Origin of the sequence: Bordetella genomosp. 1 (assembly GCF_002261335.1) — a bacterium.
Lineage (GTDB): Bacteria > Pseudomonadota > Gammaproteobacteria > Burkholderiales > Burkholderiaceae_B > Bordetella.
Map to the genome: position 1 here is coordinate 1 of NZ_NEVL01000007.1, position 55,867 is coordinate 55,867.

Here is a 55,867-nt window from a genome sequence, read left to right on the forward strand (position 1 = left end):
CCTCGCGCAGGCGGCGCAGGGCCCAGGGCGCGAACGGCAGGCCGAGCTCGCGCGCCAGCCGCCGCGCCAGTTCGGCGGGCGGGCAGAAGCCGCGCTGCCGCAGGCCGCGCCGCGACGCCGGCACGCTGGTCAGCAGCGCGCCCGCCTCGGCCAGGCCGGCCTCGCGCCACGCCTGCGCCATCAGCGCCGCCAGCGCACGCCCGTCGGCCAGCCGGCCATCCTTGTAGCGCCGCACGCCCGCATCGGCCGGTGGGGCGTAGTCGACGGCGGCGACGACGCAGGCGAAGGCGGGCGGCGGATGCACACGCCGCACCAGCCCGGCGGCCCCGCCAGCGGCCGGGCACAGCGCGGGCAGCGCGCGCTGGCCGTGTAGTGCGCGCGCAGGTCGGCTGCGCACCCGGGGCAGAACCGGCCTGCCCTGGCGGCCAGGCCGCACAGGGGACAGTCTGTGGATAAGCCTTGGGATAAGCGGGCGTACAACCCGGTGCAAAAGCCCGTGGAAAACCCCGTGGACAAGCGCCGCGGAGCGGCGTGGTTGCTGGCTCTGCGCTCAACCGGGGCCGGCTGCCCTGCCTTCGGCCGCGCGCCCGCCCCGCGCGCGCCCGCCCGCAATGCCCCTTCGCCACGCTGGCCCAGCCCGGCTGCCCGGCGCAGATGCGCCATAATGTTCAATCCCATGCGCCCTCCCTGGCGCGCGCCCGGCGGACCCGCCCCCGGGTGGATTGCATCATGCCGGCCTGCCGCGCGCAGGCCGCCCGACACCGAAATGTCCCAGCCGCAGCAGCCCGCCATCCCCTCCCTGCCCATCGTCCCGGCCGACGTCGTGCGCCAGTTCGCGCGCCGCGGCGACCTGGCCGACGCCCAGTTTCTCTATGGCGAGGTCGCCAGCCGCATGATGGACCGGCTGCGCTACATCCGGCTGGCGCCGCAGGCGCTGCTCGACGCCGGCTGCGGCGCGGGCGCGGGCCTGCCGATGCTGCGCGAGCGCTACGCCCAGGCCGAATACATCGGCCTGGACGCCTGTGGGCCGCTGCTGGCGATCGCGCGCCAGCGCCACGCCCCGGGCGGCCTGGGCGCCTGGGTCGGCCGCCTGACCGGCCGCGGGCCCGCCACGCGCTTCGTGCAGGCCGACCTGGCCAGCACCGGCCTCGAACCCGAGTCGCTCGACCTGGTGTGGTCCAACCTCGCGCTGCACTGGCATCCCGAGCCGCACTCGGTGCTGGGCGAATGGCGCCGCATCCTCAAGGTGGGCGCACCCGCGATGTTCTCCTGTCTGGGCCCGGCCACGCTGCGCGAGCTGCGCGACGCCCTCGCCGAGGCCGGCCTCGCGACCGCCACGCCCGCGTTCGTGGACATGCACGACTTCGGCGACCTGCTGGTGGAGAACGGCTTCTCCGACCCGGTCATGGACCAGGAAACGCTCACCCTCACGTATGCCACGCCGGAACGCCTGCTCGAAGACGTGCGCGCGCTGGGCGGCAACCCGACACGCGGACGTCGCGCCGGCCTGGTGGGACGCGACTGGCGCGCGCGCCTGTGCGCCGCGCTCGAACGGCGCCGCGGCGCCGACGGCCGCATTCCGCTCACCATCGAAGTGGCCTACGGCCACGCCTGGCGCGCGGCCGCGCGCCGCAGCGCGCCCGGCGAGACCCGCCTGTCGGTCAGCGCCATCGGCGGGCGCCGCGCCGCCGACTGAGCCCCGCCCAAACAAAAAAAACCCTGGTCAGCTCAGCCGACCAGGGTTTTTTTCATGGCGACACGCGGCGCTCAGTGCAGCCGGGGCGGCCATGCCGAGGTGGCCTCGGCCTGTGCCGGCGTCATGGGCGTGGCCAGCGCGGCCTGCAGCGGCTCCGAGGTGGCGCGGATGCGGCGGCGCACCGCGCCCTGGTCGGGGCCCTGCACGCCGGCGTTGGCGCGATCGCCGCGCCAGGCGCGGGTCATGGACTCGACCATCAGCGGCAGCTCGCGCACGCGATGGAACTGGTTGCGCAGCCAGCGCGCGTCGTTGCCGGTGCGCAGGATCTCGTCGCGCAGCGCGGCCAGCATGTCGGCCGTGCCCATCTCCTCGGCGATCGGCATCAGGCGCGTGAACAGCGTGCGCAGATGATCCGACAGGCGCACCCGCTCGCCCGAGGGCGTGACGTAGCTGCCGTGCAGGCCGAAACGGCAGGCCTGGAAGTGGTTGCTGCGGTAGGCCAGCCAGGCCTTGGGCTCGGGCTGCGGGTCGCGCGCCACCAGCACCGCCAGGACCTGGGCGAAGGCCGCGATCTGGCAGGCGCGCTCGACCGTGAGCGGCGTGTCGCAGACGCGGATCTCGACCGTGCCGAATTCGGGCTTGGGGCGGATGTCCCAGTAAAGGTCTTTGATGCTCTCGGCCAGGCCGCTGTCGCGCAGCTGGGCCAGATGCGCCTCGAAGCGATACCAGTCGGTCACCTCGGCCGGCAGGTGACCGGCCAGCGGGAAGCTGTTGACCGCGTTCAGGCGGCAGCACGAGAACAGCGTGTCCACGCCCTCGCAGTAGGGCGAGGAGGCCGACATGGCGATGAAGTGCGGCACGTAGGGCGAGAGGCCCTGCACCAGGCGGATCGCCTCGTCGCCCGACTTCACGCCCAGGTGGATGTGCTGGCCGAAGACGGTGAACTGGCGCGCCAGGTAGCCGTACATCTCGGCCAGGTACTGGAAGCGCGGGGTGTCGGAAATGGCGCGTTCCTGCCAGCGCATGAACGGGTGGGCGCCGCCCCCCGCCACGCCCACGCCGACCGCGTCGGCGGCCTCGCACAGGGCGTCGCGCATCTCGCGCATCTCGGCCAGCAGGCCCACCGGGTGTTCGTGGACCGAGGAGTTCAGCTCGATCATGGAGCGGGTGATTTCGGGTTTGACCCGGTCGGCGATGGGATGGTTGGCCAGCTGGGCCAGCAATTCATCGGAAGCGGCGGTGAGGTCAAAGCTGCGCGGATCGATCAGCTGCAGCTCGAGTTCGATGCCCAGCGTATTGGGGGCCGACGAAACGAACGGGATCTGGTCCATGTCCGACTCCTTCATCTTGGGGTTGTGTAGGGTGCGCCGTTCGGCCTTGAGGCCCGGTGACTTCCCGGGGGGCACTGACGGGCGTCTGTTGAATGCATGATAGCCGCTGGTTTGTGGCAAAAAGACGGAAATTCGTGACATTTATGCGCAAACCACTTACAGCTGCTTTTCTCCATAGTGCGACGCAAGTTAGCGAGCACTCACACTCTAGCGTTGGTGCGCGTCCTGGCTGAGCGGTTTACGTAAAGCCTTTATTGGCGCGGGTCTTGAAACCCACTGAAATCAGATGACTGGCCATATTCGATATGCCCCCATTTTTCCGGGACCGGGTCCGGTCGGGATTGATAGCCCCAGGCGTCGTAACAGGATGGCGTGGGGGTAACCAATGCTTAGTGGTGACACCGCGCCGATACCGGGCGGCGACGGGAGATAGCAAGCGACGTGCCACCGCGCCCGCGCCCGCCGTGCATGTCGCGCGGATCACGGCGCGCCGCGCGGCCATGACGGCGCGCCGGACGGGGCAGGGTTCGCAAGAATGAGAGAGGATGCACCGCCCCGCCATCGGGGGCCGGCGCCGAGGGCGGCGGGCCTACTTGCGCCAGAACCAGGGGGTGAAGAGCACCAGCACCGTGAGCAGCTCCAGGCGGCCGATCAGCATGCCGAAGGTGCAGACCCAGGTCTGGAAGTCGGTGAGCGAGCCGAAGTTGCCCATGGGCCCCAGCGCGCCGAGCGCGGGCCCGGTGTTGTTGATCATTGCCATGACCACCGAGAACGCCAGCGTCAGGTCCATGCCGGACAGCAGCAGCAGGCTGCTCAGCACGCCCACCGAGAGCCCGTAGACCAGCATGAAGGCCAGCACCGAGGACATCACGCGCGAATCCACGATGCGCTGCCCGATCCGCACCGGGCTCACCGCGTGGGGGTGCAGCATCGTGACCAGCTCGTTGCGCGCCTGCTTGATCAACAGCATCACGCGGATCATCTTGATGCCGCCGCCCGTGGACCCGGCCGAGGTGGCGAAGGCCGACAGCAGCAGCATGGTGAGCGGCGCGAACAGCGGCCAGGCGGTGTAGTCGACGTTGGCGTAGCCGGTCGTGGTGGCGACCGAGATGGTGTTGAACATGCCGTAGCGCAACGCCGTGAGCGGGTCGGTGTAGACGTGCTTGAGCAGCAGGAACAGCGAGATCGTCAGCCCGGCGCCCAGCACCAGCACCAGATACGGAATGGTCTGGGGACAGTCGAGATAGGGCCGCAGGCTGCGCGAGCGCAGCGCGTTGAAATGGGTGGCGAAGTTGATGCCGGAGATCAGCATGAACACGATCGCGACCATCTCCACCGCCACCGAGTCGAAATGCAGGAAGCCGTCGTCGTAGGTCGAGAAGCCGCCCAGGCCCATCGTGGTGGCCATGTGGCACCAGGCGTCGAACCACGACAGCCCGACCGCGCGATACGACAGCAGGCACAGGATGGAAAAGCCGAAATAGACCGCGTAGAGCGCCTTGGCGGTGCCGGCGATGCGCGGCGTCAGGCGCTCGTCCTTCATCGGGCCGGGCTGCTCCGCGCGCACCACCTGGTGCCCGCCCACGCCCAGCAGCGGCAGGATCGCGACCGCCAGCACCAGGATGCCCATGCCGCCGATCCAGATCAGCGTGGCGCGCCACAGATTGATCGAGCGCGGCAGGTGGTCCAGGCCGGTCAGCACGGTGGCGCCGGTGGTGGTGAGGCCCGACATGGCCTCGAAATAGGCATCGGTGAACGAAAGCGGCTGGCCCGCGCCATGGAAATACAGCAGCAGCGGCAGCGCGGCCAGGAGCGGCAGGCCGGCCCAGACCGTGGTCACCAGCAGGAAGCCGTCGCGCGCATGCAGCTCGCGGCGCCAGCGGTGCGTCAGCAGCCAGACGCCGCCGCCGATGCCCAGCGCGATCAGGAAGCCCTCGAGAAAGGCGGTGAAGCCGTCGTCGCCGCCGAACCAGGCCAGCCCGAGCGGGATCAGCATGGTGAGGGCGAACACCACCATGGTGAGGCCCAGCACGTAGAAAGTGGCCAGCAGGCGCTTCATGAGGGCATCCGCAGCGTCAGAAGAACGAGGCCGAGACCTGGAACAGCTTTTCGACCCGCGGCATCTGCTGCCGGCTGGGCACGAACACGATCACGTGGTCGTCGGATTCGATCTCGGTGTCGCCATCGGGCAGGATGATCTCGTCGCCGCGCACCATGGCGCCGATGGTGGCGCCCTTGGGCAGCCGGATCTCGCCGACCTTGCGACCCACCACCTTGGAGGTCGAGCGGTCGCCGTGCGCGATGGCCTCGAGCGCCTCGGCCACGCCCTGGCGCAGCCGGTGCACCGCCACCACGTCGCCGCGCCGCACGTGGCGCAGCAGCTCGCTCATGGTGGCCTGCGACGGCGACACCGCGATGTCGATATGGCTGCCCTGCATCAGCTCGCCATAGGCGGCGCGATTGATCAGCGCGATCACCTTGCGCGCGCCCATGCGCTTGGCCAGCAGCGACGACATGATGTTGTCCTCGTCGTCGCTGGTGAGCGCGAGCCAGGTGTCCATGTCTTCGATGTTTTCGCTTTCGAGCAGCGCCTCGTCGGTGCCGCTGCCGTGCAGCACCAGCACGCTGCTGGGCAGCTCCGCGGCGAGGTATTCGCAGCGCTGGGCGCTGCGCTCGATGATGCGCACGCTGTAGTTTTCTTCGGCCAGCTGGCGCGCCAGGCGCAGGCCGATGTTGCCGCCGCCGGCGATCATCACGCGGCGCACGCTGCGCTCGGCCTCGCGCAGCTGGCGCACGGCGCGGCGCGCGTGGCGCGTGTCGACCACCAGCACCACCTCGTCGCCCGGCGCGATCACGGTGCCCTCGCCCGCGTGCAGCGGCCGGCCATCGCGCAGGACGTCGACCACGCGCGCCTTCACGTCGGGCCAGACCTCGCGCAGGCGTTCGATGGAATGGTGCGCCATGGGGCTGCCGCTGCCGACCCGCACCGTCACGGCGCTGACCCGGCCGTCGGCGAATTCCACCACCTGCAGGGCTTCGGGGAATTCGATCAGGCTGTGGAGGTAGTTGGTGACGCTGCGCTCGGGGCTGATGAGGGCGTCGATGCAGAAGCCCTCTTCGCCCATCAGCTCGGGATGGTCGGGAAACTCGGCCATGCGGATGCGGGCGATGCGGCGCGGCACATTGAACAGCTGGCGCGCGATCTTGCACGTGACCATGTTGACCGAGTCGGAGGCCGCACAGGCGATCAGCAGGTCGGTGTCTTCGGCGCCGGCGGCCGCCAGGGTGGAGACCTGGGTGGCGTCACCCGACACCACCCGCAGGTCGTAGCGCTCCTGGAGATAGCGCAACTGGGCGGGATCGGCATCGATCACCGTGATGTCGTTCTGCTCGGACACCAGGTTTTCGGCCACGCTGGTGCCAACGCGGCCGGCGCCCACGATCAGGATCTTCATGTGCCTCGCTTGCGCGCGGATTCGATGCCGAGTTGTTTGAGCTTGCGATAGAGGTGGGTGCGTTCGAGGCCGGTGCGCTCGGAAACGCGCGTCATGCTGTGGTTTTCGCGAACCAGGTGATATTCGAAGTAGATGCGTTCGAATTCGTCGCGGGCCTCGCGCAGCGGCTGGTCGAGCGAGATGCTGCCGAGCTGGCCGGTGTTGGCCACCGGCGCCTCGCCGTTGACCACGGGGGCCACGGGCGCGGGATCGAGCTCGTCTTCGAGCGGCACGGCGGCCACCGGGGCGGCGGCGTGCGGCGCCGGCGCGGCCGCATGCGGCGCACGGCCGCGCGCCAGGCCGGCGGCGATGGTCTTGAGCAGACGCTGGAGGGTGATGGGCTTTTCGAGGAAATCCATCGCGCCGATACGCGTGGCCTCGACCGCGGTATCGATGGTGGCGTGGCCACTCATCATGATGACCGGCATGTCGAGCATGCCTTGCGAAGCCCACTCCTTGAGCAGGCTCACGCCATCGGTATCGGGCATCCAGATGTCGAGCAGAACCAGGTCAGGGCGCGAGCGTAGCCGCGCGGCACGAGCCTGCGCGGCGTTCTCGGCGAGTTCGACCGTGTGTCCCTCGTCGTAAAGGATCTCGGACAACAGCTCGCGAATGCCAACTTCGTCGTCGACCACCAGAATTCTGGCCATAAACCTCTCACCTATTGCGTAGCCGCATTATGCTTTTCTTGCAAGGTCGCGTCCATAGTATCGGCCGCGGGCGCCAAGCGGGTCAACAGAATGGAAACCCGCGCGCCGCCTTCCTTGCGGTTGGCAAGATCGATACGCCCGCCGTGCTCCTCCACGATCTTGCGCACGATGGCTAATCCTAACCCAGTACCGTGAGCCTTTGTCGTGATATAGGGCTCGAAGGCGCGCTGAATCACCTGTGGCGCGAATCCCGGGCCCGTGTCGGCCACCGTGAAACGCACCGCGCAGCGCTCCGACCCATCGGCCTCGCTGCTGCGCATGACTTGCGTGCCCACCCGCACGCGGCCTTCGCGGCCCTGTTCGGCCACCGCGTCGCGGGCATTGGCCAACAGATTATGAATGACTTGGCGCAACTGCGTCGGATCGCCCTCGATACGCGGCAGATCGGGCGCGAGCTCCACGTCGAACTGGAAGGCCGCGGCGGCGCTGCCCTTGCCCTCGCCGGGCTCCCAACCATAGAGCGCCAGCACGTCGGCGACCAGGCCGTTGAAGTCGACCGGCTGCATCACGGCCGGCGGGGTGCGCGCGTATTCGCGGAAGTCGTCGACCATCTGCTTGAGCGAGCCGACCTGGTTGACGATGGTGTTGGTGGCGCGGGTCAGCAGCTGCGCATCGGCCGGCTCGAGCCGGTCGGCCAGCTTCATGGCGAGACGCTCGGCCGACAGCTGGATCGGCGTGAGCGGGTTCTTGATCTCGTGGGCCAGGCGGCGCGCCACCTCGCCCCAGGCCATGGTGCGGTTGGCCGAGATCACTTCCGTGATGTCGTCGAACACCACCAGGTAGCCGTTGCCGCGGCCGTCCACCTTGAGGTGCGTGCCGCGCGCCAGCAGCGTGATCGGGGCCACGCCGGGCTCCTGCGCCGGGGCGATCTCGAATTGCTGTTGCCAGTGCAACCGTTCCGAACCCACCGCCGCGTGGTTGGCGAAGGCCTGGCGGATGATGTGCGCCAGTTCCAGCATGCCGTCGGCGGTTTCGAGCGGCCGGCCGATCACCGAGCGCAGGTCGGCCTGCAGGATCGCCTGCGCCCCCTGGTTGACCGTGGTGACGCGGAAGCCCTCGTCGAAGGCGATCACGCCCGACGACAGATTGGCCAGCACGCTTTCGAGATAGACGTTGGAGCGCTCGAGCTGGCGCCGGTTGCTCTCGACCATCTGGCGCGCCTCGTCGAGCTGGCGCGTCATCGCGTTGAACGAGCGGGTCAGCTGGCCGACCTCGTCGCGCTCGGGCGGCTCGGGCAGCGGCCGGTAGTCGCCCACGCTCACCGCCTGCGTGCCGGCGGCCAGCGACAGCAGCGGCCGCACCAGCCGCTTGGCGTGCGACAGCGCCACCGCGATCGCGGCGAAGGTGGCCAGCAGCAGCGCCAGCGTCAGCGTGATGCCGTAGAGCTTGCGCAGGCCCAGGCGCGACAGCGCGAGCTCCTGGTAGTCGCGAAAGCCCTGCTGCACGCGGTTGGCGTTGTGGGCGATCTGCTCGGGCACGTTCTGCACCAGCTGCAGCCAGCGCGGCTCGACCGACATGCCCAAGGGCGAGTCGAAGCGCACCGGCGCCGACAGCGCGATCACCACGCGCAGGTGCAGCCCGCCTTCGGAGCCCGGGATCGCCGGGTCGTCGGCCTCGGCCGCCGAGTAGCCGCGCGAGAGCCGCAGCTGGTTCAGCACCTCAGGCGGCACCGAGGGCGGCAGCAGCTGGCCGTATTTATTGGTGGAAAACGCCACCGGCCGGCCGCTGCCGGTGAACACCAGGGCCTCCTGCACGCCGTTGTTCTCGCGCAGGCGCGTGAGCGAGGCCGGGACCTCGGCGTCCGACATGTTGTTGAGCTCGACCGCCATCGCGCGGGCGCGGGCGTCGAGATCGGCGAGCTGCGAATCGAGCGCGGCGCGGCCGAGGTTCAGGCCGGATTCGAGCGCGCTGTCGACCCGCACGTTGAACCACGACTCGATCGAGCGGCCCATGAACTGCACCGACAGCGTGTAGATCAGCACGCCGGGGACCACGCCGATCAGCGCGAACGCCAGCGCGAAGCGGGCGGTCAGGCGCGCCCCGAACTGGCGCCGCCGGATCTGGCGCACCAGCCGCACGCTCAGCGCCACCACCCAGATGAACAGGGTCAGCGCGAACACGCCGTTGAGGATCAGCAGCGCGTCGTAGTACTGCGCGAAGCGGGACGCGTTGCCGGTGGACCAGGCGAGCAACCCGAGCAGGCCGAGTCCGCTGATGGCGCCGACGATCAGCGCCAGCCGGAGCAGAAGTCTCATGAGGGGTCGGTCAGGGTGAAGGAGAAGGTCGTCCACGGCGTGGCGGGCGACCAGGAGCTGCTGTTGAGCGCGTTGACCTGGAACGGGCGCGGCAGCAGCGAGGTGTCCAGCCGCACCCGGATCTGGCCTTCGTAGCGCTGGCCGGCCTCGAACTGGTCGGCGTCCGCCACCTGCCAGCCGCGGATGCGCCGCACCAGGTCCATGGCGTCGTCGAGCGAGCCCACCGGCAGGGACAGCTCGTCCTGGCCGGCGCGCCATTGGCGCGTCAGGGCGTTGTAGGTGATGCGCCAGGTCAGGCGCTGGTCGACCAGCGTGGCGTCGAACCAGTACCAGCGGGCGCGAGTGATGGTGACGTCGGCGGTGAAATAGAGCGACAGGCCGCGGCTCGCGGCGTCGCGCAGCTGTTCGTTGAGCGGGAAATCCACGTCCGCATCGATCACGAGCTTGCCGTCGCGGATCTCGGGCGTGACGTGCGTGACGCCCGGATCGGCATACGCGAGTTGTCCGCCCGCCAGACCGAACAGCAGGGCAAAACTCAGCAACAGAGCGGAAAACGAACGGAATTTCATCGACTTGCTTTCAACACGACACTGTTTTTCTATTCTTGGCGATTTCCGGATTGCTTGGCAAACAAGGCGTAGAAAAACCCGTCGTGCTGTTGTTCGGGAGTCGCATTCGCGGCCACCGGCAGCAACTGGCCCGGCGCGGGCAGGGCCTGCGCGTCGGCGTGACGCGCCGCGAAGGCCGCGGCCTGGTCGCGGCCCTCGGCCGGGAAGATCGAGCAGGTGACGTAGAGCAGGTGGCCGCCCGGCTTGACGGTGCGCCACAGCGCGTCGGCGATGCGGGTCTGCAGCTCGGCCGTCTTGCGCACGTCTTTCTCGCGCCGCAGCCAGCGGATGTCGGGGTGGCGGCGCACGATGCCCGAGGCCGTGCAGGGCACGTCGGCCAGCACCGCGTCGAAGGGCGTGCCGTCCCACCAGGCGTCGAGGTCGGCGGCGTCGGCGGCGCGCAGCGTCACGCGCGGGCTCTCCAGGCCCAGGCGGGCCAGGTTTTCGGTCACGCGCTCGAGGCGCACGCCGTCGGCGTCGAGCGCCAGCAGGTCGATGTCGGCACGCTCCAGCAGATGCGCGGTCTTGCCGCCCGGCGCGGCGCAGGCGTCGAGCACGCGCATGCCGTCGGCCAGCGGCAGCAGCTCGGCCGCGAGCTGCGCGCCGGCGTCCTGCACCGACCACCAGCCCTCGGCGAAGCCGGGCAGCTGCGCCACCGGGCGCGGCTGATGCACCACGATGCCCATCGTGCCGGTCTCGCCCGCGGCGACGCCGGCGGCGGCAAAGGCCGCCATCACCTGTTCGCGGCTGGCGCGGCGGCGGTTCACGCGCAGCGTGAGGGGCGCCGGCACATTGGCCGCGGCAAGCAGGTCGCGCCATTGGTCGGGGTAATCGCGCTTGAGCAGCGAGATCCACCAGTTGGGGTGATTCCACTGCGCCTGCGGGAACGGCGCGACCGAGGCCTCGATGGCCTGGCGCTCGCGCAGGAAGCGGCGCAGGCTGCCGTTGATCAGGCCTTTATAAGAGAGCAGGCCGCGATGCGCGCCGGCGGTGGTGACCGCCTGGTCGACCACCGTGTGCGCCGAATACACCGGCATGCCGGGCAGCGGCTCGCCCTCGGTGCGCAACAGGCCCAGCGCCACGCACAGCAGCGCATCGGGCAAGGGGCCGGGCGAACGCGGCACCAGCTTGGCGGCCACCGCCTCGGCCCAGCCGAGATAGCGCATGGTGTGGGAGGCGACCGCCTGCGTGGCGGGGCGCAGCCGCGGCTCGACGCCCGCCAGCTCCTCGGTGAGCGAGCGGCCGGCCTGGACGGCGGCGACGGCCTGCGCGGCGGCGAGAAGGACGGAAGAAAGGGGCGGCGCCAGCGGGGCGGAGGAAGTCACGGTCGTACCAGCTTGAAAATCGATCAGACCATAATGGTAGCGGACAGCGGCCCTCGCCCCCGGTCGGCCGCGCCCGCCGGCACCCGGGGTGGACGGATCCGACGCGCGCCGTCACACTGGCGCCAGGCCCGCCAGCCCGGCCGCGCCGCCCCTCCCGGAAGCCTACCCATGAGCCTGGCCACCCTTGCGCTGTTCATCATGGCCAGCGGCGTGCTGATCGCCACGCCCGGCCCCACGGTGCTGCTGGCGCTCTCCAATGGCTCGCGCCATGGCGTGCGCCTGGCCGGCTGGGGCATGGCGGGCGCCCTGCTGGCCGACCTCATCCTGATCGTGATCGTGGCCTGCGGGCTCGGCGTCGTGCTGGCCGCTTCGGAAATGGCGTTCCAGGCGATCAAATGGGTCGGCGCGCTGTACCTGGCCTACCTCGGGCTGCGCCTGCTGCGCGCCGACGCCGCGCTGGTGCTGCCGGGCGCGCCCGCCGCCCGCCCACAGCCGCGTGCACTGTTCCTGCGCAGCTTCCTGGTGGCGCTCACCAACCCCAAGGCCCTGCTGTTCATGTCGGCCTTCCTGCCGCAGTTCATCGCGCCGCGGGCGGCCCTGCTGCCGCAGTACGCCACCCTGGCGCTGGTGCTGGCGGTGCTGAACCTCGCCGCGATGCTGGCCTATGCCGCGCTCGGCGCGCGGCTGGTCCGGGCATTCCAGGGCGGCGCGTTGCGCTGGCTCAACCGGCTCTGCGGCGGACTGCTGATCGGCATGGCCGGCGTGCTGGCGTTGTACCGCCGCCACGCGCCATAATTTAGGGACGGTTTACTGGGCGTAAAATGACGGCCCTTCCGCTGCGCTCACCCTGCGCACGGATTGCGCAGCCCGCCCAACCGCTCCCCGTGATGCCACGAAGCGCTGCGGGCCGCGCCGATTCGCGGGCCCTCGCGCCGAACCGTGAATCCGGGTGGTGAGCCAGCCGTGCCGGTCCCCAGGGCCGTGCGCCAAGGCCACCGCGAACGCGGCGCCTGAACCCGCCGCGCGCGCCGGGCCCGCCACGAAACGTTATGACCGGCACAGCGCCGGTCCTCCCATCGGAAACGACAACCGCCTTGCTGCCCCCCGCCGCGAGGCCCGCGAATGACTGCCGCTGCATGGCCTGTGCCGTGCGCGAACCTACGGTGAACGACTTTGGAAATCCTCGAAACCTCCCGGCCTGGCAAAGGCCCCGGCAACGCCAACGGCGCTGACGCAAACGCCTCCGCCGCCTCGACGCTGGCCGACACCATCGCCACCGCCAACGCCAGCGGCCGCATCCCGCGCGTGGGCTTCGTGTCGCTGGGCTGCCTCTAGGCCACTGAATCTATACCTTAGATGCGCGTTGGAAATTGTGCCGGAAGTCAAATTACGCTCTAGGATGAGCGTATGAAGCACATGGCGTTTTCATCGCTGCTGATGAGGAGAGGATCTCAATGTTGTGGGCAAGATATTCAGGAACGGGCATTTTTCCACATCAGCGTTGGCGCGGCGAACTCAAGTGGCATTGTGATGCCTATTGGACAGATGCATCTGCGTGCCATCCTACAGTCCTTGTCGTCACCCTAAAAACACTCTACGGCGGCGCATACGTGCGAGATGCACAATTGGTCTTTACTGAAGGCCTCGCAGGCTCGCGCCCACAATTCACGATGGATCGCTTCAAGCGCGGCGGTGGATTTAACCAGCAAAGCGCGAATGTGAGCGTAGCACTGCGGTATGAAGGTTCTCGGAGCACTCAAGTCGTCTTGAGTGGTCACTTCTACGAGCGAGGGGTTGGTGGGCAAATTTCAAGAGCATTCACATTAGAAGGGGATCTCGTTGAAAAAGGGGATGGCGACCTCCCTATGGAAAAAGCAGCCAACGCCAAAACCGCGTGCAATGTCCGTCACCTTGCTGTATCGCTAGAGCCACTGCTGAAAATATTGACCGATGAAACTCCTCTGCCGATAAATGAGGCCGAGAGATTTCAAAAGCTATTGGTCGAATATCAGAATGGATCCTGCAGTACGACGCAATGCCAGCCGGGAAGCTGTGCTCTGCGTGAGCAATTCGACTGGCTTGCTTACCACGGATACAAGGACATCCGAGATGCGCTGGACTTCGATAAGAGCGGACTACATTCCGATCCTCCGAAGCTGCTAAAACGTCCTGGGGTCGAAACCTTAAAGCTCACTTTCTTAAAGCAACCTGGCCACTACAACCCTTGAGCGAAATCGCTGGTGCCATCAAGCGGAACTCGTGTGTAGATAGATAGAGACGCTAAACTTGCCTCTTGCTACCACAGAGATATGAGGGGGCGAGATCGGCATGGCTTATGCGATCGATATGGAGAAGGCTGCATATCGTCATTACGAAGACGGGTATGCGATGTTACAAAATCGGCGGCCGGACAATGCAGGCTATCACTTTGGCCTGTCAACCGAGTGCGTAATCAAGCATGTGCTATTGGACAACTATAGGATCAAAAAAAGCGACGCCCCATGGATGGCTCACTTCCCGGACCTCCGCCATGCGGCCGAACTGTTTCTATCCAATCGCGCGCAAGCTGCGCGTCTCCGCACCATCATTGAAGACCAAAACCTTATGCAAGGATGGCATGTGAAGATGAGATATGCGCGGAATTCAAGCGTTTCTCCAGCTCAAGCGAAGAAGTGGCAGGAGCAAGCAAAGAACACCCTTGGCCTCTTGATCGCCTAGGAACAACAAATTGCAGAACATTACATTCGACGATAGTGTATCCACCTTTGTGGGAGTGGTGGCTCAAACTTTGGGAATGAACACTGCTTTAAGCGGTCTGCTCCTTCGGGATGCTGCCGGAAGGTTGACATTGGTGACCGAGAAGCCAATTACGGCAACGCTCGCCAACAAGCTGTCGAAAAATTTAGTAGCGGTCATGGCACCTTATGTGAGGCCTGGAAGGGTTGTTATCAGCAAAGAAACTCCGGGAGTTGAATCGATTCTCGCAGGAGCGTTCTATGGCTGGGCGATGGCCAGATTCGAGCACAACGGGGAACCCACCATCGCGATGGTGCACATTGTCGATCGGAGAATCGTCGGGCGAGACTGGCAGACACAGCCTGTACGAGGATGGGAGCCTCCAGGCCCGGCACGGGTGGTCTTTGCGAGTCTCAAGGGCGGGGTCGGCAGGTCTACGGCACTCGCTGTACTTGCTTCAGATCTAGCATATGACGGTAAAAATGTTCTCGTTGTTGACCTCGACCTAGAAGCGCCAGGGATTGGAACAATGCTCGTCAGTTCTAATACACGACCTCGGTATGGTGTGCTGGATTGGATGGTGGAATCTAATCTTCAAGACGTCGGGCCTGAATTTCTCGCTCAGATGATCGCACCTAGCGATTTCAGTGGTGGACGCGGCGTAATCGATGTGGTGCCCGCGGTGGGATCTTCTTCTGACGAGAATCCCCAAAACGTCTTGTCGAAGCTGGCACGTGCATACCTGGAAGATGCGCGTGACGGTGTAGAGGCGACGTTTTTGACCAAAGTCGGCAAGCTACTTGAAGCCCTGTCCGAGCGGCGCACCTATGACGCCATACTTATCGACGCGCGGGCAGGTCTTCACGAGACAACCGCTGCCTCAGTCCTAGGATTGGGCGCTGATGTCCTCTTTTTTGGTATGAACTCGACACAGACCTTCGAAAGCTATCGGTTTCTGCTCTCCCAAATTAAAGAGGCTCTGGACGATCAGGACGCGATTAGGTCGACCCAGGCATACTTGGCGCATGAGCGAGACGATGAAGAGGAGCAGCCGAAAGAACTTCCTCTTCTCTCGCAAGAGTTCATTGGGCGCATTAAGTTCATTCATGCAAAGTCACCGAAGGAGGACGTCGAACAGACTCGCTTTCGCGACAGGCTTCACAGAATGTTGGTTGAAATGGGCTTCTACAGAACCGACTCGATCGAACTTGTGCACGATGAGCCGGAGGAAGGCAGTGACGCTAAGTTCGTCTTCCATCCTGCGATCGGCGTGGACGACGAAACAGCCCCGCATTATGCTTGGCCAATTTTTGGTAGCTCTCTTTACTCTGTCTTCGATCCCTTTGCTGCTGACGATGCTGACGTAAAAGGTCAGCCAGCTGTGGATCTGAAGCAGCTTGAGCCAACAAACTACGAAGAAGCGTTTGGCGAGTTTTTGAAAAATGTTCGCGAACGCATCCGTTTGCCGAGGTCCCAGACTTGACCCAGTTTGACATCATCCGAAGTGTGTTCCGGGATCTCGACCCCGCTGCCTCACACGAAGTCACAACGCCTCCTGATATAGCTGAGGTGTACACGCCTTCAGACCACGAGTCTGCGCTTGATGCCGACCGCGCGTTGGTGGTGGGCGACAGAGGGATGGGGAAGACATTCTGGGTGTCAGCCCTAGCCGACTCTAGTGCGCGGAGCTATCTGAATCAGGTTTACTCTCGACTCAAGCTGGACCTTTGCGATGTACGCATCGGTTTCGCTGGGGTTGACATGGCCGCAGACGGAGCGATTTCTCAGGAGGTCTTTGACGAACAAGAAACTCGGAAGGGCTATCGGCCAGAACTGATTTGGCGCGCGGTAATTTTCCGCGCAGCCGAAACGGCGATCGCGAACTCCAAACCGATGCACGGGACATTTACCGAGCTGCTTCAATGGGCTGATGCTGACGCGGAACGCTTCCAAAGCGCGCTGCGCGAACTTGATCGAATTATCCTGGCCAGTGGCAGAAAAGTAGTCATCCTGTTCGATGCGCTTGATCGCTTAGGCAGTTCCTGGGCTGAAATTCGCCGTCGCACCTTAGCTCTGATGCGAGTCACCCTTGCCTTCCGCGCTTATTCGGCCATTCGCCTGAAGATTTTCATGCGCACAGACCAGGCATTGGACCCGGCAATATTCTCCTTCCCGGACGCCTCGAAGCTCACTCAGGGCCGCGTCAATTTGTCATGGGAGAGGCGGGACTTATATGGACTGGCATTTTCTCGCTTGGTCCTCGCTGATCCAGCCAGACAGGCATTTAGCGACATCTGCAGAGAATCTGTTGGGTTTTCGTTGGATAACGGCGCGAATCTTCCCAACATGCTTAAGCACGATGAACCTGTACAGCAAGAAGTCTTCTCGGCGATGGCAGGGCAATACATGGGAAGCGATTGGCGCAAAGGAAAAACCTATGCTTGGCTGCACAATCATTTAGCTGACGCACACGGCCGGGTCAGCCCAAGGAGCTTTTTGGTTGCACTCGGTGCCGCGGCTCGAAATCGCCCAGAGCCCACCAAGGTGTTCGACCCAAGAGGTCTACAGATTGGAGTCCAAGCAGCCTCAGAGGCTCGCGTGAATCAGCTTGCCGAAGAGTTCCCTTGGATTAAGGCGGCGCTTGAGCCGTTAGCAGATCTTCGGGTGCCCGCGACGAGGGAGAGCTTCATCGAGCGATGGGATCGTGACGACACTGTAAAGTCACTTGTAGCGGCCTCGACTCGCGTTGGGCATTTGGTGCCTGTGGAATTTGGAGACACGCCTACTGACGCCACCTCGGATCAGTTGCTGCAGGCGTTGCAACGTATCGGGGTCGCCGAAACGCGGCCAGATGGTCGGATCAACATGCCAGACATCTTCCGTGTTGCCTCAAAGCTGCTGAAAAAGGGTGGCATCCCGGTCTCTTCTCGGAAAGGCTCAAGCGTGAAGTAGAGTGATCGGCTTGAGCCCCGCCTGATTGCACTTCGGCTACATACTGGATTCGTGAGTTCATGGTGACTAATCGAACCGCCCCATTGTCAGACACCATCATCGTGGCGTTATCGCAAGTCGTGGACGACGCCCAATCGGAACGTCGCGATCCGAGCCATTCCGACCTCGAGAGCTTGATTCGGCGACACGGGCTAGTTCAAGGAGATCCCAACAGTAATGGCCAAGTGGTCGGAAAAGCGAAGAGAGTTCGGGCTGTTCTGAATTGGGCCATTGAACATGCTTCGGAAGCGGGTGGCGCCTTTGTCATCTCATTCGTTTCCCTTGTCCGGGGCCATGGTGGTTTCCGGGACGGCTCGCCCAATTACGTCGGAAGACATGCAATCGATAACTGCATTTCCGCCTTCGACTCCGAGGGATTCGTCCTAGGAACCGATGGGGACCTACGCCCCAAGGTACTAGACGCTCTATCCGGCTCAGTGCTTACCGCGGCGTTGAGAGCTTATGTTCAGCGTGCCAAGAGGGGCGTGGAGGATGCTGCTCTGGAAATCGGCACGGGGAAGGATCTTGTGGAAGCGATAGCTGCCCACGTTGTGCAACAGAAATTCGGTGCCTATCCGGGTCATGCGAACTTTCCCACGCTTCTAGGGCAGGCATTCGTTGCGCTAGGCTTAGCGACGCCCCATGACACAGCACAGCCCGGAGAACCTCCTCAGCGGAGGATTGAGCGCGCGATGTATGAACTCGCCTGTGGCGTTAATCTACTGCGCAACAAGCAAGGGACTGGTCACGGACGTCCGTGGGTGCCTACAGTGTCTAACGCCGATGCTCGTGCCGCCATCGAAGCTATGGGGCTCGTCGGCGAATTCCTTTTGGCGCGCCTTTAGGCGGACAAGGCAGTCTATGTGTGGCGTTGGGTAATGTTACGAACCGGCTCAGCCCCGCGTTGAACTCTCACTAAACTTTTTATTTATTTCAATGACATACGAAGCTCAACCACCGAAAGTGGGATTTATCAGTCTTGGCTGTCCGAAGGCGCTCGTGGACTCCGAGCGCATCCTCACGCAGCTGCGCACCGAAGGCTACCAGGTCACGCCCGAGTACAACGACGCCGACGTGGTGGTGGTCAACACCTGTGGCTTCATCGACAGCGCCAAGGCCGAATCGCTGGAAGCGATCGGCGAGGCGCTGGCCGAAAACGGCAAGGTCATCGTGACCGGCTGCATGGGCGTGGAAGAGTCGGTGATCCGCGAGGTGCACCCGAGCGTGCTGGCCGTGACCGGCCCGCAGCAATACGAGGCCGTCGTGCGCGCCGTGCACGAAGCCGCCCCGCCGCGCGCCGACCACAACCCCTATCTCGACCTGGTGCCGCCGCAAGGCGTGAAGCTCACGCCGCGCCACTACGCCTACCTGAAGATTTCGGAAGGCTGCAATCACCGCTGCAGCTTCTGCATCATCCCGTCGATGCGCGGCGACCTGGTCAGCCGGCCGGTGGGCGACGTGCTGAGCGAGGCCGAGCGCCTGGTCAAGGCCGGCGTGAAGGAGCTGCTGGTGATCTCGCAGGACACCAGCGCCTACGGCGTGGACGTGAAGTTCCGCAGCGGCTTCTGGAACGGCCGTCCGGTGCGCACCCGCATGACCGAGCTGTGCGAGGCGCTGTCGGAGCTGGGCGTCTGGATCCGCCTGCACTACGTGTACCCGTATCCGCACGTCGACGAGATCATCGCGCTGATGGCCAACAAGAAGGTGCTGCCGTACCTGGACATCCCGTTCCAGCACGCCAGCCCGGCCGTGCTGCGCGCGATGAAGCGCCCGGCCTTCGAGGACAAGACCCTGGCGCGCATCAAGAAGTGGCGCGAACAGTGTCCCGAGCTCACGCTGCGCTCGACCTTCATCGTGGGCTTCCCCGGCGAGACCGAGGAAGACTTCCAATACCTGCTCGACTGGATGACCGAGGCGCAGCTCGACCGCGTGGGCTGTTTCCAGTATTCGCCGGTCGAGGGCGCGCCGGCGAACACGCTCGCCAATCCGGTGCCCGACGACGTCAAGCAGGATCGCTGGGAGCGCTTCATGGCGCATCAACAGGCGATCTCGACCGCGCGCCTGGCGCGCCGCGTCGGCCAGGAGATCGACGTGCTGATCGACGAGGTCGAGGAGGACGGCGCCATCGGCCGCTCCAGCGCCGATGCGCCCGAGATCGATGGCTGCGTCTACGTCACCACCGACCAGGCCGTGAAGCCGGGCGACATGGTGCGCGTGCGCGTGACCGACTCCGACGAATACGATCTGTACGCCGAGCAGATCTGACGCGCAGCGCGCAATGAGAAACGCCGCCCGGGCAGCCCCGCGCGGCGTTTTTTTCATCCTTCGATCGGGCGAGCGTGGCGCCCGGGCGGCGTCGCGGCCGCCCGTGGCGAGCCACGGCCGCCACTGCCCGGCCGCCGGCGAGCGGCGCGGCGCCTTATTCCTTCTCGAGGAAGTCCGACAGGTCGTCGGCGTGCTCTTCCTCGGCGGCCAGAATCTCTTCCAGCAGGCGACGGGTGGTCGGATCCTGGTCGGCCACGTACTCGACCATCTGGCGGTAGCTGTCGATGGCGATGCGCTCGGCGATCAGGTTCTCGCGGATCATGTCCTGCAGCGTCTTGCCTTCCACGTATTCGGCGTGGCTGCGTTGCTGCAGGCCGTTGGGCGAGAAGTCGGGCTCGCCGCCCAGCTGCACGATGCGTTCGGCCAGGCGGTCGGCGTGGCTCTGTTCTTCGGCGGCGTGTTCGGCGAATTCGGCGGCGACCGGCTCGGCGTTCAGGCCGCGGGCCATGAAGAAGTGGCGCTTGTAGCGCAGCACACAGACCAGTTCGGTGGCCAGGGCTTCATTGAGCAGGCGCAGCACGGTCTCGCGATCGGCGCGGTAGGTTCCGGTGACGGCGCCCGACTCGATGTCCTGGCGGGCACGGGCACGGATGGCCTTGATGTCGAGATCGAATTTGGCATGGCCGTTGGCCTTGCCCTGGTTGTGCGCCTGCGAGGGGGTCTGTTGCATGTCGTTTGCTCCTTCTCGTCTGAGTTCAGGGGGCGACGCGCCATGCCGGCCAGCCGGCCGGGTGGCCCGTCGCGCACCACGTCGGCACCTCGTAGCAAGCGCCGTGCCCAGCCCCCGAAACGGCGCTTTCCGAGTTTGCGTACACTACGCTGTGCTGACACGAAAGGTAACGGCGTCGCGCCGGCCGCCCCGTGGCAGCGACTTCGAGCAGCCCCGGACCGCGCACCCCGCGGTCCTGTATCCGACTTGTCATGACCCTGAAGACTCTCTGCGTGTACTGCGGCTCCAACAGCGGCCGCCTGACGGAATACGAAGCACAAGCCCGCGCGCTGGCGCGCGAGATGGTCAAGCGCGACATCGCGCTGGTCTATGGCGGCGCCGCCGTGGGCCTCATGGGCGCGGTGGCCGATGCCGTGCTCGAGGCCGGCGGCCGCGCCATCGGCGTGATCCCCGAAAGCCTGATGCAGAAAGAGCTGGCGCACCGCAACCTCACCGAGCTGCACGTGGTGCAGTCGATGCACGAGCGCAAGACCATGATGGCCGAACGCGCCGACGCCTTCGTCGCGATGCCCGGCGGCGCCGGCACGCTCGAGGAAATCTTCGAGTCCTGGACCTGGGCCCAGCTCGGCATGCACAAGAAACCCTGCGGTCTGCTCAACGTCGCCGGCTACTACGATGCGCTCGCCGCCTTCCTCGACCACTCGGTCGAAGAACGCTTCATGCGGGCCGAGCATCGCGCCATGCTGGCGGTCGACAGCGACCCCGCCGTATTGCTGGACCACTTCGCCAACTATGTTCCCCCCACGGTCTCGAAATGGATCGAAAAGGGCGAGCACTGACACCGATCCGCACGCCCCATGCACGCCAGCCCCGCCACGACCCTCGCCCGCCTGCGCGACTACTTCCACGCCAAGGATGAAAACCGGCCGCACTACATGGCGCGCGCGTTCGCGCCGGATGCCGTGCTGGAGATGCGCCTGAACACCCAGGCCATCGCGTTTCCGCCCAACGCGCGCGGCCTGGACGCCATCACCGACACGCTGGTGCGCAAGTTCGGGCAGACCTACGACAACGTCTACACCTTCTATCTCGACCGCCCGGCCGACGACGCGCGCCTGCCGCACTACAGCTGCGACTGGTTCGTGGCCATGACCGAGAAGACCACCGGGCTGGTACGGGTGGGCGCGGGCCGCTACGACTGGGAATTCAACGCCGAGCCGTACCTGGTGCGCCGCCTCGTGATCACGATCGACACGATGGAAGTGCTGCCGGCCGCGAACGGCGAGGCGGTGCTGAACTGGATCACCGCGCTGCCCTATCCCTGGACCGACGCCCCCCGCGTGGTGGCGGGCGCGCCGCGCATCGAGGCCCTGGCGCCGGTGATGCACTGGCTGCGGCGCGACGCGCTGGCACAGCACCCCGACGGAGGCACGGCATGAAGTACCCGCTGATCGCCTTCGATTTCGATGGCACGCTCGCGGACACCCTGCCCTGGTTCGAATCGATCCTCGACGACGTGGCCGAGCGCTACGGCTTTCGCAAGACCAGCGCGGCCGAACGGCGCGAGCTGCGCCGCCAGGGCGTGCAGGAGATCCTCAAGTTTCTCGGCATCCCGCTCTGGAAGGCGCCCGCGATCCTGATCCACGTGCGCGAACGCATGAACGAAGCCGGCCCGCAGATTCCGCTGTTCGACGGCGTGCCGGCGGCGCTGGCGCTGTTGCGCGCGCAGGGCGTCAAGCTCGCCGTGGTGAGCTCGAACGCCACCGAAAACGTGCAGCGCGTGCTGGGCGCCGAGGTCAGCGCGCTGTTCGACGACTTTGAATGCGGCACCGATCTGTTCGGCAAGGCCGCCAAGCTCGAGCGCCTGATGCAGCGCCACGGCGTGGCGCCGGCCCAGACCGTGCTGGTGGGCGACGAAGTGCGCGACGTCGAGGCCGCGCGCAAGGCCGGCGTGGCCTGCGTGGCGGTGGCCTGGGGCTACAACGACGCCGAGGCCCTGCGCGCCGAACGACCCGACGCCCTCCTCACCGAGGTGGGCGAGCTGAGTACCCGACTCCTTTGATCCTTTCGCCCCGCCCATGAGCCACGATCCGCATCGCATCACCGACCTGGACACCCTGCTGGCGCTGTATGGCGAGCCCGCGCAGCCGTCGATCGCCAAGGAGGTCGACTACGTGCACCCGCACTACCGCGCCTTCATCGAGGCCGCGCCGTTCGTGGTGCTGGCCACGCGCGGGGCGGGCGGGCTGGACGCCTCCCCGCGCGGCGACCCCGCCGGCTTCGTGACCGTGGCGGACGACCGCACGCTGCTGCTGCCCGACCGGCGCGGCAACAACCGCGTCGACAGCCTGCGCAACGTGCTCGAAGATCCGCAGGTGGGCCTGCTGTTCATGATTCCCGGCGTGAACGAGACGCTGCGGGTCAATGGCCGCGCCGAGATCAGCGTGGACCCGGCGCTGCTGGCGCGCTTCGACATGGATGGCAAGCTGCCGCGCTCGGTGCTGCGCGTGCATGTCGAGTCCGTCTACTTCCAGTGTGCGCGCGCCATCGTGCGCTCGAACCTCTGGGATCCGGCGCGCCACCTCGCCCGCACCGCGCTGCCCAGCAACGGCCAGATCCTGGCCGACGTGACGGCCGGCGAGATCGACGGCGTCAAGTACGACATCGAACAGCCGGCCCGCATGCGCGCCACGCTCTACTGAGCGCGGCGCCGCCGCGTTCAGCCCTCCTGCGCCGGCTGCCAGCCGCGCACGAACACATCCACCGGCTGGCGCTTGCCGCCGGCCTTCTGCAATTCCAGCAGGCGCAGCACGCCCGCGCCGGTCGCGAGGTCGACGCCCTCGGCCGTGGCCGCCAGCAGGCTGCCCGGCGCCTGCGTGGCGGCGCGCGGCAAGGCCTGCGCGCGCCATACCTTCACCGGATCGGCCAGGCCCGCCAGGCGCACCGTGGCGCCCGGCACCGGATTGAAGGCGCGGATGCGGCGCGCCAGCACCTCGGCCGGCAGCGTCAGGTCGAGCGCGGCCTCGCTTTTCTCGAGCTTTGCGGCGTAGGTCACGCCCTCGTCGGGCTGCTTGCGCGGCATGAGACCCGGCCCCGCCAGCGCCTCGAGGGCCTGCACGATGGCCTCGGCGCCTGCCTGGGCCAGCTGGTCGTGCAGCAGCGCGGCCGTGGTGTCGGCACCGATCGGCACCACGCGTTCGAGCAGCATGTCGCCGGTGTCCAGGCCCTCATCCATCTGCATGATCGTGACGCCGGTCTCGCTGTCGCCGGCCTCGATGGCGCGCTGGATCGGCGCCGCGCCGCGCCAGCGCGGCAGCAGGCTGGCGTGGATGTTCAGACACCCCAGGCGCGGCAGCGCGAGGGTCCAGCGCGGCAGGATCAGGCCATAGGCCGCCACCACCATCACGTCGGGCGCGATCCGCGTGAGCAGCGCGTGCGCGGCGCGGGCCTCGTCGGGATACTTGCCATCGAGCCGCAGGCTGCGCGGCTGCGCCACCTCGATGCCCGCGGCCAGCGCCGCCTGCTTGACCGGGCTGGGCTGCAGCTTCAGGCCGCGGCCGGCGGGCCGGTCGGGCTGGGTCAGCACCAGCGGCACCTCGTGGCCGGCGGCCAGCAGGGCGTCGAGGGCGAGGCGGGCGAAATCGGGGGTACCGGCAAAAACGAGGCGCATGAAGACGATCCAGAAACTTCGACAACGGCGCCTGGCGGCGCGGACAGCCGATATTGTCGGGTCAGAACGGCGCGGCGCCAAATCGGCCCTGGTGTGCATCCGGATTGATATATCAGGGAGCGCTTGCGAATATGGCCCATCGCCCCGCCGCCCGCAGGAGTTGCGCATGACCCAGGCCAGCGCCCCCACCGCTGCCGACCGCATCCGGCTCGACCTCGAAGCCCGAATCGCAGACGGCACCTTGCCCCCCGGCGCGCCCCTCGACGAGGCCGCGCTGGCCGCCGCCTTCGGCGTGTCGCGCACGCCGGTGCGCGATGCGCTGCTGCAACTCGGCGCGCACGGCCTCGTGCGCATCGTGCCGCGCGTGGGCATCTTCGTGGCCGAGCTCGATGCCGACGCGCTGGCCAACATGTTCGAGACCCTGGCCTACCTCGAAGGCCTGTGCGCGGGCCTAGCGGCGCGACGCATCGACCCGGCCACCCGCCGCGCCCTGCGCCGCGCGCACCAGGCGGCCGAGCCGCGGCCGGACGGCGCGGGCTACGGCGCGGCCAACCAGGCCTTCCATGCCGTGCTCTACGAGGCCTGCGGCAATCCCTATCTGATCGCGCAGATCGTGCTGATCCGGCGCCGCACCCAGCCCTACCGCCTGCGCCACTTCGACCAGCCCGGCCGCGTCGCGCGCTCGTGGCGCGAGCACGGCGCCATCGTGGCGGCGGTGCTGGCGGGCGACGTGGACGGCGCCACGCGTGCCGCCACCGCCCACATCGTCGAGGGCGGCCGCGAGTTCCGCGCCTTCGCCGCGCGCTTTCCGCAGGGCCTGTTCCACGAGCCCGAGCCGGCCGCGCTGGCGCCGCCGGTCGCCGCGCCGCTGGGCTGGCTCTACGGCGCCCGCGCCAACGCCGCCCCCCGCATGCCGCACTGACCCCCGGCAGGCCCCACCCGCCTTGTGTCCTGATCGCAGGAGATGCCCGTGCTCGCCCGATTGCTCCGCTATGCCGCCCTCATCCTGCTCGCCAGCGCGAGCGCCGCCCATGCGCAACAGGCGCCGCTGAAGATCGTGGTGGGCTTCTCGCCGGGCGGCGGCGTCGATACGCTGGCGCGCCTGCTGGCGCAGCACCTGGGCACGCCGCTGGGCCGCACCGTGCTGGTCGAGAACCGTCCTGGCGCGGGCGGAACCATCGCCGCCGACACGGTGCGCCGCGCCGCGCCCGATGGCAACACCGTGCTGCTGGCCGATACCTCGCTATTGGTTGCGCCCTACATCTATCCCGACCTGCCCTACCGCCTCGAACGCGACTTCGTGCCGGTGGCGATGGTGGGCGAGGCCGGCCTGGCGCTGGCGGTGGCCGCCGCCAATCCGGCGCGCGACCTGCCCCAGCTGATCGCCCAGGCGCGCCAGGCGCCGGGCCGCCTCACCTACGCCACCGTCGGCATGGGCTCCATGCATCACCTGGGCGGCGAGCTGTTCAAGACGATGAGCGCCACCGACCTGGTGCACGTGCCCTACAAGGGCGGCAGCCCCGCCGTGCAGGCGCTGGCCGGCGACCAGGTCAGCGTGGCGATTTCCAGTCTCCCCGCCGTGATGCCGCTGGCCGCCTCGGGCCGCATCCGCATCCTCGCGGTGCTGTCGGCGCAGCGCTTCGCCGGCCTGCCGGACGTGCCGACCGTGGCCGAGACGCTGCCGGGCTTCGAGACCACGCCCTCGCTGTTCCTGCTGGCGCCCGCCGGCACGCCGCCCGCCGCGCTCGCGGCCCTGCAACAGGCGCTGCCGGGCGTGCTCGCCGACGCCACGCTGCGCCAGACCTTCGTGGCACAAGGCTCGGAGGTGCGCTACCAGCCCGCCGACGCGCTGGCGCAATGGTTGCCCACGCAACAAAAACGCTGGGGCGACCTGATCGCCCGGACCCAGCTCGACTTCCGTCAATAGCCGTTTCTCCACGAGGCTCCGCATGCCGCACAACCCCGCCCCCTCCGCCCTGCACGGGCTCATCGTCCCGCCCGCCGCCGGGGAGGTGCCCGCCGACGGCGCGCGCCTCTATCCCGGCCTGCGCTTCTGCGCCAGCGGCCTCGGCCTGGGCTCGGTCACGCCGGCCGGCTACGACGCGGTGATCGACGACGTGGCCGCGCATGCGCGCAAGCTCGCCGACCAGGGCGCCACGGTGATCTCGCTGATGGGCACCTCGCTCAGCTTCTATCGCGGCGCCGCCTTCAACCGCAGCCTCACCGAGGCCATGACGGCCGCCACCGGCCTGCCCTGCACCACGATGAGCCACGCCGTGCTGCGCGCGCTCGACAGCCTGCAGGCGCGGCGCGTGGCGCTCGCCACCGCCTATGTCGAGGACGTGAACGAACGGCTCGAGATCTTCCTGCGCGAGGAAGGCCTGGACGTCACCGCCTGCAGCAGCCTCGGCATCAGCGGCGTGGAGGCGATGGCAAAGGTGCGCACCGACACGCTGGTGGCGCTGTGCGAAGAGGCGCTCGCGGCGGCGCCCGACAGCGACGCCATCCTGCTGTCGTGCGGCGGGCTGCTCACGCTCGACGCCATTGCCATCATGGAGGGGCGCCATGGCGTGCCGGTGGTGTCGAGCTCGCCGGCCGGATTCTGGGACGTGGTGCGCGCAGGCGGCGGCGATCCCGCCGCGCCCGGCCAGGGCATGCTGTTCGCGCCGCGCGCCCAATGAAAAACCCGCCTCGCGGCGGGTCGTGAAACGGGCGGGGGTGCGGCGCGCTCAGGCGCGCAGCGCCTCGCGCTCGGCCTTCTTCAGGCGCGTCTTGATGCGATTCTGCTTGAGCGACGACAGGTACTCGACGAACACCTTGCCGTCGAGGTGATCGATCTCGTGCTGCACGCACACGGCGAGCAGGCCTTCGGCCTCGAACTCATACGGCTGGCCCTGTTCGTCGAGCGCCTTGCAGCGCACGCGCGCCGACCGCTTGACCTCGTCGTACACGCCGGGCACCGACAGACAGCCCTCTTCGTAGGTCTGCAGCTCTTCGCTCTTCCAGGTGATCTCGGGATTGATGAGCACGCGCAGCTCGTTGCCCTCTTCCGACACGTCGATCGTGATGACGCGCTCGTGCACATCCACCTGGGTCGCGGCCAGCCCCACGCCGGGCGCGTCGTACATGGTGTCGGCCATGTCGCGCACGAGCTTGCGGATGCGGTCGTCGACCACGGCCACCGGCTTGGCAATCTTGTGCAAGCGCGGATCGGGGTAACGGAGGATGTTGAGCAAAGCCATGGAAATGTCGGTGAGACGGAATAATCAGCGGTCAGCACTCATAATAATTCATAAGACTCCGGCAATCCAATAGCTTTAGCCTAAACGCCATATAGCGGGCCGCCCCGTGGCAAAAAACGGGGACGGCCAAGTCCGGCTCACGCCGCCGGCGCGCCCCGCCGGGCGATGAACACCTTGTACAGCACCACCAGCAGCAGCAGGAACGGCACGCCGAAGGCGAGCGTCATGTGGAACGCCCCGGTGAACCAGGTGCTCACCAGGATCGCCGCCATCAGCGCCGCGCCCAGCAGCGTCAGCAGCGGAAAACCCGGCATGCGCACCGACAGGCGCGCGGCCCCGGCGCGGTCGCGCTGGCGCCGGAAGCAGTAGTGCGTGATGAAGATCATCATCCAGGTGAACATCGCGCCGAACATGGCGATCGACATCATCAGCGTGAACGAGGACTCGGGATAGAGCGCGTTGAGCACCGTGGCCACCGCGATGCCCGCGCTCGAGATCAGCAGCGCGTAGACCGGGATGCCGTTGCGCGAGAGCCGGCCCATGGCGGCCGGCGCATGACCGGCGCGCGCCAGGCTGAACATCATGCGGGTGGTGATGTAGAGCTGGCTGTTCATCGCCGATACCGCCGCGACCAGCACGATGAAATTGATCACCGCCGCCGCGCCCGGCACGCCCACGGTCTCCATCACGGTCACGAAGGGGCTGCCGGAGCCGGTCTGGTCCCAGGGCACGATGGCCAGGATCAGGGCCAGCGAGAGCAGGTAGAACAAGGCCAGCCGCAGCATGGTGGCGCGAAAGGCCTGGCGCACCGCGCGTTCCGGCTCCTCGGCCTCGCCCGCGGCGACGGCGATCATCTCCACGCTCAGGTAGCTGAAGATCGACACGATCACCGCCACCCACATGCCCCACAGCCCGTGCGGAAAGAAGCCGCCGTGCTCGGTGTAGTGGCGCACCCCGTACTGCGGATTGCCCCAGACCACGTACGCGCCCATCAGGATGAAGGCGACGATGGCGCTGACCTTGATGGTGGAGAACCAGTACTCCGCGGTGCCGAAGGCCTTCACGCTCATCGCGTTGATGCCCACCAGCAGCGCGGCGAAGCCGAGCGTCCAGACCCAGGGCGGCACGTCGGCGAACCAGAACTTCATGTATTCGGCCACTGCGGTGACTTCGGTGCCGACCGCGAGCACCACGCACGACCAGTACGCGTAGCGCACCAGGAACCCGGCCAGCGGCCCGATGTAGTGCTCGGCATAGGCGCCGAACGAGCCCGAGGTGGGGTGCGCGACCGTCATCTCGGCGAGACAGCCCATCAGCAACAAGGTGATGAAGCCGCCGATGGCATAGCTCAGCAGCACGCTGGGCCCGGCAAAGCCGATGGCGAAGCGGCTGCCCAGGAACAGCCCGGTGCCGATCGCGCCGCCGATGGCGATCATGCTCATCTGGCCGGCCGTGAGCCGGCGCTGCAATCCGGCCTCGCGGCGCGCGATCGATTCGAAACCCTCAGGACCCTGCATGTGTCTCCCCTGATTCAACGAGGGGCCGGATTATGGATTATTGGCCGGCCCCGCTGGCATGCGCGAGCCGCGTGCTCAGGTCACCGCGGCGCGCTGGCGGAACTCGGGCCGGTCCCAGGCGCGCGTGTCGAGCACGTCGCGCAGGATCTCGACCGCGTCCCAGACGTCGGCATAGCTGAGATAGAGCGGCGTGAGGCCGAAGCGCAGCAGCTCGGGCTCGCGGTAGTCGCCGATCACGCCGCGCGCGATCAGGGCCTGCATCACGGCATAACCCTCGGGATGCAGAAAGCTCACGTGGCTGCCGCGGCGGGCGTGTTCGCGCGGGGTGACCAGCGTGAGCGGATGCGCGGCGCAGCGGCTCTCGACCAGCGCGATGAACAGGTCGGCCTGCGCCAGCGACTTGGCCCGCACCGCCTGCATGTCGGCCTCCAGCGCGAGGTCGAGCCCGCACTCCACCAGCGACATCGACACGATGGGCTGGGTGCCGCACAGGAAGCGGCGGATGCCCTGGGCCGGGTCGTAGCGCGACGACATCTCGAACGGATTGCTGTGGCCCCACCAGCCCGACAGCGGCTGCCAGAAGTGATCCATGTGGCGCGGCGCGACCCACAGGAAGGCCGGCGAGCCGGGCCCGCCGTTCAGGTATTTATAGGTGCACCCCACGGCGAAGTCGGCCTCGTCGGCCTCCAGCTGCAGCGGCACGGCGCCGGCCGCATGCGCCAGGTCCCAGATCACGAGCGCGCCGCGCTCGTGCGCCAGGCGCGACACGGCCGCCATGTCGTACATCGCGCCGCTGCGGTAGTTCACGTGCGAGAGCAGCAGCACCGCCACGTCGGCGTCGAGCGCCTCCTCGAGGCTCAGGTCGGCATCGGTCAGGCGCAGCTCGTAGCCTTGATCGAGGAAGTCGATCATGCCCTGGATCATGTACAGGTCGGTCGGGAAGTTGTCGCGCTCCGACACGATGACCTTGCGCGCGGGCTGGTCGCGCTGCTGGATGCGCAGTGCCGCGGCCAGCACCTTGAAGATGTTGAGCGAAGTGGTGTCGGTGACCACCACCTGGCCGTCACCGGCGCCGACCACCCGGGCCAGCTTGTCGCCCAGGCGCGAAGGCGCCTCGAACCAGCCGGCGGTGTTCCAGCTGCGGATCAGGTCGTGGCCCCATTCGCGGCCGATCACCTCGGCGGCACGCGCGGCGGCCGCGCGCGGCTTGGCGCCGAGCGAGTTGCCGTCCAGGTAGATCACGCCCGGGGGCAGTTCGAACCGGTCTTTCAGGCCGGCCAGGGCATCGGCGGCGTCCAGCGCCAGGCAATCTTCACGGGTTTTCATCTCGACCTCGACATGCTTGAAACGTCAAATATGGTATCAGCGCAACAATCCCGAATGATTGCAAATTCCGCGTGACGCAGGGCCATCTTTGCACGAAAATTCGCCCACCCCAGGGTTTGGAAAAAGAATCTTGCACCATGCAGCTCGACACGATTGATTGCCGCATTCTCACCATTCTCCAGGCCGACGGGCGCATCTCCAACCAGGACCTGGCCGACCGCGTCTCGCTGTCGCCCTCGGCCTGTCTGCGGCGCGTGCGCGCGCTCGAGGAAGGCGGCATCATCCGCGGCTATCGCGCCACGCTCGACAATGCCCAGCTCGGCGTCGACTTCGAAGCCTACGTGCATCTGTCGCTCGACCAGTCCGAACCCGGCTGGAACGAGGCCTTCGTGGCGCAGCTCGGCGAGATGCCCGAGGTGGTGCAGGCCAGCATCGTGACCGGGGCCACCAACTACATCCTGCAGGTACGCACCCGCGACCTCGCCGCCTTCTCCAACTTCGTGGTCGACCGGCTCAACGGCATCCGTGGCGTGCGCGAGATGTGCTCGCACATCGTGATGCGCAAGGTGAAGGACAGCGCCGGCGCGATTCCGCTGCCCGACCTGCAACAGGGCGGCTGAGACCACCCCGCTTCGCCGCGGCCCCGCCGGACGCGGCGCAACCTGCGCCTGCGCGCGCAAGCAGGCCGCGCCGCCCCCTCGGCGTGCCGCCGGCGCGACCCTGCGGTCACGCCCGGCCCGGGCACTTTGCTACGCTAGCGCCTGCCCCAGAATCCGCGGCTCCGGCCGTTGCCCTGCCATGCCGCTCATCCACACTCCCGCCGAACTCTCCGCCTGGCTGCGCCTGTCGCTCGAGCCCAACGTGGGGCCCGCCACCGCCTGCCAGCTGCTGCGCGCCTTCGGCCTGCCGCAAGACATCTACGACCAGAGCGCCACCGCGCTGGCGCGCCAGCTGCCGCACGAGCTCGCCCGCCAGCTGGCCGCCGCGCCCTCCGCCGACACCGCCGCGCTGATCGAGCGCACGCTGCTGTGGGCCAGCGAGCCCGGCCACACCGTGCTGACGCTGGCCGACCCGGCGTACCCGCAGGCGCTGCTGACCATCGCCGACCCGCCCGTGCTGCTCTACGTCACCGGCGACGTGGCCTGTCTGAACCGGCCCGCCCTCGCCGTGGTGGGCGCGCGCAACGCCACCGCCGGCGGCGCCGAAAACGCGCAGGCCTTCGCGCGCCACCTCGCCGCGCACGGCTGGTGCGTGGTGAGCGGGCTGGCGCTGGGCATCGACGCGGCCGCGCACCAGGGCGCGCTCGACGCCGGGCCGCGCGGCGCCGGCACCGTCGCGGTGCTGGGCACCGGCATCGACCGGGTCTACCCGGCCGCGAACCGCGAACTGGCGCACCGCATCGCCGCGAGCGGCGCGCTGATCTCGGAGTTTCCGCTGGGCGTGGGCGCGCAGGCGCATCACTTTCCGCGCCGCAACCGGCTGGTCGCCGGCCTCGCGCGCGGTGTGCTGGTGGTCGAGGCGGCGCGCCAGAGCGGCTCGCTCATCACCGCGCGCCTCGCCGCCGAGAGCGGCCGCGAGGTCTTCGCCATCCCCGGCTCGATCCACTCGCCGCTGGCCCGCGGCTGCCACCAGCTGATCCGGCAAGGCGCCAAGCTGGTCGAGACCGCGCAGGACATCACCGACGAGCTCGGCGTGCCGGTGCCGCCCGCCGAACAGGACGCCGCGCTGCAGCTGTCCGACACGCCGCGCATCGCGCTGGCGCCGCACCTGGCCGCGCTGCTCGATGCGCTGGGCTACGACCCCGTCCATCCCGACGCGCTGGCCGAGCGCACCGGGCTGCCGATGCATCATCTGCAGGCGCAACTGACCGAGCTGGAGCTGGCCGGACTGATCGCACGCGGCGACGGCGGCGTCTTCCAGCGCCTGGGCGGGGCCTGAACGCGCGCGGGCCGCGCCCGCTGCACCGCCGGCTGGGTGGGACTACTATAGGCAGATCAAAAACCGCGCCGACCACGGCGCCCGCCCCCAGGAAGAGACATGGCACTGCCCTCCCGCGTCAAGATCGTCGAGGTGTCGCCCCGCGACGGCCTGCAGAATGAAAAAGAATTCGTCGCCACCGACATCAAGGTCGAGCTGGTCGACCGCCTGAGCGCGGCCGGCTTTCCCAACGTCGAAGCCGCCTCCTTCGTGTCGCCCAAGTGGGTGCCGCAGATGGCCGACGGCGCCGACGTGATGGCGCGCATCCAGCGCCGCCCCGGCACGATCTATTCCGTGCTCACGCCCAACATGAAGGGCCTCGAAGGTGCGCTCGCGGCCCAGGCCGACGAGATCGTGATCTTCGGCGCGGCCAGCGAAGCCTTCTCGCAGAAGAACATCAACTGCTCGATCGCCGAGTCGATCGCGCGCTTCGAACCGGTGGTCGCCGCGGCCAAGGCGGCCGGCGTGCGCGTGCGCGGCAGCATCAGCTGCGCGCTCGGCTGTCCCTACCAGGGCGAGGTGCCGGTGGAGGCCGTGCTCGACGTGGCGCGCCGCTACCAGGCGCTGGGCTGCGACGAGATCGACGTGGCCGACACCATCGGCGTGGGCACGCCCAAGCGCGTGCGCGAAGTGATGGGCGCGGTCACCGCGCTGGTCGACCCCGGCCGCATCTCGGGCCACTTCCACGACACCTACGGCCAGGCCCTGGCCAACATCCTGGCCGCCCTCGAAACCGGCGTGTCGATCTACCACGCCTCGGTCGCGGGCCTGGGCGGCTGCCCCTACGCCAAGGGCGCCACCGGCAACGTCGCCACCGAAGACGTGCTGTACATGCTGCGTGGCCTGGACATCGACACCGGCGTGGATTTCGACGCCGTCGTGGACATCGGCCAATGGATGTCGGCCAATCTGTCGCGCAAGGGCTCGAGCCGCGCCGGCAACGCGATCGCCGCCAAGCGGGCGGCCTGAGCCCGCGTCGGCACGGGTCGTGAAAGGAACGTAGAATGGCCGTTTGCGACTGCGCGCAGCGCCCGTCACCGGCCCATGATCTCTCCCTTCCCCGCCCCCACCGCCGAAGAGCAGCGCGCGCTGTTCAACGAAATCGGTCCGCTCCCGCTGTCGGGCCAGGCCTGGCCCGACTGGGTGCGCATCCTGGCCTGGGTGATCCTGGCCGTGATCGGCGTGCAGATCGTCACCACCGCCATCCGCATGCCGCCGGGCCAGGTCAACACGCTGATGGCCGGCACCGTGATCCTGTGTTTCCTGGGCCTTGCGGTGGTGTGCTGGAACATGCAGGTGTCGATCACCACGATCGACGAAAAAGGCCTGCGCCAGACCTGGATCACGCGCCGCGAGGTCGCCTGGCAGGACATCCATTTCGCCAAGTTCGTGCCGCTGCTGTTCTCCAAGCGCCTGGTCGTGTTCACGCGGCGCGGCCGGCCCATCGTGCTGCAGGGCGGCACGCGCGAGCTGCAGGTGGCGTTCGCCCGCATCTCGCTGCTCTACCGGCGCCGCCCGCCGGCCTGAGCGGCGCGCAACGCAGAAAGCCGGTGCATCGCACCGGCTTTTTTCATGGCCGCGCGCGCCAATGAAAACAGCCCCTCGCGGGGCTGTGATCGATGGCGGGGCCGGCGTGACGATCAGCGGATCGGCAGCGCGTACATCAGGCCGCCGTCGGTCCATTGCGCGTTCAGGCCGCGGCGGATCTTGAGCGGGCTGCCCTGGCCGACGTTGCGCTCGAAGCTCTCGCCGTAATTGCCCACCTGCTTGATGATGTTGTAGGCCCACTTCTCGTCGAGGCCGAGGTTCTTGCCGGCGCCCGGCGTCACGCCCAGGATGCGGCGCACGTTGGGATTCTCGCTCTTGAGCTGGCTGTCGACATTGGCCGCGGTGATGCCGTATTCCTCGGCTTCGATCATGGCCGACAGCGACCAGCGCACGATGTTGAGCCAGGCGTCATCGCCCTGGCGCACGAACGGGCCCAGCGGCTCCTTCGAGATGATCTCGGGCAGCACGAGGTAGTCGTCGGGCTTCTCGAGCTTGGAGATGCGGATCGACGACAGGCCGGAGGCGTCGGTGCTGAACACGTCGCAACGGCCGGTGGCGAAGGCGTTCACGACCTCGTTGAAGGTCTCGATCACGACCGGCTTGTAGTTGACCTTGTTGGCGCGCGCCCAGTCGGCCAGCGTGTTTTCGTTCGAGGTGCCGGTCTGCAGGCAGATGGTGGCGCCGTTGAGATCCTTGGCGCTCTTCACGCCCAGCGACTTGGGCACCATGAAGCCCTGGCCGTCGTAGAAGTTGATGCCGGCGTGGATGATGCCCAGCGCGGTGTCGCGCTGCTGCGTGACCGTGGTGTTGCGCGTGAGCACGTCCACCTCGCCCGATTGCAGGGCGGTGAAGCGCTGCTGCGAGTTGAGCGGCACGATCTTGATCTTGCTGGCGTCGCCGAACACGCTGGCGGCCACGGCGCGGCACAGGTCCACATCGAGGCCGCGCCACACGCCCTGCGCGTCGGGCGCCGAGAATCCGGCGAAACCGGTGGTGGTGCCGCACACCACCTCGCCGCGCTTCTTCACGACGTCCAGCGTCGCGCCCTGCGCGCCATTCGCCAGGCCCAGCGCCAGCGCTGCGGCGGCCACACTCGTTGCGATCTTCATGCTCGTCTCCATGCTGTCCGACAGGGCGCCGCACGGGCGCCGGGAAAGTGCGCAAGCTTAACGAGAGTGGCCGGGCCGTCAAAATAACCGAAACCGCATCCCTTATAACGCGCCGCGTGCCTGAGCAAGCGGCGCGCCCGGATCAGGCGGCCAGCGAGATCGAGACCGGCGCGTTGGCGACGCAGGCTTCGAGGGCGCGGCCCATGCGCGCGATGCCTTCGCCGATGCGGTCTTCGTTCATGGTGGCGAACGACATGCGCATCGCGTACAGGTCGGCGGTGGCGGGATCGGCGTAGAAGGCCTTGCCCGGCACATAGACCACTTCGTGTTCGATAGCGTAAGGCAACAGGCGGGTGGCGTCGATGTCGCCGGTCAGGCGCGCCCAGAAGAACATGCCGCCCTCGGGTTTCTTGAACGCGATCCGGTCGCCCAGCTCGCGCTCGAGCGCGGCGGCCATCGCGTCGCAACGCGCGCCGTAGGCCGCGCGGATGCGCGGCACGTGCACCGCATAGCGGTCGTTGGCCAGATACTGCGCCACCACTTCCTGCACCCAGGCCGAGTTGGCCATGTCGTCGGCGGCCTTGGCGCCCACGCAGCGGCGGCGCACCTCGGGCGGGGCCACCAGCCAGCCGATGCGCAGCGCCGGCGCCATGGTCTTGGACATGCTCGAGATGTAGACGGCCCAGTGGCGCGCCTCGCCCTCGGCCAGCGCCGCGATGGGCGGCACGGTTTCGCCGGAGAAGCGCAGCTCGCCATAGGGATCGTCTTCGACGATCAGGAAGCGATGCTTGACTGCCAGCTCGAGCAGGCGCAGGCGGCGCGCGCGGCTGAGGGTGGCGCCGCAGGGGTTCGAGAACGATGCCACCACGCACACCATCTTGGGCTTGACCTGCGCGGCCAGCGCATCGAGCGCCTCGAGATCGATGCCGTCGGGGCCGGACGGCACCGTGTGCACCGTGGCGCCGGTGTAGCGCAGCGCGTTGACCGAATTCGGGAAGGCGGGATTCTCGATGATGGCGTGGTCGCCCGGCTGCAGCATCACGCGCGCGAGCAGCGCCATGCCCTGCTGCGAACCGCCCGTGACGGCCAGCTCGGTGTCGGGATCGCAGACCAGGCCGCGCGCGGCCGACAGACGCGCCAGCTCGTGGCGCAGGCTGGCCTGGCCGTCGATGTTGGAGTACTGCAGACACGCCCCGAGGCGGCCCAGCACCTGGTTCGAAGCGGTGGTCAGGCCTTCGAGGTCGAACAGCTCCTGGGCGGGATAGCCGCCGGCCAGCGATACCGTGCCCGGCCGCATGGCGTAGGGCATCAGGGAGCGGATGGGCGCGGTGGGCGGGACCTGGAAGGCGGTGGCGAATGCGTACTCGGGCGCAGCGATGGACATGGCGGGGACGGCGGATGGGTGGACTGTGCGCGCGCCGCGTGCCCATCGTCCGGCCTGGGGCCGGCCCGGCGGGCGCACGGGCTGTGGAGGCGCCGTGGGTGGCGCGCACGCGGCCCACGGGTCGGCTGGCCGAAGCCACGCGCGCCGCTCCCCGACGGGATGACGCCACGCTCCTCCGGCTTTAAAACCTTGAAATATATATAAATGTCGGACGATTCTAAGCCTGGCGCGAATCCAGGGTCAACGCGCCCCGCGCCGGCTCGCCGAGCCGCCGTGGTGCTGGGCCTACACTATATGCAAAGCGCGCGGCGCCGCCGTGCCCACCCGTGTCCTCCAACCCGTGCATCCCCCATGACCGCAGCAGATTCCATGGCCCGACGGCTGGCCGCCGTGCAACAACGCATCCGCGAGGCCTGCGCCCGCGCCGGACGCGCCGAAGACAGCGTGGCGCTTTTGCCCGTGAGCAAGACCTTCTCCGCCGACGCGGTGCGCGAGGCCCACGCGCTGGGCCTGTCGCGCTTCGGCGAGAACAAGACCCAGGAGATCCGGCAGAAGGCCGCCGAGCTCGACGCGCTGGACCTGCGCTGGGTGATGATCGGCCACCTGCAGACCAACAAGGCCAAGGACGTGGCGCGCGACGTGGCCGAAGTGCAGTCGCTCGACCGCATCGACCTGGCCGACGCGCTGCAGACGCGCCTGGCCGCCGCCGGCCGCGAGATCGATGTGCTGGTGCAGGTCAAGACCTCGCCCGAGGAAAGCAAGTTCGGCCTGGCCCCGGACGCGCTGCCGGCGTTCCTGGCGCACCTCGCGGCGCACTGCCCGGCCCTGCGCGTGCAGGGCCTGATGACGATGGCGATCAACAGCGACGACAGCGCCGCCGTGCGGGCCTGCTTCCGCCTGCTGCGCGAACTGCGCGACGCGCACCGCAGCGCCGCCGTGCCGCTGGCGCGCCTGTCGATGGGCATGAGCGGCGACTTCGAGCTCGCCATCGAGGAAGGCTCGACCGAAGTCCGCATCGGCAGCGCCATTTTCGGCGCGCGGCACTACGACCACTGATCGAGACGCGGGTCTCCCCGGCGCGCCGCAACCGGCGCATAATGGCGGCGCACTGAATAAGCAGACCGATGCCCAGGCATCGGCGCCATAAATCCGCACGAGGAGACTTCATGACTACGCTCGCCCAGCGTCTGGCGGCGCTTGCCGCCTTGCCGGCCGCCGCCCTGGCCCTGACCGCCGCCACCCCCGCCCAGGCCCAGTCCTGGCCGACCCAGCCGATCCGCTGGATCGTGCCCTACCCGGCCGGCGGCGGCGCCGACGTGGTGGCGCGCACCGTGACCGCCGGCCTCGAAAAATCGCTGGGCCAGACCATCGTGGTCGAGAACCGTCCGGGCGCCGCCACCATCATCGGCGCCACCGCGATCGCGCAGGCCGAGCCGCGTGGCTACTTCGTGGGCACCGCCGATTCCGGCACGCTGGCCTTCAATCCCTCGCTCTACGCCAAGCTGAGCTACGACCCGACGAAATTCACATACATCGGCGGCCTGGCGCGCTTCCCGCTGCTGCTGGCGGTGAACGTGAACTCGCCGTACAAGACCGTGGACGACGTGATCGCCGCCGCGCGCAAGGAGCCCGGCACGCTGAGCGCCGCCTCGGCCGGCGCCGGTTCGCCGCACCACCTGGCGCTCGAGCTGTTCAAGCAGCGCGCCAACGTCAACGTGCTGCACGTGCCCTACAAGGGCGCCGCGCCCGCCATCCAGGATCTGCTGGGCGGCCAGGTCGACATCATGTTCATCGACCTCGCCGCGGGTCTGCCCAACGTCAAGGCCGGCAAGCTGCGCGTGCTCGCCGCCGCCACGCCCGAGCGCCTGAAGGTGCTGCCGGACGTGCCGACCATGGCCGAACAGGGCATCGCCAACTTCACCGCCTACGCCTGGCAGGGCGTGGTCGGCCCGGCCGGCCTGCCCCAGGACGTGGTCGCCAAGCTCTCGACCGACCTGGCCCAGACCCTCAAGACCCCCGCCGTCGCGCAGAAGCTCGAAGACATGGGCGTGGAACCCATGCCGATGACGCCGCAGGACTTCCAGGCCTACGCAGAACGCGAACGCGCCAGCTGGGCCGACGTGATCAAGAAGGCGGGCATCAAGCTGGAATAGGGGAGCCCCCACGCTGAGTGGGAGGCCCCCACGCTGCGCGCTGACGCGCTTGCTGCCCCCCAAGGGGGCTCGCCGCCTTCGGGCGGCCGGGCGAAGGGAAGGCCCCCACGCCGCGCGCTTCGCGCTTGCTGCCCCCCGAGGGGGCTCGCCGCCTTCGGGGCGGCCGGGCGGAGGGAAGGCCCCCACGCCGCGCGCTTCGCGCTTGCTGCCCCCCGAGGGGGCTCGCCGCCTTCGGGCGGCCGGGCGGCGGCGGGGCCATTCTTGCGACGGATTCAGGTCCGCTGCCCGCGCGGCGTCGGCGCGCTGAAAAACAAAGGTGTCAGACTGCATTTATGCAGCCCGGCGCCTCCCAAAACAAAGGTGTCAGACTGCAATTTCCGGCCGTCGTGAACCGGTGCGAAAAATGCAGTCTGACACCTCTGTTTGGGGCCTTCGCCGGCAGAGCGTGGCATCTCCCGCAGACCCGGCACGCGCCGGGTTTTCTACTTTGATGATCGGTGCTTCAGCTTCGCAGCGTCTAAAACAATGGTGTCAGACTGCATTTATCCAGCGCGGCGATCGACCAAAACAAAGGTGTCAGACTGCAATTTCCGGCCGTCGTGAGCGGGTGCGAAAAATGCAGTCTGACACCTTTGTTTGCGGGTGCGAGCCTGGCAAAAATGTAGTCTGACACCTTTCTTCAAAAATGTAGTCTGACACCTTTGTTTGGGGCGTTCGGGGGCTGCGGGTGGGCGCAAAAAACCCGGCGGGGGCCGGGTTGGGTTTGGGGCTCAGTGCTTCATGTTGTGGCCGCCGTGGCCTGCGAGGGTGGGGTCGCCGGCGGGGTGGTAGGCGATGGGTTTGACGTCGAATTGCACCTGCACCTCGCCCGCCTGCTCGAAGCGCAGCGTGGCGGGGATCTTGCCGCCTTCGGCGAAGGGGGCCTTGAGCTTGAGGAACATCACGTGATAGCCGCCCGGGCGCAGCTTGACCTCGCCATCGGCGGGCACGGGCACGCCCTGGGCGACCTCGCGCATCTGGGCCACGCCCTTCTCGGTGACCACCTCGTGCAGCTCGACGCGTTCGGCCGCCGGCGAGCTGACCGACAGCAGGCGGTCGGGCGTCTTGGCGTCGTTGTCGATCTCGAGGTAGCCCGCGCCGTTGGTCTGGCCCGGCGCGCTGGCGCGCACCCACAGGTCTTCGACCTCGATCTGGCCGACCTTGAAATCGGCGGCCTGCGCCGCGCCCTGGGCCCCGAGGGCGAGGGCGGCGGCGAGCGCGAAATGGCGAATCTTCATCAACGTCTCCTGATGCATTGCCCCTAGGCGGGCGTGGCGGGGGCCTGGCGCCGCCGCACCAGGGTGTGGGCGGCCGCCAGGACCGAATCGGTCAAGGCTTCCATCGCCTGCGAGTTTACCCGCCAATGCTGCCAGTACAGCGGCACGTCCTCGGCCGCGCGCGTGCGCAACGGCACCATGCGGCCGGCGTCCAGGTCTTCCTGCACCAGCAGCAGCGGGTTCATGGTCCAGCCCAGTCCGCCCAGCGTGGCGTGCACGAAGGCGCGCGTGGACGGCACCCACCACACCGGCGGCTGCCACGGCGTGCGGCCCATGATGCGGCGCGCGAAGCGGTGCTGCAGGCCGTCCTTGCGGTTGAACACGATCACCGGCGCCTGCGCCAGCGTGCGCGCATTCACGCCCTGCGCGAAATGCGCGGCGTGGAACGCCGGCGAACAGGTCGCCACGTAGCGCATGCTGCCCAGCGGATGGATGCGGCAGCCCTGCACCGGCTCGGCCAGCGTGGTGACCGCGCCCAGCACCGCGCCATTGCGCAGCAGCGCGGCGGTGTGGTCCTGGTCCTCGGACTGCAGGTCCAGCGTGGCGCGCGACACGCGCGAGAAGCGCAGCGCCGCGTCCACGAACCAGGTTTCGAGGCTGTCGTGGTTGACCGCGACAGGGATGCTCGCCAGCGCAATGCCGTCTTCATCGACCCCCAGCCGCTGCAGCGCCTCGTGTTCGAGCAGCGCGGTCTGTCCGGCGAGCTGCACCAGCACCTGGCCGTCGGACGTCGCGCGCGCCGGCACGGTTCGTTGCACAAGCAACCTTCCGGTGCGGTCTTCGAGCGCCTTGATGCGCTGGGACACCGCCGACGGCGTGACATTGAGCGCGGCCGCGGCGCGCTCGAAGCTGCCCTCGCGCACCACCGCGGCGAGCGCGCGCAGATGGCCATGATCGATCCGCATGCGCGGGTCCTCCCGCGGCCGGGCGGCCGTGGCCGGCCGGCACGCATATCGCAGAGCTGATTAAGCTTTGCTTAAGATGGTTAAAGGAAATTAGCTGTATTTCAGGCTTGCCACGCGCGAGAATAACGCTAATCCAGCCGTGCGCACAGCGCGGCTTCTTCTTTCCCGCAGTGGTAGTTCGATGATGTTCACGCTGTCCTCCCCCGCCTTTTTCACCGCCTGGTCCAGCGGCGCCGCCACCGGCCTGGGCCTGTTCGCCGTGGTCGGCGCGCAGAGCGCCTTCATCCTGCGCCAGGGCCTCATGCGCGCCCACCTGCTCAGCATTCTCGCCATGTGCGCCGCGATCGACGCGGTCTTCATCTTCAGCAGCGTCTGGGGCCTGCAGCAGCTCACCGAATGGTTTCCCAGCCTGACGCAGGTCGTGCTGTGGTTCGGTGTCGCGTTCCTCGGTTGGTACGCCATCCAGTCGGCCCGCCGGGCCTGGCGCGGCGGCAACCTGGCCGCGTGCCGCGCCGCCATCCCGTCGCGCGGCGCGGCGCTGCTGGGCGCCGTCGGCTTCTCGCTGCTCAACCCGCACTTCTGGCTCGACATGATGGTGGTGGGTTCGCTCGCGCACGGCTTCGACAATGCGCGCATGGCCTACGCCACCGGCGTGCTGAGCGCGAGCCTCATGTGGCTCGCGGTGCTGGGCGTCGGCTCGCGCCTGTTCGCGCCGCTGTTCTCCGACCCGCGCGCCTGGCGCGTGCTGGACGCGCTGATCGCGCTCGTGATGGGCGCGCTGGCCGTGTCGCTGGCGCGCGGCGGGCTGGCCGGCTGAGCCCGCGCGGGCCTAGCGTTTTCCCCGGGGTGCGCGCGCGCACCCCGTTTTTATAATGGCGCGTCTTCCACCACCGACGCCCAGCGCGCCATGCCCGTGCGCGATCCCCGCGATGTCCGCCTGCCGCCACTGGCCGCCATTCAGGCCTTCGAAGCGGTGGCACGCCTGGGCTCCTTCGAGCGCGCCAGCGCCGAGCTCGGCGTCACCGCGAGCGCGGTCGGCAAGCGCATTGGCGCCCTCGAGACCCTGCTCGGCACCACGCTGTTCTCGCGCGGCGGCCGCGGCGCGGCGCTCACCGCGGCGGGCCGCGAGTATCTCGAACAGGTGCGCAGCGCGCTCGGGCTGCTCTCGGCCGCCTCACTGCGCGCGCGCCACGATCCGCCCACCGAACCGCTGCGCGTGGTCTCCACGCCCACCTTCGCGCGCCAGGTGCTGATCCCCTCCCTGCCCGAATTCACCGACAGCCATCCGCACGTGGACCTCGAGATCCTGCTGTCGGTGCCCTATCTCGAAATCACGCCGCCCAACGCCGACCTGTGGATCCGCTTCGGCAGCGGCCACTATCCGGGCCTGCACGCCGAGCAGCTCACCGACGACCCGGTGTTCCCGGTGTGTTCGCCCGCCTATCTGAAGCGCCATGGCCCGTTCGAGCGCCCGGCCGATCTCGCCCGCGCCGCGCTGCTGCGCTGCCCGATGGAGCCGTGGCGGCCCTGGTTCGACGCGGCCCGGCTCAACTGGCCCGAACCCACGCGCGGCGTGTGGCTGGTGGACCTGGGCATGATGCTGGCGGCGGCCCATGCGGGCCAGGGCGTGGCGCTCACCCGCCGCACGCTGGCGGCCGAATGGCTCGACGAGCGCAAGCTGGTGCGCCTGTGCGGCATCAGCTCCGCCGGCCAATCGCAGTACTACCTCTGCACCGAGGCGCGCAAGCCGCTGCAACCCGGCGCGCGCGACTTCTCCTATTGGCTGCGCGGGCTGTGCCAGCGCGTCTCGGCCTGGCCCGGCTGAGCCCGCGTCAGGCCGGGATGCCGGCTCACCGGGGCTCAAACCTGCGCCATGCCGCCGTCGACGAACAGCTCGATGCCGTTGATGAAGCTCGCGGCGTCCGAGGCCAGGAAGGCGACGGCCTGGCCCACTTCCTGCGGCTCGCCCAGGCGGCCGAGCGGCACCTGCGCGGCGAGGTGGTCGAACAGGCCCTGGCGATTGGCGTCGTCCACCAGCCCGCCCAGGCCGGGCGTGCGGATCGGGCCCGGGCTGACCACGTTCACGCGGATGCCGCGATCCTTCAGGTCCAGCGCCCAGGAACGCGCGAAGTTGCGCACCGCGGCCTTGCTGGCGCTGTAGACGCTGAATGCGGCCGTGCCCTGGATGGACACCGTCGAGCCGGTCAGGATGACCGACGCGCCGTTGCTGAGCAGCGGCAGGGCCTTCTGCACCGTGAACAGCACGCCGCGCACGTTGGTGCCGAAGATGCGGTCGAAGTGTTCTTCGGTGATCGCGCCCAGGGGCTGCATGTCGCCGCCGCCGGCGTTGGCGAACAGCACGTCGAGACGGCCGGCCTCCCGCGCGATCCGGGCATAGACCTGTTCCAGGTCGCCGAGCACCGAGGCGTCGGCGCGGATGCCGGTGGCGCCCTGGCCGATCGCGGCCACGGCCGCGTCCAGCTCGGCCTGGCGCCGGCCGGTGACGTAGACCCGTGCGCCCTGGGCGGCGAGGATCTGGGCGGTGCCCAGGCCGATGCCGGTGGTGCCGCCGGTCACGAGGGCGATCTTGCCGTTGAGTTGCTTTTCCATGATGTGTCCTTGAGGTGTCCGAGGTTGAGGCCGGTGCCGCGGTCGTCGCGACGTCGTTGCCATGGATCACACTTTAGGCTTGCGTGATTGCTTGATAAATCAGCTACTATCGAAAAGATTATCCATACACATAGACAATCACCATGGATCAGCTCCTCGCCATCCGCGCCTTCGCCCGCGTGGTCGAGGCCGGCAGCTTCACGCGCGCGGCCGAATCGCTCGACCTGCCCAAGGCGAGCCTGAGCAAGCTGGTCCAGGAGCTGGAGGCGCATCTCGGCGCGCGCCTGCTCCAGCGCACCACGCGCCGCGTCACCGTCACGCCCGAGGGCAGCGCGTATTACGAGCGCACCGCGCGCATCCTCAAGGAACTCGAAGATGCCGACGGCGCGTTCAACGCCGCGCGCGGCACCCCGCGCGGCCGCCTGCGCGTGGACATCGGCTCGTCCACGGCGAGCGACGTGCTGATACCCGCCCTGCCCGACTTCCTGGCGCGCTACCCCGACATCCGCATCGACCTGGGCGTGTCCGACCGCGTGGTGGACCTGATCGGCGACAACGTGGATTGCGTGATCCGCGGCGGCGCCCTGCCCGACTCCAGCCTGGTGGCGCGCCCGCTCGGGCACGCCACGCTCGTCACCTGTGCCACGCCCGCGTACCTGAAGCAGTTCGGCGTACCGGCCTATCCCGACGAACTGAAGAACGGCCATCGGCTGGTGAGCTATGTCTCGACCGCCAATGGCCGCGCCATGCCGTGGCGCTACGCCCGCCAGGGCGAGCGGGTCGAGTTCAGGCTGGAGCCCTGCATGGGCGTGAACGAGAGCAACGCCCACCTGGCCGCCGGCCGCGCCGGGCTGGGCATCATCCAGACCTTCACCTATTGCGCCGCGCGCGACCTGGCCGCGGGCACGCTGGTCGAGATCCTGCGCGACTGGCGCCCGCCCGGCTACGCCTTTCATGCGGTGTATCCGCAGACCCGCCACCTCACCCATCGCCTGCGGGTGTTCCTGGAATGGCTCGCCGCCACCCTGCCCGCGCGGCTCGATCCGCCGCATTGAGGCCGGCCATCTGGTTGCGCCCGCAATCAGTGCGGAATTTTTTTCCGCTCGAGCCCGGAAAATCCTTCCGGCCGTAGCCCGTTCGACTAGGGATTTACGCGAGAACCGGCACAAACATAAGTTTCGCGTAAGCAATCCGGCACAAAGTAAATCGCACAGAGGAGAGCGCCCGCATTCGCAGCAACCCGCCGCCAGGCGCCGGCACCGGCTTTTTCACGCAGTTCACTAAATACAACGGAGACATCATGGATTTTCGTTTGAAGCTGCTTGCAGGCGCTTTGGTTGTTGCAATGTCCGGCGCGGCCCACGCGGCCGACCCGATCAAGATCGGCGTGGCGGGCCCCTACACCGGCGGCTCGTCGTCCATGGGCGTGAGCATGCGTGACGGCGTGCGCCTGGCCATCGAGGAAATCAACAAGAACGGCGGCGTCATCGGCCGCCAGCTGGTCGCCGTCGAACGCGACGACGAGGCCAAGAACGAGCGCGGCGTGCAGATCGCCCAGGAGCTCATCAACAAGGAGCGCGTCACCGCCACGGTGGGCTACATCAACACCGGCGTGGCGCTGGCCTCGCAGCGCTTCTATCAAGACGCCAAGATCCCCGTGATGAACAACGTGGCCACCGGCAGCGTGATCACGCACCAGTTCAAGGCGCCGGAATACAAGGAAAACTACGTGTTCCGCAACGCGGCGCACGACAGCATCCAGGCGCCGATGATCGTCGAGGAGGCGATCACGCGGCGCGGCTACAAGAAGGTCGCCATCCTGGCCGACTCCACCAACTACGGCCAGCTCGGCCGCGAAGACCTGGAAAAGGCGCTCGCCGCCAAGGGCATCAAGCCGGTCGCCGTCGAGAAGTTCAACATCAAGGATGTGGACATGACGGCCCAGCTGCTCAAGTCCAAGGAAGCCGGCGCCGAAGCCGTGCTCACGTACGGCATCGGCCCCGAGCTGGCGCAGATCGCCAACGGCATGGCCAAGCTGGGCTGGAAGGTGCCGATCATCGGCAGCTGGACGCTCTCGATGGCCAACTACATCGACAACTCCGGCGCCAACGGCGAAGGCGCGCGCATGCCGCAGACCTTCATCCAGGATCCCGACACGCCCAAGCGCAAGGCGTTCATCGACGCCTACCTGGCCAAGTTCAAGCCCAAGAACAACCGCATCGACTCGCCGGTGTCGGCCGCGCAGGGCTACGACTCGATCTACCTGCTGGCCGCCGCCATCAAGCAGGCCAACTCGACCGACGGCGAGAAGGTGCGCGAAGCCCTCGAAAACCTGCAGACGCCCGTCGAAGGCGTGGTCATGACCTACAACAAGCCGTTCTCGCACGACAACCACGACGCCATCACCGCCAAGGAAGTCACCATCGGCGAAGTGAAGGGCGGCCGCGTGGTCAAGGCGCAGTAACTCCCACACGCTGTCTCGCAGCTGCCGCCTCGGGCAGGGCGCACGGCCGGTGCCAACCGGCCGTGCGCCCTGCCGGGCGGCCCGGTCCGTCGCGCGGGGCGACGGGCGCGTTTTCGATTGGCGCACACCACGATGATTCTCCTACAGCTCATCTACAGCGGCATCGCGCTCGGCATGATCTATGCCGTCATCGCGTTCGGCTACCAGCTCACCTTCGCCACGTCCGGCACCCTGAACTTCGGCCAGGGCGAATCGCTCATGCTCGGCGCGCTCGTCGGCCTCACGCTCGTGGGCCTGGGCGTGAACTACTGGGTCATGATTCCCATCGTCTGCCTGTTCGGCTTTGCCCAGGGCGCCTTCGTCGAACGCATCGGCGTGCGGCCCGCCATCAAGACGCGTTCGGAATTCGGCTGGATCATGGCCACCATCGCGCTGGGCATCATCTTCCGCAACGTGGCCGAGAACGTCTGGGGCCGTGACGACCTGCCCTTCCCCTCGCCCCTGCCGCAGTCGCCGATCCAGGTGCTGGGCGCCAACGTGCTGCCGATGGAGCTGCTGGTGGTGTTCGGCGCGCTCGCGATGATGCTGCTGGTGGAGCTGTTCAACCGCAAGTCGATCTACGGCAAGGCCTTCGTGGCCACCTCGAACGACCGTTCCGCGGCCGGCCTGATGGGCATCAACACCGGCCTGATGATCACCTTCTCGTACGCGATGTCCTCGCTCACGGCGGCCTTCGCCGGCGTGCTGGTGGCGCCGCTCACGCTCACCGGCGCCACCATGGGCGCGGTGCTGGGCCTGAAGGCCTTCGCGGTCGCCATCATCGGCGGGCTGTCGAGCGGCATGGGCGTGGTCGTGGGCGGGCTGATCCTCGGCATCGCCGAGACCACCACCGGCTTCTACCTCTCGACCGGCTACAAGGACGTCCCCGGATTGGTGCTGCTGCTGCTCGTCCTGGCCTTCAAACCCGCCGGCCTGTTCGGCAAGACCGCCATCAAGAAGGTGTAAGCCATGAAACCGTTGCATCGTGTGCTTGCCCTCGTGGCGCTGGTCTGCCTGGCCGCCATTCCGCTGGCCGTCACCAACACCTATTACCTGCACCTGATCGAAACCATCATGATCTACTCGATCCTGCTGTTCGGGCTCGACATCGTGGTGGGCTACACCGGCCAGGTCTCGCTCGGCCATGCCGGCCTGTTCGGCATCGGCTCGTACGTGGCCGGCGTGCTGTTCTTCCATCTCGGCATGCCGATCTGGGCCACGCTGCCGGCCGCCATCCTGGTGGCGGCGGCGTTCGGCGCGATCCTGGCGCTGCCCGCGCTGCGCGTGACCGGGCCCTATCTCGCCATGGTCACGCTGGCGTTCGGCACCATCATCCAGATCCTGATCAACGAGATGACCTTCCTCACCGAAGGCCCGCTCGGCATCAAGATCAACAAACCCGCCATCGCCGGCCACGTGCTGTCGCGCCAGGAATACTTCTGGCTGGTGGCGCTGATGATGGTGCTGGCCCTGGTGGTGGTGCACCGTATCCTCAAGTCGCACCTGGGCCGGTCGTTCGAGGCGCTGCGCGACAGCCCGATCGCCTCGGACTGCATGGGCGTGTCGGTGTACCGGCACAAGGTGATCGCCTTCGTCATCAGCGCCGGCTTCGCCGGCCTCGCGGGCGCGCTCTACAGCTACTCCGAGCAGTACATCTCGCCCAACACCTACAACTTCGAACTCACCATCCTGTTCCTGCTCGCCATCATCATGGGCGGCCGCAAGACCCGCACCGGCGCGCTGCTGGGCGCGTCCATCATCGTGCTGCTACCCAAGATGCTGGACGACATCGGCACCTTCCGCCTGATCGCGCTCACGGTCGCCATCGTGGTGACCGCCGGGTGCGCGCTGGCGGTGTCGCGCGGCCAGGCCCAGGCGCGCCGCGTGGCGGTGCCGGTGGTCGGCACCATCGCGCTGGCGGTGTTCTCCTACTGGCTCGAGGCCCTCACCGACTGGCGCCTCTCGATCTTCGGCCTGATGATTCTGTTCGTGGTGTATTACCTGCCCGACGGCATCGTGGGCTTCGTGCGCCAGCAGTTCTTTTCGACCCGCCGCGCCGCGCTGTCGGTCAAACAGGAGCTGGCCGATCGCACCGAGGCGGTACCGCAGGCGCGCGCCGGGGATGCCGAAGAGCTGCTGGCCGCGCGCGGCGTGCTGATGCAGTTCGGCGGCCTGAAGGCGCTCAACCAGGTCGACCTGCATGTGAAGCGCGGCACCATCCATGGCCTGATCGGCCCGAACGGCTCGGGCAAGAGCACCATGATGAACGTGCTCACCGGCATCTACGTGCCCACGGCCGGCAGCGTGGAATTCGGCGGCCGGTCGCTGGTGGGCAAGACGCCGGCCGACATCGCGGCCAACGGCGTGGCGCGCACCTTTCAGAACGTGCAGCTGTTCGGCGAAATGACCGCGCTCGAAAACGTGCTGGTGGGCCTGCACCACACCTTCACCACGGGCCTGGCCAACATCATGCTGCGCACGCCGCGCTGGAAGAACGAGGAGCAGCGCGCCCGTGCTCGCGCACTGGCCCTGCTCGAGTTCGTCGGGCTCGACGCGATGGCCGACGAAGAGGCGCGCAACCTGCCCTATGGCAAGCAGCGCCTGCTCGAAATCGCCCGCGCGCTGGCGCTCGACCCGCAGCTGCTGCTGCTCGACGAGCCGGCCGCCGGCCTGACCGCGCCCGACATCGCCGAGCTGCTCACCATCATCCGCAAGGTGCGCGACCACGGCATCACCCTGATCCTGATCGAGCACCACATGGACGTGGTGATGGGCGTGTGCGACACGGTGTCGGTGCTGGACTTCGGCCAGAAGATCGCCGAAGGCCTGCCGGCCGAGGTCCAGGCCAACCCCAAGGTCATCGAAGCCTATCTGGGCGGCGCGCAAGCTTAACGCGGGAAGATCACGATGCTCTCAATCAAGAATCTGGAAGCCGGCTACGGCAAGGTCAAGGTCCTGCACGGCATCAGCCTGGAGGTGCCGCGCGCCAAGGTCGTGACCCTGATCGGCTCGAACGGGGCCGGCAAGACCACCACCATGCGCGCGCTGTCGGGCATGATCCAGCCCAGCGCGGGCGAGGTCACGCTGGGCGGGCGCCGCATCGACGGCATGGAATCGCATCAGATCGCGCGGCTCGGCCTGGCGCACTCGCCGGAAGGCCGGCGCGTGTTCCCCACGCTGTCGGTCACCGACAACCTGTTGCTGGGCGCGTTCCCGCGCCTCACCGGCCGGCGCCCCAAGGGCGACGTGCCGGGCGACCTCGACCGTGCCATGGACCTGTTTCCGCGCCTGAAGGAGCGGCGCGACCAGCTCGCCGGCACGCTGTCCGGCGGCGAGCAGCAGATGCTGGCCATGGCACGCGCCGTGATGCTCAATCCCGAGCTGGTGCTGCTCGACGAGCCCTCGATGGGCCTGGCGCCCATCCTGGTGGAGGAAGTGTTCCGCATCATCGCGCGCCTGAAGGAACAGGGCGTGACGATGCTGCTGGTGGAGCAGTTCGCGGCGGCCGCGCTCAACGTGGCGGATTACGGCTACGTGCTCGAAAACGGACGGATCTCGGTGCACGGCCCGGCCGACAAGCTCAAGCACGATCCGGCGGTGGTGGCCGCCTATCTCGGCGGCTCGCACTGAAGACAGGCGCCCCGATCAGGCGTCGGCGTGGGTCACCGCGTCGGCGCCGTAGCGCTTGAGGCCGTCGAGGTCTTGTACGCGCACGGCGCCGTATTCCACCTGCAGCAGGCCGGCTTCTTCGAGCTTGCGCAGCGCCTGGTTGGCGCGCTGGCGCGACACGCGGGCCAGATAGCCGACCTCTTCCTGGGTGATGGTGAGCCGCATGCCCATGCCCGGATACAGCAGCGGGTTGAACAGCTCCGCGAGGCAGCGCGCCACGCGCGCGTCGGGGTCGAGCAGGCGATCGTACTCGGCCTTGCCGATGAACTGCGCCACGCGCTCGTTGAGCTGGTCGAGCAGATAGCGGTTGAACGGAATGCTGCTGTCGAGCAGCCATTCGAACGTGGGCGCGGGCAAGCGGGCGATGACCGAGTCGCGCAACGCCACCACATCGTATTTGCGCACCTCGCGCTTGAGCAGCGAGCCCTCGCCGATCCAGCCGCCGGCAGGCACGCCGGTGAGCGAGGCCACCTTGCCTTCGGCATTGCCGACCGACACCTTGACGAGGCCTGCAAGCACGCCGATCCAGGCCTGGGCCAGATCGCCTTTGCGCTCTATGATCGTACCGGCCTGCACCTGCTGCACCGACACGTCGCGCTCGACGCGCGCCTGCTGCGCGGCATCGAGCACGCGGAACCACGCGGCGGCGAGCTGGAGCGATTCTGCAAGCTGCATCGGGAATACCCTAGAAGTTCCTTGAATGTCGTGATGGTGACAGTCGGTAGCCACCCAAGCTTATACCTTAAGTGCTGCCGTAAATCTAAAACGAACCGATCGGATACCCGCCAGGCGCCAACGCTCGCACCCGGCGTCATGCGCGGGATCCAGACCGGACAGGAGACAACGTGGCGCACTCTCAGCTTGCTTCAGCCATGAAGCCGGCAGCAGCGCGGACTTTTCCTGCACTGCTGCTCGAACACGCCAGCGTGCGCGGCTCGCGCCCGGCTATCCGCGAGAAAGACCTCGGTATCTGGCAAACCCTGACCTGGGCCGACGTGGCCGAGCAGGCGCGCCTGGCCGCGCATGGCCTGGCCGCGCTCGGCATCGGTCCCGGCATGCACGTCGCCGTGATCGGCGAGAATCGTCCGCGCCTCTACATCGCGATGATGGCGGCGCAGTCGCTGGGCGCGATCCCGGTGCCGCTCTACCAGGATGCGGTGGCGCAGGAGATGGTCTACGTACTGCAGGACGCGGAGGTCCGCGTGGCCGTGGTCGAAGACCAGGAACAGGTCGACAAGATGCTCGAAGTGCAGGCCCAGTGCCCCGCGCTCAAGCACGTGGTGTACGACGATCCGCGCGGCCTGCGTCACTACCAGGACCCGCTGCTGCAGTCGTACGACCAGCTGTTCGACCAGGGCCGCGCCCACGCGCAGGCCCATCCCGATTTCTACGCGCGCACGGTGGCGGCGGTGCAACCCGACGACGCGGCCGCGATGTTCTACACCTCCGGCACCACCGGCAAGCCCAAGGGCGTGGTGCTCACGCACGATGCGCTGATCGACCGCGCACGCGCCGTGGCCGAGATGGAAAACCTGACCGACCGCGAGGACGTGCTGGCCTATCTGCCGCCGGCCTGGATCGGGCAAAACATGTTCTCGTATACGCAGCTGCTGGTGTCGGGCTTCACGGTGAACCATCCCGAGTCGCCCGACACGGTGTCGATCGACATGCGCGACATCGGCCCCACCTATTACTTCGCGCCGCCGCGCGTGCTCGAAGGCCTGCTCACGCATGTGATGATCCGCATGGAAGACGCCGGCTGGCTCAAGCGCAAGCTGTTCGGCGCCTGCATGGCGCTGGCGCGCCGCGTCGGCACCCGCATCCTCGACGGCGAACCGGTGGGCGCGCTCGACCGCCTGCGTTACCGGCTCGGCGACATAGCGATCTACGGCCCGCTGCGCAATGCGCTGGGCATGAGCCGCGTGCGCGTGGCCTACACCGCCGGCGAAGCCATCGGCCCCGACCTGTTCGTGTTCTATCGCTCGATCGGCATCAACCTGAAGCAGCTCTATGGCTCCACCGAGACCTCGGTGTTCGTGTGCGTGCAGCCCGACGGCCGCGTGCGCGACGACACGGTGGGCCCGCCCGTCGAAGGCGTGGAGATCAAGGTGGCCGACAACGGCGAGATCCTGGTCAAGAGCCCCGGGCTGTTCCGCGAGTACTACCGCAACCCCGACGCCACCGCCGAGGCGCGCGACGCCGAGGGCTGGTTCCGCACCGGCGACGCGGGCTACCTCGACACCGACGGCCAGCTCAAGATCATCGACCGCGCCAAGGACGTCGGCAAGCTGGCCGACGGCAGCCTGTTCGCGCCGAAGTACATCGAGAACAAGCTGAAGTTCTTCCCGCACATCAAGGAGGCGGTGGCCTTCGGCGCCGGCCGCGACGAGGTCTGCGCCTTCATCAACATCGACCTCGAAGCCGTGGGCAACTGGGCCGAGCGCCGCGGCCTGCCCTACGCGGGCTACACCGACCTGGCCTCGAAAGACGAAACCTACGCGCTCATCCGCGACTGCGTCGAACGCGTCAACGCCGACCTCGCCAACGACCCGCGCCTGGCCGCCTCGCAGGTCGCGCGCTTCCTGATCCTGCACAAGGAGCTCGATCCCGACGACGACGAGCTGACCCGCACGCGCAAGGTGCGGCGCGCCTTCATCGCGCAGAAGTACGGCGTGCTGATCGAGGCGCTCTACGGCGGCAAGACCTCGCAGTTCATCGAGACCGAGGTCAAGTTCGAAGACGGGCGCATCGGCAGCATCTCGGCCGACCTGCGCATCGAGCCCGCCAAGACCTATCCCGCCATCTCCGCCCGGGCCGCCTGATGAACAGCCAACTCTCCCGTGACCAGCGCATCGGCGCCGTCATGCTCGACATGCAGAACATCTCGCTGGCGTTCGGCGGGGTACGCGCGCTCACCGACATTTCGTTCAACGTGCGCGAGCACGAGATCCGCGCCATCATCGGCCCCAACGGCGCCGGCAAGAGCTCGATGCTCAACGTGATCAACGGCGTCTACACGCCGCAGCAGGGCGGCATCGAGCTGCGCGGCGAGCGCTTCTCGCGCATGAGTCCGCGCCGCGCCGCCGAGATGGGCATCGCCCGCACCTTCCAGAACCTCGCGCTGTTCAAGGGCATGAGCGTGCTCGACAACATCATGACCGGGCGCAACCTGCGCATGAAGAGCGGCCTGCTGGCGCAGGCCTTCCGGCTCGGGCCGGCCGAGCGCGAAGAGATGCGCCACCGCGAGTTCGTGGAAAACATCATCGACTTCCTCGAGATCCAGGCCTATCGCAAGGTGCCGGTGGGGCGCCTGCCCTACGGGCTGCAGAAGCGCGTCGACCTCGGCCGCGCGCTCGCGATGGAGCCGCGCCTGTTGCTGCTCGACGAGCCCATGGCCGGCATGAACATCGAGGAAAAGCAGGACATGAGCCGCTTCATCCTGGACGTGAACGACGAGTTCGGCACCACCATCGTGCTGATCGAGCACGACATGGGCGTGGTGATGGACATCTCCGACCGGGTGGTGGTGCTCGACTACGGCAAGAAGATCGGTGACGGCACCCCCGACGAGGTGCGCACCAACCCTGATGTGATCCGCGCCTATCTCGGCGTGCAATCGCACTAGGCTCCACAACAATCTGGGGACTCGGCATGGGATTTTTCCTGGAAACGGTGTTCGGCGGACTGATGAGCGGCATGCTGTATGCCCTCATCGGCCTGGGCTTCGTCCTGATCTTCAAGGCGTCGGGCGTCTTCAACTTCGCGCAGGGCGCGATGGTGCTGGTGGCCGCGCTGGCGATGGCGCGCTTCTCCGAATGGATCCCGCGCTGGCTCGGCTTCGAGAGCATGCTGCTGGCCAACATCCTGGCCTTCATCGTGAGCGCCATCCTGATGTTCCTGCTGGCGGTGGCGATCGAACGCTTCGTGCTGCGCCATCTCGTCAACCAGGAGGCCACCACGCTGCTGATGGCCACGCTGGGCATCAGCTACTTTCTCGACGGCCTGGGCCAGATCGCGTTCGGCAGCTCGGTGTATTCGATCAACGTCGGCATGCCCAAGGATCCGGCCATGATCCTCGAATCGCTGTTCGAGGGCGGCCTGCTGATCAACCTCGAAGACCTCACCGCCGCCGTGATCGCGGCGCTGCTGGTGGCCGCGCTGGCGCTGTTCTTCCAGTTCACCGCCACCGGCCGCGCGCTGCGCGCCGTGGCCGACGACCACCAGGCGGCGCAGTCGATCGGGATCCCGCTCAACCGCATCTGGGTGATCGTGTGGAGCGTGGCCGGGCTGGTCGCGCTGGTGGCCGGCATCATCTGGGGCTCGAAGTTCGGCGTGCAGTTCACCCTGTCGACGGCGGCGCTGCGGGCGCTGCCGGTGGTGATCCTGGGCGGCCTCACCTCGGTGCCGGGCGCCATCATCGGCGGCCTGATCATCGGCGTCGGCGAGAAGCTCTCGGAGGTCTATCTGGGCTCGCTGGTGGGCGGCGGCATCGAAATCTGGTTCGCCTACGTGCTGGCGCTGGTCTTCCTGCTGTTCCGGCCGCAGGGGCTGTTCGGCGAAAAGATCATCGACCGGGTCTGAGGATAAAAATATGTTCTATCGCGAAAACGGCCAGTTCAAGACCAGCTACCGCGCCGACCAGCAGATCTTCCCGATCCGCCAGGATCGCATCGTCATGCTGTTGCTGCTGGCGGTCGCCTTCATCGCCGTGCCGGCGCTGGCGAGCGACTACTTCCTGCGCGCCATCCTGATCCCGTTCCTGATCCTGGCGCTCGCCGCGGTCGGGCTCAACATCCTGGTGGGCTATTGCGGCCAGATCTCGCTGGGCACCGGCGCCTTCATGGCGGTGGGCGCCTACGCCGCCTGGAATTTCGGCGTGCGCTTTCCCGGCATGCCGCTGCTGGCGCAGATCCTGCTGGGCGGCTGCTTCGCCACCCTGGTGGGCGTGATCTTCGGCATCCCCAGCCTGCGCATCCGCGGACTCTATCTCGCGGTGGCAACGCTGGCGGCGCAGTTCTTCGTCGACTGGGCCTTTCTGCGCATTCCGTTCTTCACCAACTACTCCTCGTCGGGCAACGTGTCGGTGCCCCAGCTCACGGCCTTTGGCCTGCCGGTGCAGAGCGCGCTCGAAAAATACCTGTTCGTGCTGATCCTGGTGGTGGTGTTCACGCTGCTCGCCAAGAACCTCGTGCGCGGCGCCATCGGGCGCCAGTGGATGGCCATCCGCGACATGGACGTGGCCGCCGCGGTGATCGGCATCCGCCCGATGTACGCCAAGCTGTCGGCCTTCGCGGTGAGCTCGTTCATCGTGGGCGTGGCCGGCGCGCTGTGGGGCTACATCCACCTGGGCTCCTGGGAGCCGCTGGCCTTCGACCTGGCGCGCTCGTTCCAGCTGCTGTTCATGGTCATCATCGGCGGCCTGGGCTCGATCCTGGGCAGCTTCTTCGGCGCGGCCTTCATCGTGCTGGTGCCGGTGGCGCTCACCAACATCCCGCACATGCTCGGCATGTCGCTGTCCGTCGACACCGCCGCGCACGTCGAACACATGGTGTTCGGCGCGCTCATCGTGTTCTTCCTGATCGCCGAGCCGCACGGGCTCGCGCGGCTGTGGAGCATCGGCAAGGAAAAACTTCGCATCTGGCCTTTCCCGCATTGATGGTTTGGCGCGCCGCGGCCACCGCCGCCGGCGCGCGCCCCGACACCCGGCACAGACCGGGCCAACCCCGGTGTCCGTATCGAACACCACGCAGGAGGTAAATGGAGATGAAGCGTCTTAACCTGAAACTGGCGGCCGCCGTCATGGCCGCGACCGGCGCGCTGGGCGCCATCGCCACTCCGGCGCTCGCGGCCGAGGAGCAGTTCGTGCCGCTGCTGGTGTATCGCACCGGCTCGTTCGCGCCGCTCGGCATTCCCTGGGCCGACGGCAAGCTCGACTACCTGAAGCTGGTGAACGAGCGCGACGGCGGCGTCAACGGCGTGAAGATCACCTACGAGGAATGCGAGACCGCCTACGCCACCGACCGCGGCGTGGAATGCTACGAGCGCCTGAAGACCCGCGGCACGGGCGCCTCCGGCTTCGACACCCAGTCCACCGGCATCACCTTTGCCGTGTCCGACAAGGCCATCGTCGACAAGGTGCCGGTCGAGACCATGGGCTACGGCCTGTCGCAATCGGTCGACGGCTCGGTGTTCGAATGGAACTTCCCGCTGCTGGGCACCTACTGGACCGCCGCCGACGTGATGATCCAGGACATCGCCAAGAAGGAAGGCGGGATGGACAAGCTCAAGGGCAAGAAGATCGCCCTGGTCTATCACGACTCGCCCTACGGCAAGGAGCCGATCCCGCTGCTGCAGAAGCGCGCGGCCAAGGAAGGCTTCGAGCTGCTGCTGTATCCGGTCACCGCGCCGGGCGTGGAACAGAAATCGACCTGGCTGCAGATCCGCCAGCAGCGTCCCGCCTACGTGCTGCTCTGGAGCGCCGGCATCATGACGCCGACCGCCATCCGCGAGGCCCAGGCCAGCGGCTACCCGCGCGACAAGATGTACGCGATCTGGTGGGCCGGCTCCGAGGGCGACGTGAAGGATCTGGGCGACGTGGCCAAGGGCTACAACGCGATCACGATCCACAACAGCGCGGCCACCGGCAAGGTCTATGACGACCTGAAGAAGTTCGTCTACGACAAGGGCCAGGGCGCCGACAAATCGGGCAAGACCACGCTGGGCACCATCGCCCACACGCGCGGCATGATGATCTCGATGATGCAGGTCGAGGCCATCCGCACCGCGCAGGAGAAGTA

Annotated in this window: 53 protein-coding genes (1 of these 53 cut by a window edge); 34 read left to right on the plus strand and 19 right to left on the minus strand. The window is 67.8% G+C overall.

Annotated features, from left to right (window positions below; all coding sequences use genetic code 11):
• On the minus strand, positions 1 to 304 hold a 304-nt coding region (locus CEG14_RS24200; RefSeq protein ID WP_373454230.1), incomplete at its 3' end, for a ComF family protein.
• A 462-nt stretch (positions 305 to 766) separates the two neighbouring features.
• Here CEG14_RS24200 and CEG14_RS24205 point away from each other — a divergent pair.
• A complete protein-coding gene (locus CEG14_RS24205; protein ID WP_094828981.1) occupies positions 767 to 1,696 on the plus strand; it encodes a methyltransferase domain-containing protein in 930 nt (309 codons plus the stop codon).
• A 71-nt stretch (positions 1,697 to 1,767) separates the two neighbouring features.
• Here the strand turns inward: CEG14_RS24205 and CEG14_RS24210 are convergent, their stop codons facing one another.
• The 7 genes from CEG14_RS24210 to rsmB all read right to left on the minus strand — a co-directional run bounded on the left by CEG14_RS24210 (position 1,768) and on the right by rsmB (position 11,419).
• Positions 1,768 to 3,027 (minus strand): YbdK family carboxylate-amine ligase, encoded by a 1,260-nt coding sequence (locus tag CEG14_RS24210; protein ID WP_094828982.1) that lies wholly within the window; start codon positions 3,025 to 3,027, stop codon positions 1,768 to 1,770.
• Positions 3,028 to 3,616: 589 nt separating this feature from the next.
• Positions 3,617 to 5,086 carry a TrkH family potassium uptake protein gene (locus tag CEG14_RS24215; RefSeq protein WP_094828983.1) on the minus strand — a complete coding sequence of 490 codons (1,470 nt, stop codon included), beginning with the start codon at positions 5,084 to 5,086 and terminating at the stop codon, positions 3,617 to 3,619.
• A gap of 16 nt (positions 5,087 to 5,102) precedes the next feature.
• Positions 5,103 to 6,482 (minus strand): Trk system potassium transporter TrkA, encoded by a 1,380-nt coding sequence (gene trkA / locus CEG14_RS24220; RefSeq protein ID WP_094828984.1) that lies wholly within the window; start codon positions 6,480 to 6,482, stop codon positions 5,103 to 5,105.
• Positions 6,479 to 7,171 carry a response regulator gene (locus CEG14_RS24225; RefSeq protein WP_094828985.1) on the minus strand — a complete coding sequence of 231 codons (693 nt, stop codon included), beginning with the start codon at positions 7,169 to 7,171 and terminating at the stop codon, positions 6,479 to 6,481. The genes trkA and CEG14_RS24225 overlap by 4 nt, the downstream gene beginning before the upstream one ends.
• Before the next feature lie 11 nt (positions 7,172 to 7,182).
• A complete protein-coding gene (locus CEG14_RS24230) occupies positions 7,183 to 9,486 on the minus strand; it encodes a sensor histidine kinase (protein WP_094828986.1) in 2,304 nt (767 codons plus the stop codon).
• A complete protein-coding gene (locus CEG14_RS24235) occupies positions 9,483 to 10,055 on the minus strand; it encodes a DUF4390 domain-containing protein (protein WP_094828987.1) in 573 nt (190 codons plus the stop codon). The genes CEG14_RS24230 and CEG14_RS24235 overlap by 4 nt, the downstream gene beginning before the upstream one ends.
• Before the next feature lie 29 nt (positions 10,056 to 10,084).
• Positions 10,085 to 11,419: a 16S rRNA (cytosine(967)-C(5))-methyltransferase RsmB gene (gene rsmB / locus CEG14_RS24240; protein WP_256985999.1), complete on the minus strand. Its 1,335-nt coding sequence runs from the start codon at positions 11,417 to 11,419 to the stop codon at positions 10,085 to 10,087.
• A gap of 168 nt (positions 11,420 to 11,587) precedes the next feature.
• Here rsmB and CEG14_RS24245 point away from each other — a divergent pair, with 168 nt between their 5' ends.
• The 8 genes from CEG14_RS24245 (at position 11,588) to rimO (ending at position 19,411) form a co-directional block, all read left to right on the plus strand.
• On the plus strand, positions 11,588 to 12,214 hold the full coding sequence (locus CEG14_RS24245; protein ID WP_094828989.1) for a LysE family translocator: 627 nt from the start codon (positions 11,588 to 11,590) through the stop codon (positions 12,212 to 12,214).
• Positions 12,215 to 12,592: 378 nt separating this feature from the next.
• Entirely contained in the window at positions 12,593 to 12,754 is a 162-nt protein-coding gene (locus tag CEG14_RS26170) for a hypothetical protein (protein ID WP_179280671.1), read from the plus strand.
• Positions 12,755 to 12,873: 119 nt separating this feature from the next.
• A complete protein-coding gene (locus CEG14_RS26175; protein WP_143277275.1) occupies positions 12,874 to 13,647 on the plus strand; it encodes a hypothetical protein in 774 nt (257 codons plus the stop codon).
• A gap of 100 nt (positions 13,648 to 13,747) precedes the next feature.
• Complete coding sequence (locus tag CEG14_RS26180; protein WP_143277276.1) at positions 13,748 to 14,137, plus strand: hypothetical protein; 390 nt, start codon at positions 13,748 to 13,750, stop codon at positions 14,135 to 14,137.
• Between the two features lie 10 nt (positions 14,138 to 14,147).
• Complete coding sequence (locus CEG14_RS24250) at positions 14,148 to 15,638, plus strand: KGGVGR-motif variant AAA ATPase (protein WP_143277277.1); 1,491 nt, start codon at positions 14,148 to 14,150, stop codon at positions 15,636 to 15,638.
• Entirely contained in the window at positions 15,635 to 17,107 is a 1,473-nt protein-coding gene (locus tag CEG14_RS26185) for a hypothetical protein (RefSeq protein WP_143277278.1), read from the plus strand. Before CEG14_RS24250 ends, CEG14_RS26185 begins: the two co-directional genes overlap by 4 nt.
• 59 nt (positions 17,108 to 17,166) lie before the next feature.
• A complete protein-coding gene (locus CEG14_RS24255; RefSeq protein ID WP_094828991.1) occupies positions 17,167 to 17,991 on the plus strand; it encodes an abortive infection family protein in 825 nt (274 codons plus the stop codon).
• A 91-nt stretch (positions 17,992 to 18,082) separates the two neighbouring features.
• The gene (gene rimO / locus CEG14_RS24260; RefSeq protein ID WP_094828992.1) at positions 18,083 to 19,411 is read left to right on the plus strand and encodes a 30S ribosomal protein S12 methylthiotransferase RimO; all 1,329 of its coding nucleotides are present in this window, start codon (positions 18,083 to 18,085) and stop codon (positions 19,409 to 19,411) included.
• A 154-nt stretch (positions 19,412 to 19,565) separates the two neighbouring features.
• On the opposite strand, the gene CEG14_RS24265 is transcribed toward rimO, so the two are convergent.
• Positions 19,566 to 20,141: a ferritin-like domain-containing protein gene (locus CEG14_RS24265; RefSeq protein WP_094828993.1), complete on the minus strand. Its 576-nt coding sequence runs from the start codon at positions 20,139 to 20,141 to the stop codon at positions 19,566 to 19,568.
• A 251-nt stretch (positions 20,142 to 20,392) separates the two neighbouring features.
• Here CEG14_RS24265 and CEG14_RS24270 point away from each other — a divergent pair, with 251 nt between their 5' ends.
• The 4 genes from CEG14_RS24270 to CEG14_RS24285 are packed head-to-tail and all read left to right on the plus strand — an operon-like array spanning position 20,393 to position 22,843.
• Positions 20,393 to 20,980 carry a TIGR00730 family Rossman fold protein gene (locus CEG14_RS24270; RefSeq protein ID WP_094828994.1) on the plus strand — a complete coding sequence of 196 codons (588 nt, stop codon included), beginning with the start codon at positions 20,393 to 20,395 and terminating at the stop codon, positions 20,978 to 20,980.
• Between the two features lie 18 nt (positions 20,981 to 20,998).
• Complete coding sequence (locus CEG14_RS24275; RefSeq protein ID WP_094828995.1) at positions 20,999 to 21,580, plus strand: hypothetical protein; 582 nt, start codon at positions 20,999 to 21,001, stop codon at positions 21,578 to 21,580.
• A complete protein-coding gene (locus tag CEG14_RS24280) occupies positions 21,577 to 22,203 on the plus strand; it encodes an HAD-IA family hydrolase (protein WP_094828996.1) in 627 nt (208 codons plus the stop codon). Before CEG14_RS24275 ends, CEG14_RS24280 begins: the two co-directional genes overlap by 4 nt.
• A 16-nt stretch (positions 22,204 to 22,219) precedes the next feature.
• Positions 22,220 to 22,843, plus strand: coding sequence for a pyridoxamine 5'-phosphate oxidase family protein (locus CEG14_RS24285; RefSeq protein ID WP_094828997.1), 624 nt, complete (start codon positions 22,220 to 22,222; stop codon positions 22,841 to 22,843).
• Between the two features lie 17 nt (positions 22,844 to 22,860).
• Here CEG14_RS24285 and fmt read toward each other — a convergent pair whose 3' ends face one another.
• Positions 22,861 to 23,811: a methionyl-tRNA formyltransferase gene (fmt, locus tag CEG14_RS24290; protein WP_094828998.1), complete on the minus strand. Its 951-nt coding sequence runs from the start codon at positions 23,809 to 23,811 to the stop codon at positions 22,861 to 22,863.
• A gap of 166 nt (positions 23,812 to 23,977) precedes the next feature.
• Here fmt and CEG14_RS24295 point away from each other — a divergent pair, with 166 nt between their 5' ends.
• From CEG14_RS24295 to CEG14_RS24305, 3 genes are read left to right on the plus strand one after another with little or no spacing between them, the layout of a single operon-like run.
• Positions 23,978 to 24,733, plus strand: a complete 756-nt coding sequence (locus tag CEG14_RS24295) for a GntR family transcriptional regulator (RefSeq protein WP_256986004.1) — start codon at positions 23,978 to 23,980, stop codon at positions 24,731 to 24,733.
• 48 nt (positions 24,734 to 24,781) lie between these two features.
• The gene (locus CEG14_RS24300; protein WP_179280672.1) at positions 24,782 to 25,738 is read left to right on the plus strand and encodes a tripartite tricarboxylate transporter substrate-binding protein; all 957 of its coding nucleotides are present in this window, start codon (positions 24,782 to 24,784) and stop codon (positions 25,736 to 25,738) included.
• Between the two features lie 22 nt (positions 25,739 to 25,760).
• On the plus strand, positions 25,761 to 26,492 hold the full coding sequence (locus CEG14_RS24305) for an aspartate/glutamate racemase family protein (protein ID WP_094829000.1): 732 nt from the start codon (positions 25,761 to 25,763) through the stop codon (positions 26,490 to 26,492).
• Between the two features lie 48 nt (positions 26,493 to 26,540).
• Here the strand turns inward: CEG14_RS24305 and def are convergent, their stop codons facing one another.
• From def to kynU, 3 genes are all read right to left on the minus strand, one after another.
• Positions 26,541 to 27,053, minus strand: a complete 513-nt coding sequence (gene def / locus CEG14_RS24310; protein WP_094829001.1) for a peptide deformylase — start codon at positions 27,051 to 27,053, stop codon at positions 26,541 to 26,543.
• A gap of 137 nt (positions 27,054 to 27,190) precedes the next feature.
• Positions 27,191 to 28,570: an amino acid permease gene (locus tag CEG14_RS24315; protein ID WP_094829002.1), complete on the minus strand. Its 1,380-nt coding sequence runs from the start codon at positions 28,568 to 28,570 to the stop codon at positions 27,191 to 27,193.
• 75 nt (positions 28,571 to 28,645) lie between these two features.
• On the minus strand, positions 28,646 to 29,896 hold the full coding sequence (kynU, locus tag CEG14_RS24320; RefSeq protein WP_094829003.1) for a kynureninase: 1,251 nt from the start codon (positions 29,894 to 29,896) through the stop codon (positions 28,646 to 28,648).
• Between the two features lie 137 nt (positions 29,897 to 30,033).
• On the opposite strand from kynU, the gene CEG14_RS24325 reads away from it, so the two are divergent.
• From CEG14_RS24325 to CEG14_RS24340, 4 genes are all read left to right on the plus strand, one after another.
• Positions 30,034 to 30,516: an Lrp/AsnC family transcriptional regulator gene (locus CEG14_RS24325; protein WP_094829004.1), complete on the plus strand. Its 483-nt coding sequence runs from the start codon at positions 30,034 to 30,036 to the stop codon at positions 30,514 to 30,516.
• Between the two features lie 178 nt (positions 30,517 to 30,694).
• Positions 30,695 to 31,834: a DNA-processing protein DprA gene (dprA, locus tag CEG14_RS24330; RefSeq protein WP_094829005.1), complete on the plus strand. Its 1,140-nt coding sequence runs from the start codon at positions 30,695 to 30,697 to the stop codon at positions 31,832 to 31,834.
• Positions 31,835 to 31,933: 99 nt separating this feature from the next.
• Positions 31,934 to 32,842 (plus strand): hydroxymethylglutaryl-CoA lyase, encoded by a 909-nt coding sequence (locus CEG14_RS24335; RefSeq protein ID WP_094829006.1) that lies wholly within the window; start codon positions 31,934 to 31,936, stop codon positions 32,840 to 32,842.
• Between the two features lie 75 nt (positions 32,843 to 32,917).
• Positions 32,918 to 33,400 (plus strand): hypothetical protein, encoded by a 483-nt coding sequence (locus tag CEG14_RS24340; RefSeq protein WP_094829007.1) that lies wholly within the window; start codon positions 32,918 to 32,920, stop codon positions 33,398 to 33,400.
• Between the two features lie 113 nt (positions 33,401 to 33,513).
• On the opposite strand, the gene CEG14_RS24345 is transcribed toward CEG14_RS24340, so the two are convergent.
• A complete protein-coding gene (locus tag CEG14_RS24345) occupies positions 33,514 to 34,530 on the minus strand; it encodes an amino acid ABC transporter substrate-binding protein (RefSeq protein ID WP_094829008.1) in 1,017 nt (338 codons plus the stop codon).
• Between the two features lie 142 nt (positions 34,531 to 34,672).
• Positions 34,673 to 35,914, minus strand: coding sequence for an aminotransferase-like domain-containing protein (locus tag CEG14_RS24350; RefSeq protein ID WP_094829009.1), 1,242 nt, complete (start codon positions 35,912 to 35,914; stop codon positions 34,673 to 34,675).
• A gap of 351 nt (positions 35,915 to 36,265) precedes the next feature.
• Between CEG14_RS24350 and CEG14_RS24355 the strand changes: the two genes are divergently transcribed.
• Together CEG14_RS24355 and CEG14_RS24360 are read left to right on the plus strand one after the other, a co-directional pair.
• Entirely contained in the window at positions 36,266 to 36,970 is a 705-nt protein-coding gene (locus tag CEG14_RS24355; protein ID WP_094829010.1) for a YggS family pyridoxal phosphate-dependent enzyme, read from the plus strand.
• A gap of 110 nt (positions 36,971 to 37,080) precedes the next feature.
• A complete protein-coding gene (locus CEG14_RS24360) occupies positions 37,081 to 38,067 on the plus strand; it encodes a Bug family tripartite tricarboxylate transporter substrate binding protein (protein ID WP_094829011.1) in 987 nt (328 codons plus the stop codon).
• A gap of 770 nt (positions 38,068 to 38,837) precedes the next feature.
• Here the strand turns inward: CEG14_RS24360 and CEG14_RS24365 are convergent.
• Both CEG14_RS24365 and CEG14_RS24370 read right to left on the minus strand, forming a co-directional pair.
• Positions 38,838 to 39,344, minus strand: a complete 507-nt coding sequence (locus CEG14_RS24365; RefSeq protein WP_094829012.1) for a copper chaperone PCu(A)C — start codon at positions 39,342 to 39,344, stop codon at positions 38,838 to 38,840.
• 23 nt (positions 39,345 to 39,367) lie between these two features.
• Positions 39,368 to 40,288: a LysR family transcriptional regulator ArgP gene (locus tag CEG14_RS24370; protein ID WP_094829013.1), complete on the minus strand. Its 921-nt coding sequence runs from the start codon at positions 40,286 to 40,288 to the stop codon at positions 39,368 to 39,370.
• 184 nt (positions 40,289 to 40,472) lie between these two features.
• On the opposite strand from CEG14_RS24370, the gene CEG14_RS24375 reads away from it, so the two are divergent.
• Positions 40,473 to 41,105 (plus strand): LysE/ArgO family amino acid transporter, encoded by a 633-nt coding sequence (locus CEG14_RS24375; RefSeq protein WP_094829224.1) that lies wholly within the window; start codon positions 40,473 to 40,475, stop codon positions 41,103 to 41,105.
• Positions 41,106 to 41,195: 90 nt separating this feature from the next.
• Positions 41,196 to 42,113: a LysR substrate-binding domain-containing protein gene (locus CEG14_RS24380; protein ID WP_094829014.1), complete on the plus strand. Its 918-nt coding sequence runs from the start codon at positions 41,196 to 41,198 to the stop codon at positions 42,111 to 42,113.
• A 35-nt stretch (positions 42,114 to 42,148) separates the two neighbouring features.
• Here CEG14_RS24380 and CEG14_RS24385 read toward each other — a convergent pair whose 3' ends face one another.
• The gene (locus CEG14_RS24385) at positions 42,149 to 42,898 is read right to left on the minus strand and encodes an SDR family oxidoreductase (protein WP_094829015.1); all 750 of its coding nucleotides are present in this window, start codon (positions 42,896 to 42,898) and stop codon (positions 42,149 to 42,151) included.
• A 143-nt stretch (positions 42,899 to 43,041) separates the two neighbouring features.
• Between CEG14_RS24385 and CEG14_RS24390 the strand changes: the two genes are divergently transcribed.
• The 5 genes from CEG14_RS24390 (at position 43,042) to CEG14_RS24410 (ending at position 49,031) form a co-directional block, all read left to right on the plus strand.
• Positions 43,042 to 43,953 (plus strand): LysR family transcriptional regulator, encoded by a 912-nt coding sequence (locus tag CEG14_RS24390; protein WP_094829016.1) that lies wholly within the window; start codon positions 43,042 to 43,044, stop codon positions 43,951 to 43,953.
• A 245-nt stretch (positions 43,954 to 44,198) separates the two neighbouring features.
• Positions 44,199 to 45,362: an ABC transporter substrate-binding protein gene (locus CEG14_RS24395; RefSeq protein WP_094829017.1), complete on the plus strand. Its 1,164-nt coding sequence runs from the start codon at positions 44,199 to 44,201 to the stop codon at positions 45,360 to 45,362.
• A 132-nt stretch (positions 45,363 to 45,494) separates the two neighbouring features.
• Positions 45,495 to 46,367 (plus strand): branched-chain amino acid ABC transporter permease, encoded by an 873-nt coding sequence (locus tag CEG14_RS24400; RefSeq protein WP_094829018.1) that lies wholly within the window; start codon positions 45,495 to 45,497, stop codon positions 46,365 to 46,367.
• 3 nt (positions 46,368 to 46,370) lie between these two features.
• Entirely contained in the window at positions 46,371 to 48,293 is a 1,923-nt protein-coding gene (locus CEG14_RS24405) for a branched-chain amino acid ABC transporter ATP-binding protein/permease (RefSeq protein WP_094829019.1), read from the plus strand.
• Between the two features lie 15 nt (positions 48,294 to 48,308).
• On the plus strand, positions 48,309 to 49,031 hold the full coding sequence (locus CEG14_RS24410) for an ABC transporter ATP-binding protein (RefSeq protein WP_094829020.1): 723 nt from the start codon (positions 48,309 to 48,311) through the stop codon (positions 49,029 to 49,031).
• A 15-nt stretch (positions 49,032 to 49,046) separates the two neighbouring features.
• On the opposite strand, the gene CEG14_RS24415 is transcribed toward CEG14_RS24410, so the two are convergent.
• Positions 49,047 to 49,745 (minus strand): Crp/Fnr family transcriptional regulator, encoded by a 699-nt coding sequence (locus CEG14_RS24415; protein ID WP_094829021.1) that lies wholly within the window; start codon positions 49,743 to 49,745, stop codon positions 49,047 to 49,049.
• Between the two features lie 170 nt (positions 49,746 to 49,915).
• Between CEG14_RS24415 and CEG14_RS24420 the strand changes: the two genes are divergently transcribed.
• From CEG14_RS24420 to CEG14_RS24440, 5 genes are all read left to right on the plus strand, one after another.
• Positions 49,916 to 51,892, plus strand: a complete 1,977-nt coding sequence (locus CEG14_RS24420; RefSeq protein ID WP_094829022.1) for an AMP-dependent synthetase/ligase — start codon at positions 49,916 to 49,918, stop codon at positions 51,890 to 51,892.
• Positions 51,892 to 52,695: an ABC transporter ATP-binding protein gene (locus tag CEG14_RS24425; RefSeq protein WP_094829023.1), complete on the plus strand. Its 804-nt coding sequence runs from the start codon at positions 51,892 to 51,894 to the stop codon at positions 52,693 to 52,695. The genes CEG14_RS24420 and CEG14_RS24425 overlap by 1 nt, the downstream gene beginning before the upstream one ends.
• 26 nt (positions 52,696 to 52,721) lie before the next feature.
• The gene (locus CEG14_RS24430) at positions 52,722 to 53,651 is read left to right on the plus strand and encodes a branched-chain amino acid ABC transporter permease (RefSeq protein WP_094829024.1); all 930 of its coding nucleotides are present in this window, start codon (positions 52,722 to 52,724) and stop codon (positions 53,649 to 53,651) included.
• Between the two features lie 10 nt (positions 53,652 to 53,661).
• Positions 53,662 to 54,726, plus strand: a complete 1,065-nt coding sequence (locus CEG14_RS24435; protein ID WP_094829025.1) for a branched-chain amino acid ABC transporter permease — start codon at positions 53,662 to 53,664, stop codon at positions 54,724 to 54,726.
• A 101-nt stretch (positions 54,727 to 54,827) separates the two neighbouring features.
• Positions 54,828 to 55,867, plus strand: partial view of an ABC transporter substrate-binding protein gene (locus CEG14_RS24440; protein WP_094829026.1) — the 5' portion only. 298 nt of this gene lie beyond the right edge of the window; 1,040 of the gene's 1,338 nt are visible here — the first part of the coding sequence; the start codon lies at positions 54,828 to 54,830; its stop codon lies off the right edge, out of view.

Excerpts from the sequence above, each read along its gene's own strand:
- CEG14_RS24205 (WP_094828981.1), top strand. The coding sequence starts at position 767 with ATGTCCCAGCCGCAGCAGCCCGCCATCCCCTCCCTGCCCATCGTCCCG.
- CEG14_RS24210 (WP_094828982.1), bottom strand. The coding sequence starts at position 3,027 with ATGGACCAGATCCCGTTCGTTTCGTCGGCCCCCAATACGCTGGGCATC.
- CEG14_RS24215 (WP_094828983.1), bottom strand. The coding sequence starts at position 5,086 with ATGAAGCGCCTGCTGGCCACTTTCTACGTGCTGGGCCTCACCATGGTG.
- trkA (WP_094828984.1), bottom strand. The coding sequence starts at position 6,482 with ATGAAGATCCTGATCGTGGGCGCCGGCCGCGTTGGCACCAGCGTGGCC.
- CEG14_RS24225 (WP_094828985.1), bottom strand. The coding sequence starts at position 7,171 with ATGGCCAGAATTCTGGTGGTCGACGACGAAGTTGGCATTCGCGAGCTG.
- CEG14_RS24230 (WP_094828986.1), bottom strand. The coding sequence starts at position 9,486 with ATGAGACTTCTGCTCCGGCTGGCGCTGATCGTCGGCGCCATCAGCGGA.
- CEG14_RS24235 (WP_094828987.1), bottom strand. The coding sequence starts at position 10,055 with ATGAAATTCCGTTCGTTTTCCGCTCTGTTGCTGAGTTTTGCCCTGCTG.
- CEG14_RS24245 (WP_094828989.1), top strand. The coding sequence starts at position 11,588 with ATGAGCCTGGCCACCCTTGCGCTGTTCATCATGGCCAGCGGCGTGCTG.
- CEG14_RS26175 (WP_143277275.1), top strand. The coding sequence starts at position 12,874 with ATGTTGTGGGCAAGATATTCAGGAACGGGCATTTTTCCACATCAGCGT.
- CEG14_RS26180 (WP_143277276.1), top strand. The coding sequence starts at position 13,748 with ATGGCTTATGCGATCGATATGGAGAAGGCTGCATATCGTCATTACGAA.
- CEG14_RS24255 (WP_094828991.1), top strand. The coding sequence starts at position 17,167 with ATGGTGACTAATCGAACCGCCCCATTGTCAGACACCATCATCGTGGCG.
- rimO (WP_094828992.1), top strand. The coding sequence starts at position 18,083 with ATGACATACGAAGCTCAACCACCGAAAGTGGGATTTATCAGTCTTGGC.
- CEG14_RS24265 (WP_094828993.1), bottom strand. The coding sequence starts at position 20,141 with ATGCAACAGACCCCCTCGCAGGCGCACAACCAGGGCAAGGCCAACGGC.
- CEG14_RS24270 (WP_094828994.1), top strand. The coding sequence starts at position 20,393 with ATGACCCTGAAGACTCTCTGCGTGTACTGCGGCTCCAACAGCGGCCGC.
- CEG14_RS24275 (WP_094828995.1), top strand. The coding sequence starts at position 20,999 with ATGCACGCCAGCCCCGCCACGACCCTCGCCCGCCTGCGCGACTACTTC.
- CEG14_RS24280 (WP_094828996.1), top strand. The coding sequence starts at position 21,577 with ATGAAGTACCCGCTGATCGCCTTCGATTTCGATGGCACGCTCGCGGAC.
- CEG14_RS24285 (WP_094828997.1), top strand. The coding sequence starts at position 22,220 with ATGAGCCACGATCCGCATCGCATCACCGACCTGGACACCCTGCTGGCG.
- fmt (WP_094828998.1), bottom strand. The coding sequence starts at position 23,811 with ATGCGCCTCGTTTTTGCCGGTACCCCCGATTTCGCCCGCCTCGCCCTC.
- CEG14_RS24295 (WP_256986004.1), top strand. The coding sequence starts at position 23,978 with ATGACCCAGGCCAGCGCCCCCACCGCTGCCGACCGCATCCGGCTCGAC.
- CEG14_RS24305 (WP_094829000.1), top strand. The coding sequence starts at position 25,761 with ATGCCGCACAACCCCGCCCCCTCCGCCCTGCACGGGCTCATCGTCCCG.
- def (WP_094829001.1), bottom strand. The coding sequence starts at position 27,053 with ATGGCTTTGCTCAACATCCTCCGTTACCCCGATCCGCGCTTGCACAAG.
- CEG14_RS24315 (WP_094829002.1), bottom strand. The coding sequence starts at position 28,570 with ATGCAGGGTCCTGAGGGTTTCGAATCGATCGCGCGCCGCGAGGCCGGA.
- kynU (WP_094829003.1), bottom strand. The coding sequence starts at position 29,896 with ATGAAAACCCGTGAAGATTGCCTGGCGCTGGACGCCGCCGATGCCCTG.
- CEG14_RS24325 (WP_094829004.1), top strand. The coding sequence starts at position 30,034 with ATGCAGCTCGACACGATTGATTGCCGCATTCTCACCATTCTCCAGGCC.
- dprA (WP_094829005.1), top strand. The coding sequence starts at position 30,695 with ATGCCGCTCATCCACACTCCCGCCGAACTCTCCGCCTGGCTGCGCCTG.
- CEG14_RS24335 (WP_094829006.1), top strand. The coding sequence starts at position 31,934 with ATGGCACTGCCCTCCCGCGTCAAGATCGTCGAGGTGTCGCCCCGCGAC.
- CEG14_RS24340 (WP_094829007.1), top strand. The coding sequence starts at position 32,918 with ATGATCTCTCCCTTCCCCGCCCCCACCGCCGAAGAGCAGCGCGCGCTG.
- CEG14_RS24345 (WP_094829008.1), bottom strand. The coding sequence starts at position 34,530 with ATGAAGATCGCAACGAGTGTGGCCGCCGCAGCGCTGGCGCTGGGCCTG.
- CEG14_RS24350 (WP_094829009.1), bottom strand. The coding sequence starts at position 35,914 with ATGTCCATCGCTGCGCCCGAGTACGCATTCGCCACCGCCTTCCAGGTC.
- CEG14_RS24355 (WP_094829010.1), top strand. The coding sequence starts at position 36,266 with ATGACCGCAGCAGATTCCATGGCCCGACGGCTGGCCGCCGTGCAACAA.
- CEG14_RS24360 (WP_094829011.1), top strand. The coding sequence starts at position 37,081 with ATGACTACGCTCGCCCAGCGTCTGGCGGCGCTTGCCGCCTTGCCGGCC.
- CEG14_RS24365 (WP_094829012.1), bottom strand. The coding sequence starts at position 39,344 with ATGAAGATTCGCCATTTCGCGCTCGCCGCCGCCCTCGCCCTCGGGGCC.
- CEG14_RS24370 (WP_094829013.1), bottom strand. The coding sequence starts at position 40,288 with ATGCGGATCGATCATGGCCATCTGCGCGCGCTCGCCGCGGTGGTGCGC.
- CEG14_RS24375 (WP_094829224.1), top strand. The coding sequence starts at position 40,473 with ATGTTCACGCTGTCCTCCCCCGCCTTTTTCACCGCCTGGTCCAGCGGC.
- CEG14_RS24380 (WP_094829014.1), top strand. The coding sequence starts at position 41,196 with ATGCCCGTGCGCGATCCCCGCGATGTCCGCCTGCCGCCACTGGCCGCC.
- CEG14_RS24385 (WP_094829015.1), bottom strand. The coding sequence starts at position 42,898 with ATGGAAAAGCAACTCAACGGCAAGATCGCCCTCGTGACCGGCGGCACC.
- CEG14_RS24390 (WP_094829016.1), top strand. The coding sequence starts at position 43,042 with ATGGATCAGCTCCTCGCCATCCGCGCCTTCGCCCGCGTGGTCGAGGCC.
- CEG14_RS24395 (WP_094829017.1), top strand. The coding sequence starts at position 44,199 with ATGGATTTTCGTTTGAAGCTGCTTGCAGGCGCTTTGGTTGTTGCAATG.
- CEG14_RS24400 (WP_094829018.1), top strand. The coding sequence starts at position 45,495 with ATGATTCTCCTACAGCTCATCTACAGCGGCATCGCGCTCGGCATGATC.
- CEG14_RS24405 (WP_094829019.1), top strand. The coding sequence starts at position 46,371 with ATGAAACCGTTGCATCGTGTGCTTGCCCTCGTGGCGCTGGTCTGCCTG.
- CEG14_RS24410 (WP_094829020.1), top strand. The coding sequence starts at position 48,309 with ATGCTCTCAATCAAGAATCTGGAAGCCGGCTACGGCAAGGTCAAGGTC.
- CEG14_RS24415 (WP_094829021.1), bottom strand. The coding sequence starts at position 49,745 with ATGCAGCTTGCAGAATCGCTCCAGCTCGCCGCCGCGTGGTTCCGCGTG.
- CEG14_RS24425 (WP_094829023.1), top strand. The coding sequence starts at position 51,892 with ATGAACAGCCAACTCTCCCGTGACCAGCGCATCGGCGCCGTCATGCTC.
- CEG14_RS24430 (WP_094829024.1), top strand. The coding sequence starts at position 52,722 with ATGGGATTTTTCCTGGAAACGGTGTTCGGCGGACTGATGAGCGGCATG.
- CEG14_RS24435 (WP_094829025.1), top strand. The coding sequence starts at position 53,662 with ATGTTCTATCGCGAAAACGGCCAGTTCAAGACCAGCTACCGCGCCGAC.